Origin of the sequence: Vagococcus entomophilus (assembly GCF_003987595.1) — a bacterium.
Taxonomy (GTDB): domain Bacteria; phylum Bacillota; class Bacilli; order Lactobacillales; family Vagococcaceae; genus Vagococcus_E; species Vagococcus_E entomophilus.
Genome location: NZ_NGJZ01000002.1, coordinates 115,343 through 173,013, shown reverse-complemented (window position 1 = coordinate 173,013; position 57,671 = coordinate 115,343). Strand labels below are relative to the sequence as shown.

Below are 57,671 nucleotides of genomic sequence, written 5' to 3'. Positions count from 1 at the left end.
TTTTCTTCCATAATGTACGATCTGCAGATGCAGAAACGCCACCTCACTTTCTTTTATCCTAAGTATTATACCCCATTTTTACTTTTTTTTCATGAAGTTTTCTTTAGGAACTAAACCCCATTTTGTGCTACAATAAACAAAAAGAAACCCTCAACTGGAGTGACGAACATGACAAATAGAAAAAAGAGCACACTCTTTACAAACGGTTTTGCACTTGGTTTAGGCTCTGGCATTGCTTTGGGCAGTTTATCTACTTTATGGTACCAAAGTAAAAAAACTTTGTCTCCAGATGCCATCTTAAACAAAGTCAAACAAGCCTTTTTGCAAGAAGGACCTATCGAAGGTTCGTGGATTAATTTTGAGAAAAAACCCCGCCGTGTTTTCGCAGTTAGGTCTAAGACGTATACAGGTGGCATCATCCGTATCGAAGACTGTGAAAAAGTACAATACGAATTTATTGCAGATGCCTATACTGGTACTATATTAGATATCCATCGGCTATAAAAAAAGAGAAAAAATTAAGATAATTTTTTCTCTTTTTTTTATCTTTCTGGAAAAACTGCCTCAACTCGGTAGATAGGCTGGCCTTTAGCGGAAAATTTAGCCTCATACTCCGTCATGATATTTCCAACAAAATCACTCTGGTGTAAATCTAACCACACCTGTTTCAAAATCATTCCATACTGTGAAAAGCTGGCCAAAGAGTATTCAAATAGTCCTCTGTTATCTGTCTTAAAGTGAATTTCACCATTTTTTTTCAAAATGTTTTCGTAGTTTGATAGGAAAGAAGGTGAAGTTAGTCTCCTTTTTTCATGCCTTTTTTTAGGCCAAGGATCAGAAAAGTTCAGATAGACTTGATCCACTTCGCCCGCTGCAAAGTATTCTGTTAACATGCTGCCATTGACTAACAATAATTGCAAATTAGGCAATTTTTCTTCAATCAATTTATCTAAAGCAATCACAATAACATTGGTTTGGAGCTCAATACCAACATAATTAATCTCAGGATGGGCCTTAGCCATCTCGGTAATAAATTGACCTTTTCCTGTACCAACTTCGATATGTATAGGTTGCTTATTTTGAAACTTGTCTTGCCATTTTCCTTTCCAAGCCATAGGATCACTCGGAATATACTGCGGATATTCCGCCACTTTTTCTTTTGCCCAAGGTTTATTTCTTACTCTCATCTTTTTCCTCTCTTTTCCTATAAAAAACTCTCTGGCATTTTGACCAAAGAGTCCCCTATTTAATAATTAAAAAGTTTTTTTAGTTGTTCAATTTCACGATTCATTTGAATCAAATCATTTTTTTTAAAGTCTTTGCGAATTCTCATCAAAAAGGCCATCGTAGCGTACCACATCGCTTTTTTCAAAACGGTAGGCGTCGGTTTTTTGCCATACGAAGCTAACCAATTAGGCCAGTTTGTAAGCGGCACGTATTTGCCCAGTATAATCCCTAAATCATACACCGGATCAGCCAACAAGGCCGAATCCCAATCAACAAGATACAATCGGCTTTCTTCTGATACAATCCAATTATGCCGAATCACATCCCCATGACACACCACACATTCATCCAAGTTGGACTCTGGAAGATGGTCTTCTTGATACCGAAAGACACGTGCCAAATACTGATTTTTTTTGAGCTCTTGCGGTAGATTTTCAGCATATAATCCCAACAAATCAAACGCACTAAGTTCTTTGCCACCAATTTTTTTTAGCATCTCTTTGAGCGACTGTGAGTGATGGACGCGGTACAAAATCTCTAAAACGTCTAATCGTGTACCAATTTCATCGGCTTTTAAAAGGGTACCTTCAAGCCACTCCTGCGCTGTATACACATCTCCTGAACCCGTTCTCTTAGTCCAAACAAGCTTAGGAGTTATCCCTTCTTTTGATAGTGCCGCAAGAAACGGAGAGGAGTTTCTTTTAATAAAAAGTTTTTCTTCCCCATTTACACCCATATAGGTATTTCCTGTATCTCCACTAATCGGCTGAAGATGCCAGTTTTTATCCAGTTGAAAATGCATAAATACCCCACTTTCTCCATCCGATTTAGATTGTACACATCCACATTTATTTTAACTCTCTGTTTTTGCACCATCAAGTATCTGTCCTACTATTCTATCACATTACGAAGTAGATTGATGCATTTTTTTTAGTCGTTGTGGCAAATACCACCTGATAAATAGAAAAATCTCAACACAAATAGCCACCAGTAAGTAGAAACTATTTTGCCAGTTAGCTAGTGAAACAACTGAAACGAGCCAAAAGATACTCCCTGCTAAAATTAAAAGCTTTCCAATTAGTTTTTGCACAGCTTGGGTCTTCTGCAGTGCATCAATCGGATAAAGACGTACCATCAGCATATAATCAAACTGAGCATATATTGGAATTAGTTGAAACCCAATCAAATACAGAAACAGTAAAGAGACACCAAATACAAACCAACTATCTTTCAAAAAGAACAACATCACACTTGTCAAGACTACCAAACGCACATACAGTCCACTATAGCTAGTCGTCCGAAGAAAGCTACGCGCAAACAAATATTCAAACGTATGTGACTGTTCTTTAGAGATTTTCTTGACTAAGGGATCCAACCATTTTCGACGCTTGGCACTAACCTCCATCCCAGGTACATCTGTAAATAGGTGGATAAAACGGTAAATCCCATGAATTCTTTTTTTCTCCAACTCAATCATTACGTGCCAATCTAACATATTTGTCTTTATGGTCTTTTTTTCTGCTTGTTTAAGCAAGATAGCAACAATCATAGCAAGGATAGCGCCACACCAACTATTAACCCAGATACTAAGCCCAATACATAGTAGACTAATTCCATACCAAAAAAAATGACTTCTTTGCTTTAACTGATCATTTGATTGGAAAAAAGATAAGGTTTGTAAGCTAACATTTCCAAACTTTAAACAGAAGATCATACCTAAAAATACTAAGTAAGTTTCTATTGGTCTTTCCTCGTGATTTCCAGTTGCAACGATTAAAGGCACAATGACTCCTACAATTAACGCTAATATTGGTGCTACAGTCCCAAGAGTATGTTTTTGTGCTTGTGCGATATAGTGTCGCATTTGTTTTTCTTTTGGCAATAAAAACTGCTGGTCGGCCTCTTCTACGAGAGTTGCAACCTTGCCAAAAAAAAGCACAAAAAACAATCCGCCAAAAGCGACCAAGCGACCAACTATCGATGCGGGAGTTAAGGTTTTTAAAATTTCTGAGTAATAATAAGCCGCCCCACCTAGCAAAAACATTCCAACCAAAACAAAATGGTCATTAAAGACATATTTCATATAGCGCAACATTTTTTTTTGATAAATGGCCATTCTTTTTTTATACAATTCAACCATCATACAGACGAGCCTTCTTCCTGAGTCAATGCCACATAAATTTCATCAAGTGATGCATTTGGCAACTGAAATTCTTCTCTTAATTCTCCCATAGTTCCCTGCGCACGAATTTTTCCTTCATGAAGTACAATGAAACGATCACAATATTTCTCGGCTGTTGCTAATATGTGCGTCGACATCAAGATCGCTGCTCCTTGTTTTTTCATTTCATCCATCAACTCAAGCAAAGCGTGGATTGCCAGTGGATCCAATCCTAAGAAGGGTTCGTCAATAATATACAAGCTTGGTTCAATTAAAAAAGCACACAATACCATGACCTTTTGCTTCATTCCTTTTGAAAAGTTTGCTGGGAACCAATCCAATCTTTTTTCTAACCGAAAAGTTTTTAGCAAAATAGCGGCTCGTTCCATTGCCTGATCCATCGGAATATCGTACGCCATTGCCGTAATTTCAATATGCTCTTTGAGCGTTAGCTCTTCATATAACGAAGGGGTTTCCGGGATATAGCCAATTTTTTTCCGGTAAGCTTCTGGAGCTGCCTTTAAGGTTTTTTCGTCCAGCTTAATTGACCCTTTTTGTGGCGTAAGCAAACCAATAATATTTTTAATAGTTGTACTTTTTCCTGCACCATTTAACCCGATTAATCCAACAAGTTCTCCTTGATTAATCTCAAAACTAATATCTTTTAAAACAGGAACTGGACCGTAGCCACCTGTTAGATTTTTAATTGATAAGCTCATTTTTAAATCCCTCCATTTTTCTCATATACAGATTATAGCATAATCTCGTGTAAATTTTACTTCATTCTAACAGGAATAACTTTTCAAATGACAGATAGTTATGGTAAAGTGAAAGAAAAATGTGAGGTGCTTTATAATGGAAGATACCGTTTTTAACAAAATTTTGCGAAAAGAAATTCCAAGTTTTTGCGTATATGAAGATGATAAAGTTTACGCTTTTCTAGACATTACCCAAGCAACCAAAGGACACACACTTGTCATTCCCAAAAAACAAGTAACAAATATTTTTGAATACGATGCTCAAACAGCGGCTGATTTATTTTCACGTATCCCTAAAATTTCCCGTGCAATGGAGAAAGCTTTTCCAGATATGGAAGGACTAAATATTGTCAATAACAATAGAGAACTTGCCTACCAATCTGTCTTTTATTCTCATGTTCATCTTATCCCGCGTTACAGCAAAAAAGATGGCTTTAAAATGAGCTTTACTGATAACAGTGCTCGCTATACACCAGAAGATATGGAACAAATTGCCCATGCCATCCACAAGGAGGTAGAAAAATGAGTCTAGGTAGATTTGTAAAAGGGCTGATACTTGGTGCAACAGTCGGCGGTAGTATTGGACTTTTGTTTGCTCCACGTAGCGGAAATGCAACCCGGCAAAAACTAGCCAGAAACCTCGATGATGCAACCCAAACAACAAAAGATTTAGATGCCAGTCTAAAAAACTTCCAAGAATCACTCGTTCATTTAAAACAAACAAGCCAGGAACTACTCCCGACTTTTAAAGAAGAAACGAATAAAAGCCTTGCTGATTTTCAGTTTCAAGCAACACCTCGCATCAAGGCAATTCAACGTCAAAGCGAAAAAATCAAGCAAGATTTAACAATAGAAGAATAATATTTTTTTGAGCCTGAGACATAAATCAAAAATTATGTTCCAGGCTCTTAGTATCTAAACAAGCTTTGAGAGCTGAAATGAACCCAAATTTGAAGAGGAATTTTCATGCATTCCAACTAATTTCTCGGAGTTACACGCTTTTGCCTCAGCTTCCTTTGGTAATTTCAACTGATTTCTCCCAAAAATATGAACTTTTTTTGAATTTTTTTTTTGGTATTTATGATTTTTTTGATTTTACTTTAAAAGTCGAAAATTTACATTTTTATCTTGATATGATTATGGTATAGTAAATATCATGAGGGGGTTTCCCCCGCAATAATTACGCAGAAATGGAAGTGCACTAATGAAAAAAAACAAGATTTTACTCGCTACAGTTACTCTACTTGGCGTGTTCACACTAGCTGCTTGTTCTAGTAGCAAAGATTTAGTAAGTATGAAAGGTGGCAGCATCACTCAAGAAGATTATTATAACGAAATCAAAAAAAGTACGACGAGTGAGCAAACTCTTCAAAACTTAGTAATCTATAAAGTAGCTGAAAACGGCTATGGTGACAAAGTGACGGACAAAGAGGTAACTGCTCAATACAACGCTACGAAAAAAAGTATGGGAAGTTCTTTTGACGCTGCTTTAAAACAGTACGGCTACACTAAATCTTCTCTAAAAAAACAAATTAGACAAACCCTTGCTTTCCAAGCAATGGTAAAAGCTCATATTAAAGTCTCAGATGCAGACCTAAAAAGTGCGTGGGCTAGCTACCACCCAGAAGTCTCTGCCCAAATTATCACTGCCAGCTCAAAAGAAGATGCGGATGCAATCTTAAAAGACATCAAAGCAGGTGGCGATTTCACTAAAATTGCAAAAGAAAAATCTACCGACACTTCAACAAAAGCAGATGGCGGAAAAGTAACATTTGATTCAACAAGCACAAGTGTGCCGGCAGATGTTCAAACTGCTGCTTACAAATTAAAAGATGGTGAAGTATCAGACGTAGTGACTGTATCTACCACTGATTCAAGCACCTACACTACCACTACTTCTTATTATATTGTGAAAATGACGAAAAACAAAGACAAAGGAAACAGCATGACTCCTTATAAAAAAACTTTGAAAAAAATCGTTACTGATACCAAAGCTAGCGATAGTACATTCCAACAAGAAGTTATTACAAAAGAGTTGAAAAAAGCCGACGTTGAGATTAAAGATGATGATTTAAAATCTGTTCTGTCTAGCTTCTTATCAACAAGTAGCTCTTCAAGTAGCAAAGCAAAATCAAGTACGTCAAGCTCTTCAACAACTACTTCTTCAAGTGCAGACTCTAGCTCTGAAACTTCTTCAACTTCTAAATAAATTCGCTACAAAAAACTGTGAGAATCAATTCTCACAGTTTTTTTTTTGATATAAATAAAAAAATTTGCTGCTTCTTGCAGCTCGCTATTTTTTATCGTCTTTGCCTTTTTCTGTCTCCTTCATTTTCCCAAAATCTAGACCTCAAAAAAATTCTATATTAAACTAAAAAGTCCCCTTCTAAACTTACCGCTTTTAACCATTTTATTTTATCAATTATAATAAAATACATTTATCCAAGGCTCCAACAGAAGCCTTTAATTTTTGACTGAAGCTTGCTGTTACCCGTACCTAACATAACCAATCAATCGCTAAAGATGGAAACTTTACATTTTTTTACAAAACAAATACCTAGCTAGTATCATTCATTTAAATAGCGAACCAGAAAATCCTTTCTTAACTATTGCCAGATTGATGCGAGTGATACAATTTTTATACAAACAAAAGCTTTGTTAGAGATATAAAACACCGATAAAAAACCGGAGATTTACAGCCTAACAAAGCTTTTTTGATTATGACCCATAAAAATCAGATCGTTCCATACTCTAAGCTCAGTTTTCAGCAGCTAGACTCTCATAGCCTACGTTACTTAATCTAGCGGACGATAAAAATTGCGATTATCCAAACCAAAGATACGCTCCGTGTACTCACCTGGTTTTACTTGATCAAGTGCGCCTAACATCATTTGAATTGAAGCATCCATATTATCAATCTGATGTAAAATCTCTGCTTCCATTACTTTAGGTCGAACTGGAGACCCATACTCTAATAACCCATGATGTGAAAGTACCATGTGTTTTAATAATAAGACATCTTCTTCATGGTCATCAATTTTAAGCGTTTGACAAGCTTTGGTAATTTCCTCATCTACAATCACAAGATGACCAAGCAAATTGCCTTCAAGTGTATACTCCGTCGTCACCGCACCGGAGAGCTCTATGACCTTGCCAATATCATGTAAAATCACTCCCGCGTACAATAGTGAGGCATTAATTTCAGGATAAATACTACACATAGACTTAGCAATCCGCATCATAGTAAGCGTATGGTAGGCAAGGCCTCCTGCAAAAGCGTGATGATTTCTTTTAGCAGCCGGATACTCAAAAAATTCTTTTTGATACTGATTTAAAATATGACGTACAATCCGTTGCCAGTGTGCTTGAGTAATTTCAAACAATACTTGATTTATCTCTTCCATCATTGCATCTTTTGTTAGAGGTGCGCGCGTCATAAACAGCTCTGGAGAACTCGGTTCATCTTCTTGCGTAAGTCGCAAATGTAAGATTTTAACTTGTGGCCTTCCTTGGTATAGCTCTCTCTTCCCATTTAAAAAGACAACTTTTCCAGCAGTGAAACGACTGATTTCCTCCTCAGAAGCATCCCAATATTTGCCATCAATTGATCCTGAGTTATCTTGAAAAGTAAAAGCTATGAACTTTTTTCCATTTTTCGCTACACGAACATCAGCCTGTTTGATGAGTAAAAATGCATCAAAAATTTCATCTGTTGCGACTTCTTTTATTTTTTTCATATGTGCCCCTCCCTATAGCTCAGTTAGACAAAAATGATGTTTTTGAGTATACTGTACTATCTCTTTATCTGATGAAAAACAAATAACTTGTGTCTCTTGACTCAATCCTACTAGTACATCAAAAAAAGCTTGTTTGCGCTTTTGATCATAATGTACCCAACCATCATCTATTATAACAGGAAATCTACATTCTTGCAGATGCATCCTAATAAAGCCCAGTCGAAAGGCTAAATAGAGTTGGTTGCGTGTACCCGTGGATAAGTCTTTCAGTAGAAATCGTTGTCCATCTTTTCTTTCGACTTCAACTTGTTCTTTTTCAAACAAACACTTGTTGTACTCCCCTAAAGTAAAATACGCAAAATACTCGGAAACTTGTTTTAAGAGAAGCTCAAATTTTTGAGTGGATAACTGTTCAAAGATCTCTTGAATAAATGTTTCGGATAGTTTAGATTTTTCCCATCGTTGTACATGTCTCTCTAATTCATTTTTTAGCATCTCTTGTTTTTGATAAAGCTGAGTAAGACTCCCATCTTGCTCCATTTGTTGCTTTTGGTAATACAAGGCTTGTAATTGTTGGAGATTTCCCTCAAAATCCTGCCTTAATATCTCTTGTTTGCGCAGTTCTTCTTCATGGTTGTACCTTACTTCTGCTTTTTCTTCTACTTTAGCTAAATCAAATACTGGAGTCAGCAAAATTTCTAACGTGTGCATTCTCTCACGCATTTTCAGACTACTTTGTGAATTTTGGAGAAACTCGGGAATTTGACTAATCTGCCTTAGTCCTGCTTCTTTTAGTAATTGTTGCAAGGAAGCGCTTAGCTCTTTTCTACGATTTTGAATATTTTTAAGTGATTGGGTGACTTGTAGTGCAGTTTGATGCTCACTCATAGTTAAATGTTCACGCATTTTTTCTTGAATGAACTTTTGTACCTGCTCCAATAGCTGTGCATCATCAAGCGTCGTAATGGGTAGCCACTCTGCTAAAAAAGCGACATTTTCCCGGTACTGTTCAAGTATTCTTTGACAAGATTCAGTCTGAGCTGTTAAGTCCTGAATTACTTGCCATGCATGTTGCCATCTACTTCTTTGGGCAAGCACTACTTGCCAGTTATTTTCCCCATTCAAATTAACTTGATACCGCCGATTAATTGCCGCTAGTTTTTGCTGATTGAACTGAGCGCTTTTTTCCACTTTTTGATAGTCTATTTTCGCTTTTTCTTCCTGCGCTTTCATCCAGTCCATCTCACCAAGTTTTTGTTGCCACTTTGCTTTCAACTCTTTATCGCGTTGCTTTTGCTTTTTAGAGCCATAAAAAGCGTAGCCACCGCCGATAAAGAGTAAGACTCCTAAAATTAAAAGCATGAATACGTGCATCACTAAAGAATAAAGCCCAATAGCTAAAAGTCCACCCCCAGCTCCGATTGCCACAAAAACCGGGCTGTCTATTAATCTGTGCTGATTTTGCTCTTGTTCCAATTGCTGTACTTCGTATTCTAATTGCTGCACCTGTTGGCCAATTTCTGCCACCTTTTCTTCATGCTGTTGCTTTTGCTGCTGAATCTGCTCCTGTTCGACCATGATTTGTTCCATCAGTCCAATGTCTTTAGGCTCAATCATCAAATCTGGATGCCACCGTTCTGGCCATTGATACTGATGCGCAAGAGTTTGCGTCAGTTCTACTTGTTCATTTTGCTGTTTTTCATAGATTCTTTTTTTTGAAAGTGCTTCTGTGACTTTAGGTTGCTGTGCGAGTAGTGCTTGACAGGCTTCTTCATGTTGTCTGTAAAAAAGATAGCTCGTACTCATCGGCTTTTCTGAGTGTGTTTCTGCTTCAATCAATCTACGTTCTTCTTGTGACAGGTATTGTTCTTCTTGATAAGCCTGTTCTAATTGCTGAATTTTAGTTGACACCAATCCCACAGGTTGATGCCGTACTACTTGCTTCTTCTCTAACCATTCTTCATAGAGAGGCCATTTTTGGATTTTCTCTGCCAAAATCCGATTTTTTTGTGTGCATATTTTCCGTTCCTCTTGAATAAAAGTTTGGGTTTCCTCTACTTGTTTTATCGTACTGAGTAGGGTTTGGTACTCTTTTTCTTGGCTCTCTTTTTGTCTAATGGTTTCTTGTAACACTTGATATTCTTGGATTTTTTGATTAATCACTGGATTTTTCCCATTTGGCTTATACAAATTTTGGGTTTCTTGATTATACTGATTGCGCAAGCTCATTATTTTTTTACTACCCGTTAGACCAATCGCTACTAATAATTCTTGTAATTTTTCTTCTTGCAATCCCTGAACTTGGAACAAATCCTCCGGACGAAAACTAAAAATCTCATCAAATAACGCTTCGGTTAGTGGGAACAATAATTTCTTTAATAATGCTTCATCTCCCATTTGACCATCTGCCAAGTAAAGGGTTGCTTTCCCATTTTGAACAGATTTAAATCTTTCTATGATTACCTTTCCGTAGACCTCATGTTCTAGTACCATCTTCCCTCCGAAAAGACTGGAATCTTTTGGTTCAAAGTTACGTTGATTCACTCTTTTTCTAGAAAACCCAAACAGCATCGTTCGAATAAATTGATATAAAGTGGATTTTCCTGATTCATTTGCTCCACAAAACAAGTGAAAAGTTTGCTCCACAGAAAACAGCTGATGACTCCATTTTCCAAAACCAGAAATTTGGATTTCTTTAATTTCCATCTGTTTTCTTCACTCCCATACCTAATTGTTGTTTAACTTGCTCAATTGCCTCATTCGCAATTTCACTTCTGCTCGCCTCATCACATGCTAATAAGTCACGCAAGATAGGTTGCTGGTACAAAGGTGCCATGAGTTCTTCAAAGAAAGCTTGTTTTTCATATTTATCTATAATCTGTTTAAAATCTTCGCTTGAAAAAACTATTGGCAACAGACTGTCTCCTTCTTGTTGCTGCCATTCACATCGAATCTCTGTAAGCCAGATTGTTTCACCTGTCATTCTAAAAATAATTTGCTGAATATGAGAGAGAAATTCAGGTGTTTCAATTTCATTTTGGATTTCTTGTGAAAGCTCGCCCCCTATGCGAAGTTTAAGCGTCACAAATTGAAAAGAATCGGACACAGATAAGCTATGTGCGGACATTTTTTCTTGAATGGCAGAGATAATTTGCTTAGGTGTATCTACTTCTTTTAGCTCCAACTCCACCTGCTCAAACGCAATATCTGTGACTGCTTGCCACCGATAGCGGGTATGCTCTTTTTGTATCTCAACAAGAACAACACCACGAAGCGCTTGCTCTTTTTTTGTATGTCCCATTGGAGTACCTGGATAAATGCTTAATGGGCTTTTTGAAAGGACCATGGGCTGATGAATATGCCCAAGTGCCCAGTAATCATATCCTTTTTCTTTTAACTCTGCCACTGAAAAAGGCGCATAGTGTTCCTTTTGATCTCCGCCACGAATTTGTCCATGATATAAGCCAATCTGATAGTCAATTTCTCTTGAGCGAACTGGAAACTCTTGGATTTTGGCTGCTTGGATCCAACGATTTTCATAAGAAAACCCTGTTAGTGCAACTTTTTCTTTTGTTTTTGTTTCCAATACAAGGGTTTGGACTTGCTCTGAATCAAATAGATAAACATTTTTTGGAAAAGAAAACCAGTAACGCTCAGAAGCATAGTAATCATGATTACCGAATATAAGGACAACCGGAATATTTTGTTCATCTAGCCGCGTTAGCTGTTGCATAAAAAAAGCTTGCATCTTAATCGTCACATGCGGTTGGTGAAACGTATCTCCTGAGAATAACACAAAATCAACCTGTTCTTTAAGGGCATAATTGATGATGGCCTCTAGCATGTGTTGATCTTTGTATTGTAATTTTTCTAAAACCTCTATCGGCATATTACCTACTCCAGCAAACGGTCTTTCTAAATGTAGGTCTGCAGTATGAACAAATTTCACCTGTTCTCCTCCTTTTTCTTTTTCGATTTAAAAACAGCTTACCATAAACTGGCAAGCTGTCTATTCATTAATTATTATACAAGTCTTGAATTGGTTTTAAAATAATTTTATTCAAATCATTTAAAATCACGCTGAAGGCTTGCTCTTTTATCATCAATTGGTTAATCACTTCAGATTTTTGAACTTTCTCTGCCATTGCTTGAGCTTGATTTCCATCTTCTTCTGTAAATTCTTCTCCTTGCATTTGCTTTTGTTGTAAGCTTTGCTGAAAGGCTTGGAATTCTTTAAACAATTGATACGTTGCCTCTTCTTCTTTTACTTTTGCAAAAGCTTCTTCTAGTGCAAGAAACTCTGGTAATTGGCGGATTTCTTTTTCGATTTGATTGGCGCTATCATAAATATTTGCTGTCATGTTTATTCCTCTTTTCTATCATTTCAACCTTTATTGTAGCATCTTTTTGAATATTTGAATACGTTTTAATTCCCAAAAATCGACTTCCATGCATTGCTGGCACCCTCTTTAATTTTACCGCCCCAGTACTCGGCTCCTTCTTTCACTTTTCCACCAATATCTTCGACTGTTTTTTGCAAACCATTCGAGTCGCTATCTTGACTTTCTTCTTCTGTTTTTTTAGTTGCTTGTTCTTGGCTGACATCTTTAACAGAGAATTTTGTCTTAGGAGAGTTTGCCAAAATCCCCGACGCTTCATCTTTAAATAAAGTGGATACGCCTGTACCACTGCTCCCAGTAAGATAGTGTGTCGCGCTACTCTCATCAAAACCAATCCAAGTCGTGATCACAACATCTGGCGTATAACCAATAATCCATTGATCATTAGCATTTGTACCGCCATCTCCATTTTCAGTCGTTCCGGTCTTTCCTGCCATCTGATACCCATATGGCTTCGCATTTACACCTGTTCCCGTACTGAAGACTCCTTGAAGCATGCTCGTCATTTTATTTGCGACACTCGCTGTAGTCACTTGTGTGGCGTTGACATCACTGCCGTTTCCATCATCATAAATAACCGCCCCGCTAGAATCTACAATTTTCCGAATAAAATGCGTCTCTTTTTTCACGCCCTGATTGGCAAAAACCGTATAGGCACTGGCCATTTTAAGTGGCGAGGTTCCCTTGGTCATCCCTCCAAGTGCGAGTCCAAGGTAATGGTCATTTTTTTCAAGAGAGATGCCAAATTTTTCTACTTTGGATACCCCTTTATTCAAGCCAATCTCATTTAATAACCAGACTGCTGGCGCATTTAAGCTTTGCGCAACCGCTTGGTACATCGGCACCTCTCCGCTATACGTTTTACTGTAGTTTTGAACATTATAGTAAGAAAGTGCCTCATCTTTTAAAACAGAGTCTGGATCATACCCTGCCTCTAGTGCTGGTGTATAAACAGCTAACGGTTTCATGGTAGAACCTGGGGAACGAGCAGAGTCAATCGCCCGATTCCACCCTCTAAAGACATGAGTTCCTCTGCCTCCAACCGTAGCCATAACACCACCTGTTTTTGGATTAATCGCTATAGAGGCTCCTTGGACCAGCGTCCCATCTGCTGCATTTGGTGGAAATAAGTTAGAATTTGCAAACGAGGTTTCCATTGATTTTTGATAGTTTTGATCTAAGGTCGTATAAATTTTATATCCATTGTTTAAGATATCTTGTTCTGAAATCCCATGTTTCGAAATGGCTTCATTTACAACAGCATCAAAGTAATAGGGATATTTGCTGGTCTCAATTGAATTACTGTAGTCATCTGCCAATTGAATGGTGCTTGCTTTAGCTTGGTTTTGTTGCTCTGCTGTGATTTTTTCGTTATCTTTCATCAGCTGTAGGACAGTATTTCTTCTTGCAAGCGCATTGTCCATGTGATCTATTGGATTATAGATTCCTGGACCTTTGAGCATCCCCGCGAGTGTCGCCGCCTCACTAACCGTCACATTAGCTGCACTTTTGCCAAAATAACGGTGAGCAGCATCTTCTACCCCCCAAACGCCATTGCCAAAATAGGATTTGTTGAGATACATCTCTAATATTTCTTTTTTAGAGTATTTTTTTTCAATTTCAATTGCTAAAAAGAGTTCGCGTGCTTTTCGGTCAAATGTTTGCTTTTGAGTTAAGTACGCATTTTTCGCAAGTTGTTGCGTAATCGTGCTCCCACCGCCTGTAATATGTCCAGCTGTCACAATTCCTAATATCGCCCGGCCAATCCCACGAATATCAACTGCACCATGCTCATAAAATCGTTTATCTTCGGTGGAGACGACTGCATTTTGTAAATTAGTCGAAATTTTATTTAAGGATACAAAGGTTCCTTTTTGACCATAAGCAGAAAGATTGCCTGCCTTATCTCCGTCTTTATCATAGATGACCGTTGCCTCAGAAAGACCAGACTTCAACGTCTCTACATTGGCACTTTTAGCCAAATAAAAAAGATAAATACTCGTAACCAGAACGACGATGAGCATCGTAAGCAATATAATTTTATTAATTTGATATTTTTTCCAAATCCGTTTTTGCTTTTGTCTTAGACTTTGAAGATATGGCTTGCACCCTATCCAAAATTTTTGCAATTGCTGTAAAATCCAGCTTGCTATTTTTTTTATCGTATCCATTTATTTTCCCTCTTCAATTTAGGCTTCATTTTTTTATATCCTTATTTTACCATATTCTTCCAGACTTACTATCCTTCTCAAGACGGAATCACACGCAAGACTTGTACTAGTTTAGCATGAAAATTTAAAGATTCTGTGTTACAATTCTTAAGAAAATTTTTTATTTGGAAAAAGGAGAGGTTTCATTTGGAAATGACGATTCAAATTCCTAAAGATGTTCAAGCTCAAAGTCTATCATCTCTACTAGAGAAGCAGTGGCTAATCCCTAGAAAAACTCGACACTTTTTACGAATGCGCAAAAATGTTTGGGTCAATCAACACCCCGCTATCTTTTCACAAATCGTACATCCAAGCGACATCGTGACACTTAAATTTGAAGATACGGATTATCCTCTTCCTACTATTCTTTTAGGAGATGAAAAAAAAATTAATGTGTTATATGAAGATGAGCACTTAATTGTCGTCGATAAACCCACTGGCATAAAGACACATCCTAATAGCTCAGGTGAAACAGACACTCTCCTCAATCATTTAGCCGCTTATTTAATTCAAACACATCATGTTCCTTACGTCGTACATCGAATTGACCAAGAGACAAGTGGCGTCATTTTATTCGCAAAAAATCCTGTTGTACTGCCAATACTTTGCCAAATGCTTGAAAGAAAGCAGATTACAAGACGTTACCAAGCAATCGTAGCAGGGCAACTCTCAGAAAAGACGCTCACCATTAGAAAAAAAATCGGTCGAAATAGGCACGATCGGCGTAAGTACTGTATTGATGAACGCAGTGGTAAAACAGCTTGCACACACATCACCGTGCTTAAGCAGACACACACACACGCACAAATTCTATGTGAACTTGAAACAGGGCGAACACACCAAATACGTGTTCATCTATCTAGTGTCGGTCATCCGATACTGGGCGATACACTCTATCACCTGCATCCTGAAGAAAGCCCGCGTTTAATGCTTCATGCAGACACACTCTGCTTCACCCATCCATTTACTGGGGAAAAATTACAGATCAACTCTCAAAATTCTTTATTCAAACCATAAAAAGGTGTGGAACAAAAACAGCATTTGCTTTTGTTTCACACCCTTTTTTTAGTTATCTTTCAAGATAATTTCCAACTTATTTTAATGCTTTTTCTAATTCTTGATATTGCTGTTCAGACAAATAATCTTTGTAGGTTGTTAAAAGATTCGTTTTAGCATTTTCATCTAGTAAATCTTTGTTTGTTGTCACTTGTTGCATTAATTCATTAAAATCGTCATCTGATAAATGTTGTGAAAATAAATCTTCTACTACTGTTTTTGCCTCTGATTCTGAAAGAATATTTTCTTTTTTAGGCAAATCAATTTTTACATTTTTTATATTTTTTGGTGTGACTTTATAGTTCATTTCGAAACTAGCTGTTCCTGAACCTTCCACAGCTATTGCTGTATCATTTATAAATGTCCAAACTTTTTTATCCTTATTGTACTCCGCTTTTAAATCAAAAGATTTAATATCTTTCAAGCTTTTTTCCATTTCACTACTCGAAATTTTTTCGCTACCTGCTTCTTTGGCTAAACGTTGATTCAAATCACTTAGAATACTAGTCAAATCATTCTTTTTTAACGTAACCGAAAGAACTTTATCTTTTTCAGTAAAACGTTTTTCATCCATTTTTTGGAAATACGCTACTAAACTTTCCGTAGCAAGCTTAACCATTTTTTGTGCGTTTTGTTGTTCTGATTTTGAGCTGGATTCTGGTGTCATTTCAACATATTGCTTAGAAAGCTCTTTTAGTTCGGCTTCATCCAGTTGACCGGCTAATTCTGGCTTAAATGCCACAACTAATTGCATAATCTTTTCAATTGATTGAAGTGACACATAGGCTGTAGAATCGTTTGCTTTCACTGTAACTGGAATTTTTTGTCCATAAAATTCTATGTTGACATCAGTTTGCGTCGTCTTACCAGACTTTATCGTACTTCCAGATACTTTAAAAGAATTTAGTTGTGTATTAATAATTTTCATGTAGGCTGCTACTTGATCGCTGTCTTGACCTGTTGTTTTTAAATCAAACTTTGGTACCGTCACAGTATAATCTACTTGACTTGCCTTTTGCATTTCTTGATACGCTTCAACCATCTCTTTTTTTGTATTCTTCCCACAACCGGTAAAAAGAATCATTACCATACTTACTGCTACCACTACTGACCCTAACTTTTTACTTATACTCATTTTTCTCTCCTCTTCATTTTTACTCAACAACTTTATATTCTATGAATTTTAAAATGTAATGCACTAGTCATTACATTTCATTCAGTTGTTTTGTTACGAATAGAACCCGACTTTCATTTTTTAGTTTTTTGTGTCTATCAGCCTTATCTATTAAACGTTTTGTCTTACTATTTTACAGATAATTGGCATCATTAAAAACCTATACAGTTATTATACATTATTTTGTGTTATTATTTGTTTCAATTTTTATTTAAATTTTAAATATAAAGAAAAGGTTATGCTCACGATTTCCAAACACTAACCCAGATTTTATAAATCCATTCAATAAAAAAATTGACTCAAAACTCTTTTCAAGTTTTTGAATCAATATTTCCTTATACTTCAAAACTAGTTAAATACCACAACCTTCTTATTTAGTGCTGCGCTATCCGTAACTGGGTTATCTGTAATTGTCAGTACTTTAAACTGAGACAAATCATTCAATTCCGAGATAGACTCTACACTGTTTTTCTGAATATCCAGTTCACTCAACTGTCGAAATTTTTTAAATATTACTACATTATCTAGATTACTATTCACAATTTTAATCGTCTTCAGACTAGGAGAGGCAGCTAACAAACTTGGCAAATCTGACTCTAAAGTGCTATCTTCTATCACTAGATCTTCTAATGTCGTACGACTGATTGCTTTTGTCTGATACACCCGGCAATCTCGTAATTCTAAAATTTTGACATGTTGTAACTCTTGGTAAAATGAGTCTGTCAGCATCTGTGAACTAACATCTAATTTATGTAGCTTTTGCGTTGAATTAAATAAGACTTTGTACAAATCTCCAGATACTGATAAATGATGTAAAAAAGGACAATCTGATATTTTAAACTTATCCGTTTGCCAATACTCGTCTACTACTAAAGCTTTTAATGCATTCAAGTGGCTAAGTGAGATATCATATTCCCCATTTCCAGTTAGTTTAAGCACTTGTAAATTTTTCAATGTATCTATTGCTGTTATTTTTTCTTTACTTTTAGTAGAAGCCAAATCAATGGATAAATCAATTAATGTAGTTTTATTCATTAAGGGGGAAAAATCCATAATTTGATTTTTTTCTATCTTCAGTACTGATAATTCTGGCATATTCTTTACAAATTGCAAAAATTTTAAATCATCACTCGAAAGTTTTACGCTGTGTAAGTTACTAAGTGTGGAAAAAATTCCGATTTTTAACGTGTAAAGAACCCAGAGATACATCCAATAAAGTGGACATACTTGCTATCCAATCATAATCACTTCTATTTACAAAGCCAGATAAATTTAGCTGTTTAATTGGCAAAAATCTTAACTTGGCAATATTCTTATTTGTAATGCGATCACTAGCATAATCTATTTGCAAATTTTGCAAATAGGGATAGGCAGCCAATGATTGAATATCCTCATTCGCATATAGATCTCCTCCTAGTCCCTTTATATTTTTTTATTATAAATTTATCTTTAAAATCCGAAAATTTTCCCCAAAAAGTTCCTTTTTAATAGCGTAACTGTTTTAAAGATTTCAAACAAATATTGAGATGTATATTTTGATAATCTGATATTTGTCTCAAATCTAAATATTGTAGTTGCTTAAAAGATTGAAAATTTTTTTATCAATCTTCTTATCCTCTAAATCATTCACATACGTCTTCGTCTGCTTTCCATATCCTCCTACATTTCCATCTTCAGGGATTTCTTGATAATAATAGTGAAAAATAATTATCGATGAAACCTCATTTTTTCCATACGTAAATATTTAATATCAGAAATTTTCTTATGCTCTTTTTGGCGAACATACTGACTAAACTCCTTCACAATTTCAGATTTAGGAGCTACTCTCTCATTTTTAGAAATATCTAGTTTGACGTGAGGAAAAGTAAAAAAAAGGGAATAAAATTGATTATCCCTACTACCAGCAGAATTCCTAAAAAACTAAACAAACTTTTTACGTTCCATTTTATTTCCTCAGCCTTCCGTTTTTTTTGTTTCTTCCCTTTTCCTTCATAGTAATTTTCAATATAAACAGGTTTATTGTCAAACATTTCGTAGTAGGTATCACAGTATGTACATTGATATAAAGGACCTTTTATATGTTTGAGTGCCCCTCCACAATTTTAACAAGATGTTTTATCATCGCCACTTTTATCTCCTTCTATCTCAAAAAACGACTGAAAGAAAAACTCCCACAAAGTTTCTTGTAGGAGATTTTTAGCCATTATTTTAATGCAGTTGCTAATTGATTGTACTGTGCTTCTGTAAGATACGCTTTATATTCTTTTAAAATCGAAGTTTTACTTTCCTCATTAATAGAGGCTTTATTCTCTTTTACTTTCTCAAGTAATTTATTAAAGTCATCATCCGATAGTCTGGGAGAAGACATGATTTTTTCAATCAATACTGTTGCCTCTGAGTCGGTTAAAGAGTTCTCTTTTGAAGGAAGCTTTATCTCTATATTTTTACTATTTTTTGGAGTAAATACATATTTGAGTTCATAGTTAAAGATTCCCTCTTGGCTTGCTTCTGCCTTCGCATCATTGTAAACTGTCCAAACTTTTTTCTTTTTGTTGTACTGAACTTTGAGATTGAACTTCTTTAACTCTTTTGTATCTTTATCAAATTCACGACCTGAAATTTTCTCTATTCCCAAGTTTTTTTCTTTTGATAATTTTTTGCTCACATCCACTACGATTTTTTTCATATCTGATTTTGTAAAAGTAATACTAATTATATCATCTTTTTCTTTAAATCTCTTTTCATCTAATTGATTGACATAGCTTTTCATACTAGAATTAATGATTTCTGCTACTTTTTTACTATTTTTTGATGCAGTAGCTCCATTTTTCAAATCTAACATTAAGTATTTAGTAGAAATGATTTTTAAGCTAGTTGTATCAACTTGATTTTTCAAATCTGGTTTAAAGGTAGTTGCAATATCAAAAACCTTTTGTAGCGATTTGAGTGATAGATAACCTTTTTTATCTGTTGTTTTCACTTCAAACGGAATTTTTTGCCCATAAAATTCAATGTCCATATTGGCTTGCTCTTTATTCCCTGATTTCAATGTTTCTCCGGTTACTTTTACCGCTTTTAATTGTGTATTAATTATGGAAGAATAAGCTTTTGCTTGTTCATTGGCTTCTGTTGTAGTTTCCATTGAAAATTTTGGTACTGTAATTTTAAAGCTTACAGCATTTGACTTGGTCATCTCTTGATAGGCTTCGATCATTTCTTTTTTAGGATGTTTCCCACATCCACTAAGTAACATTATCGATAAACTAATACAAGCTAGCCCAATCATTATCTTTTTTGATTTAAACATTTTTTTCTCTCTTTCGTCTATCTAAAGCGGCTGTATTTTTATTATTTTATTTCTTTAGCATTTTGTTTTTCTAATAATTTTTTTGTTTTTTTCCAACTTACTTTGTTTGATTTCTTTGCTGAAGAATCGGCTGTAAAAGTACTGACTTTATTCGCTATTTCTTTCACACTAGCTTTAGAATAATCTACTGTCACAGTTTCAACAACCACACCATCCTTCACGGTTACTTTATCTGAATACCCTTTAATATTTTGAACGTTTTTCACTGCATCCTTCATCTTCTTCTCAACAGCCTCTGAAGCAATCTTTTTTTGTTCTTTTGTCAATGAATTGAGATCTACTCCCTGACTTTTAAATAACTCTTCTTCTTTAATAGTAGATTTTCCTACTTGCTTTTCCACTTGGTCACCTTTTACTGTGAACGTCATTTCTGTTTTCATTCCAGAAGACGTATTTATAGAATATTTATGTTTTTCTTCTTTAGAACAACCCACCAACCCACCAATACAAATTACCATGATTCCCAATCCTGTCGCTAACGTCTTTTTCATCTTTCACATTCCTTTTTATTATTTGGTGAATAATTGCTTTTTTTTTAATGTTATTATTCTTACATAAGATATTATCTTACAAAAACTGTTTCACTGTAGTAAAAAAAATGTTTTTTTTCTATGTTTTTTCTAAAAAGGATGAAATTTTTAGAAGAAAGCTAATACAATAAGCTCATTCTAATCACACCCATTACTCAAGCCTTTTCTTTAACCTCTTTCTTTTTCTGGTAATGCTCTAAACATTTGGTTATAACGCTCTTCATCTTCTTGATTATCTCTTATAACCTTAGATAACGTAAATGCCGAAGAAATTAATCCCACTGATCCCATTAAATAATAGCCTTTGACCATCAACGGTTCTTTTAGCGTATACAAGCCAATCAACATCAACATAACAAAGAACGCAAATGAACCCCAAGCTAAAAAAGCAAATGCTGGTGTATTTCTATATGCTTTTTTCTTCAAAATATCACCTCTTTTCATTTTTACTTCTTTCTAATCTTAGCATATTCAAACTTGTTTTATTTCCACTCATTTTTTAAAAAAATAAAAATATTTGGAAACTATTTTTTAAGTTAGATTTGGCAACCACTTTTTTTATTTTTTTCACTTATAGCTAAAAAAATAGGATGAATGCTTTTAATCAGCTATCCATCCTACACTATGCTATTCTCTATTTTGCTCTTTTTTTCTAAAGAGGTAAAAACCGATTCCCGCTAACAAAGACATTCCTATTACAGACTCTATACTTGTAGTCTTTTCACCTGTTTGAGGTAATGTTTTTTTATCACTTCTATTTGAGGAATCTGAATGCGCAGGAGTCACCTGATTACTACTTGACGTGGTACCTGTGCTATTTGTTGTTTCACTCGTATCACTTGAGCTGCTTGTTGTTTCACTCGTATCACTTGAGCTGCTTGTTATTTCACTCGTATCACTTGAGCTGCTTGTTGTTTCACTCGTATCACTTGAACTACTTGTTGTTTCACTCGTATCACTTGAACTACTTGTTGTTTCACTCGTATCACTTGAACTACTTGTTGTTTCACTCGTATCACTTGAACTACTTGTTGTTTCACTCGTATCACTTGAACTACTTGTTGTTTCACTCGTATCACTTGAACTACTTGTTGTTTCACTCGTATCACTTGAACTACTTGTTGTTTCACTCGTATCACTTGAACTACTTGTTGTTTCACTCGTATCACTTGAGCTGCTTGTTGTTGTAGTTGGCTCTGGATCTGGTTGAATATCCCATACCAAAGGAATCAAATAATGTACACTTTCAACATTATGTTCCGTTACACCCGCTTGTGTAACATCCACTCTTAGATACTGTTTTCCTTGAATATTTGTTGCTGTCCACGAAGCAGAAGCATGATTTGTAGCATCAATGGTCTCAGCTTCCGTTCCACTGGCATCATTATCCGTAACCGTCGCAATTGCTTTCGTAATGGGAAGAGGTTTTCCATAATTGCTAGCACTACATTCTTTACTCGGATTTTTAAATTCTACTTTTTGCGTTAAGGAAGTAATTTTTATCGGACTTAGCGTCATCGTTTGGTCATGTAACCAGTAGCCAGGATTTGCATATGAATTCCAATTGTCAGCCAGGCTCGTGAAGTTATCAAAATGGTTTCCTTGCAATTGCAATTGCGTCGTATACATTGTTTGCTGATTAACCGCACGTAAGCTGAGAAGTTTTTCAACATCATTTTGATCTAGATTACATTCTCCAAGCGCTACCATAAACCATTTGTTGTAATCATAAGCTTTATGATTCAAATATGCTGGACTAGCAAAAAGTGGAGAGAAATCAACACCATGCATATCCGAGCCCCCAAATTGAACGCCCGCTACTGGCGAATCAAAGTTGGCTAATGGAGATAAATCTTTAATATTGTTACCATCTAGCATTACTTGCCCAACCACGGTATCTTGTATTGGCCACCCTAAGTTATGAAGATATTGTATCCCTTCAATACTTGTAATGCCTGCACCGCTAGCAGCTAAGTTATGTTTCAAATAATTATTTAAATCTTCTTGTGTTACTTCATCACTGACATCTGTACCTTTATAACCATGATCCTGCATATTTTTAAGAATAACTTTGGCAAAAGCAGCATCTGGGAAAATTTCAGCTATTTTTTTTGATCCTTCAATATTTTGAGGTGTCGCAGCAGTAGAATTAGAAGTGGCTACCAAGGATGTTGCTTGACCTGTTGTTTGTTCCTTTGTTGTAGCATTTGCAGCTATTGGAGCGGCTAAATTTACAAATAATACCGAACTAGCGAACACATAATAATACTTACTAATTTTCATTCATTTTCTCTTCTTTCTTCATTAATTTATTTCTTGTTTTTATAAATGAAGCCAATAGCCAAGGCTACTATTATCAACAAAACAGCCCCTACTTTGCTCAGCAAGCTCTTTGATTGTTCCCCTGTTTGAGGTAGATTATTACTGTGTTTATTTGATTGCTTTCCTTCACTTGATGACGGTGTTGGCGTGCTTGGAGTTTTTTTGTAACTATAACGAACAGTAATCTCACCCTTTGTATATTTACCTGAAGCACTGCCCTGAACTTCTTTAAATGTATATCCTGTAATATTCTTCTTAATTGTCGTATAATCCGTACCAATTTCACCTGATGTTTGATTTTTCGTAGCAATTTCTTTGCCAGATTCATCTATGTAATATGTTCGAACAATTCCGTTAGATGCTGGTTGTGGTGTAGGATTTTTAACATATAAATAGGTCACGACAGTATCCCCTTCACCAACCTTTCCTGTTGCATTACTAGGTTTTTCTACCAACGTGTAGCCCTTTATTTTCCTTTCTTGTGTTGTATAAGAATCTCCAACAGGTTTTGTCTCTACGGTTTGTTTAACAATGTCTGTTTTTGTGTCTTTATCTATATACTTTGTAATCACATTTCCTTTATAATTAGGATCTTTTCCGTAAACATACTGAACAGTCTGTGCAACGTCCGTAAAGGTTCCTTTCGTATCTCCTTTAGTACGTAGCAAGATATATCCTTTTATTGGTTTTTCTTGCGTTTCATACTTAGCGCCGTATTCTCCTGTTAAAATGAGCGGATTAGCTGTTCCATCATCCAATGGCAATACATTACCTGATTCGTCCAAATAGCTAACAGTAACAGCTTGTGATTTTTTTTGAGAAAATGGCACATCTAGAGAATCCGTAATGTTTTTTTCCCCTACAGCACCTATAATTTGATAAATACCCTCGTTATGTGCAGTTTGATTAGCTAATGATTGATCGGCCTTAACAAAATATCTAATAGTCACGTTTTCAGATTGTACATCACTCTTTTGAATGGGGACAGATAGTTTGTGCTTCGCTGCGTCATAACAATCTGACACAGGTACCGAACGAAGTACTGTTCCACTTGCGTCTAAAATTTCAACTTTATCTGAGGTAAATGAAAGCCCTTTGTCTAGCGTATCCGTAATCGTCCCTGAACTGACTTCACCAAAACTACTATCTAGTTTTGCAGTCATTCTATATGCCAGAGTATCTCCAGGATAATTGATACCAGATTGCTGTGTTTGGTTCTCGTAGCTACGCTCAGATTTGATATTACCTGATAAGCTCACATCATAGCTAAATTCTTTGCTTTCTCCCGGTTGTAAAGTCACTTCATCCCACTTCATATAAATACCTGTATCACCTGTCCCAGCAACAGCAGCATCAGAAGCATATCCTTTGCTCTCATCTCCTACACCAGTAATATCTTCTGGTGTATATGGATAATATACATTGGCATTCATCGTATCTGTAGCTGGAGAATGGTACGGTTTGTAAAAATTTTTAAAGTTTTTAGGCCCTGAGGATCCTGACATAAAATAATTCAGCCTATAACTACCAGACTTAATATAAAGCCCTTCATTTTGTCCTAACATATAAACTGGAACTTTATCATTTCCATCCAGATCTGTATCTACATTTTTCATAGCTCTAAAAATCATCACTTGATTACCTGTATTCGTAATGACGTATTTGTGGTTCACTGTATCTGTCCCTACCGGTGTTAAATAATTTTCATACTGGAATTTTCCGTACCCATCAATTGTTTTTTCAACTACTGATTTGATTACTCCATCCTTCGTATAAATTTTTGCTCCAGAAAAAGGAGATGAATAAACATGATACGCTCCTGCGCTATCTTTCAGACCTAGTAAAAAACTACTTGAGCTACTGCTATCGCCATTATAAAAAAAACCAAATTGGTGTTGGACTACTTTATTGGCTTTTTTATCCACCAAATAGACGTTAGGATACCCCGTAAAAACTGCAGCTGAATTCCACCCGACTTGAGTATTAATCCCATAAGTATAGTGAACTTCATAATCCCCAGAAGTAATTTTCAAATCCGGATTAGTGGCACTCTCTACCCAACCGTCCGTATTCTCTGCCAGTACTTTTTTAGAACCCCCACTTAAAAAGAAAATACTAACAACACACGCCATGACTATAAACTTTAAATAATTTTTCTTTTTCATAATAGTCTCCTTATAAATGTTCTTCCTGTATACTAACACTATACCCCTTTTCGTGTAATAATGAGAAATCAAAAACCTTCTAATCTATTTTTATTTTTAAGAAAAATAATAGAAATTTATTTATTCACTTATACTTCTCGCACATCGCCAAATAAAATTTTTCCTGACAACTTAGTAGCGATTGATGCGACCACATTTGCTTCGTCTCCGTTTGCTCCCACCGGTTGTACTTGTTTCTTTAATAAAGAAATTTTCTTATTAATAGTTAAAAATTGACTTTTCTGTAACTCCCATTTTTTTAAATCTGTTTTCTTATAGATATAATTTATCTCTTTTGATGGAGTATCAAAAACACCATTCTCGTCTTTTGGCCTTTCAACTAACTCCCAAAGTACTTGATCTTTCGAAATAAACGCTGTCTGCATACTTAACTTTTCTGATTTTTTCATGAGACTAGTAGTTGTCAGACTTCCTTGATAGGCCATAAAAACTTGTCCACAGATAAAAACAGTACTCAAGAGCAGGATGTTTTTTTTATTCATTAAACTTCTCCTTCTTTATTTTCAGTACACAATCAGCAAATTCTTCCCAATCTGAGGATGTAGGTGGGTTTCTCCAAATGATTTGTCGGCAGTTCAATCTTTTAATGGCAAAATCCGACATATAGATATCTGTATATTGGTTGTGAATCTCTTGAATAGTAATATTTAAATCTCGAAAATTTTCAATATTTTTACAGACAAATTTGGTATATTCTTCTCCGTGCGAAAAATCCACACAAATATTGATTTTTTTCTCTACCTCATTAATAGGAATAATGGAAATCAGCGTAAACAAACAATCATAGTAGGCCTTTGATAATGCTTCTTCTGTGTCCCACAAAGTCTCATCAAAACATCTAGCTGTTTCAATAAAATCTATGCTGATCTTATGAAAGGTAGGGTAAAAGGACCGGAAATAAGCTCTTTGTTCATCTTCAATAAACGTTGTCGCTCGGTATCGGAAATAGAAGAAACGCATCATATTTAATTGGGTTTTATTGCAGATTTTTTTTACCCATTCTTCATGAATAGTCTCTTCTTGCACATGTTTTTTCACAGACAGCAATAATTTATTTGATAAATTTTTGATATGCTGCCTTTGATCATCCTTTACTTCATACTCAAGACAGACTACTTCTAAATCAATGATTAGAAATAAAAGCACCCACTTAATCTCCTCTGCAATTTGTTCTTCTTTTTCTTTTTTAAAAAGCAATTTATTATAAAATGGCTCTAAATTTTTTTGTATGTCACTCTTTGAACCTGACAGATTAGGTAGCGAGGTCTCTAATACATGGCCTTGTCTTGCTCTAATTAACTGAACTGCTAAAAATATTTCCATCTTAATTTGTTTGGTGTAGATCAGACGCATCTGCTGGGAATAAATAACAATATCTTTGATTTGTGAACATTGCTTAAAAACTTTTTCTTCGAAAGGGTACTCTATTCCATTAAAAAAATAATAATAAATTTCAAAAATACTATTTCGAACAGCAACTTCATTCTTTCCTACAATATTCATACCCTCAATATCCAGATCCCATTGGTTTAACACAAACACTAATTCTTTTCTGATATTATAGACCTGAGCCAAACTTAGCGACTCTTCAACAGCAAATCTGTCCATTGTATATTTGCCCATAAATAGATTGTGAAACAATCGAAATCTGATGGATTGCTTGGCATAGAGGTACCGCTGATATCTGATTACTTCTGCATCGATCGCTGTCCACTCCAATTCCCCTTTATCCATAATTTCTACAGCAAATAATTCTTTTTCACCTTTTGATAGCTCTGATTGGAGCTCCTCCAAATAGACCTGTACCTTATACTTACTTAGCCCCAATAGCTCGCACATCTTGGCAAGCGTCAAGAATTGATTTTTTCTTATTTCTAAAATCTGTAAGATGTATAATTTATATCTCGCATGCTCATCTAAAAATTCTAAAATCATCTAAACATCTTCCTTAATCATTTTTCTTTACTATGTATTGCTTTGGTATGATAGCTTGCGCCTTTATTTCCGCTTAATACTTTAGACTTATGAAGTTTATGCCCTTCTGTATCTACATAATTAATAACTACGGTACATTTTTCAGCTGAAATTTGTGTACCTTTTATATTTTTTTTCTCCCGCTTTTTTGATGTTTCTTTTGTGATTGTTTCCTTGTTGGTATTATTCGTTGTGCTAGTTGTTGTATCACTCTTTTGACCACTACTTGTTGTGGTCGTCTCGGTTGTCGTAATCGTGGTTCCACTTGTACTAGAATCATCGGTTGTCGAGTTATTCTCTGATTGATCGTCATACACAAAAGTAACCTCTTCTTCTGTATCGCCAAATATTCCTTTAAGGCTACCTGTATGAGTACTTACAGCATAATGCTTAATCTCTGGTGGGCTAATCTCGTATTCCTCCATAAATATTCCTGAATATCGTTTATCTGGAAGAATTGGCTTACTATCTTTTGTTTGATAGTGAACAACAACGTCTTTTCCTTGTCCCCAATTAATCGGAATCGTATAAGTAACATCTGGTTTCACTGTTGTCGTTCCCGAAATATCATGAGTGGATTGGACCTTATAGGTCAAGCTTCGGCTCGCTTTAGGAATATCTGATACTTGCCAAGTAATCGTTTTTCCATCAGAAGTTGCCGTACCATTATTAGAAACATTCGCAACTGGAATATTTTTATTAGGATTGGCCACATCGGTATCTGTACTACTATTCTCAATTTGAATCGTCGAATGCTGAATGGTAATCGGCTCTAAAGTAATCGTTTGCCCAAAATAACGATTACTAACACTGATATTTGTAAAAAAATTATAGGGACTTGTCATCTGAATGAACTGATCGATATGATTCCCTGACAAATCAAAAGTAAATAGATTTGGACTATTATTCGCAATCCGTTCAACATCTGTTAAGCAATTATTTGTAAGATTGTTAAATTGTAGCTCAAGAATATTTAATTGTGGTAAATTTGCAGCAGCAATTGGCGAGACATCTGAGATATGATTACTATATAGCTGCAAATTGTTTATATTTAAACAGTTCCAGTTAGCCAAAGGAGACAAATCTGTAATATCATTTCCATTAAGCAAAACCCAAGTTTTTATTCCGTGCAGATACTGGATTCCTTCAATACTCTTTACTCCCTTTCCAGATGCAGTCAGACTAGTAATCTTATCCAAATCTACTTGTGTGACAGTTGATGCCACACTTGTCACAGAAACACCACTTTCTTTTAACGCCTTCAGCATAACAGTCGCTAAACTGTCATCTGGAAAAATATTCTGAATGGTTTGTTCACCTTGCAATATAACGCCTTCATTGCTCTTTGCCTGTACAATTTGAGAATTTATACTACAAAAAATGAACAAACCTAGTATCATCAGACAAAAAGTAAAATATCTTCTCATCATAAACAAACTCCTTTATTTTTTTAAATTGATACTTCAAAAAAAGCTATCTTGTAGACAAGAACAGCTTTTCAAACCTTGATGTATTAAATCAAAAGTGATACCCGTACTGATAAATCTACATCTTGTATCACTTGCTATTTTCCATAAATATCTACTATTTGATAAAAATTGGTACTAACCAGTTAGAGGATTATACATCACTTTATTTTTTTTTGCAACCATCTACTTTACTTACGGTAGTTTTTGATTCTTAGCAGTATCATCTCTTGTGACACCTAACTCTGAATTTTCCTTTGTATAGTCCAAAATTTTCTTTATCGTTTCGTCTTTTGGATTAAGCTCCTGCGCTTGTTTTGCGTATACTTTTGCTTCATCAAAGTACATTTCATTATTCGCATAGACCGCTGCATAACTATAAAGCAGTATCTTCTCTTCCTTACTTAAACTGCGCAAATCTAATCCTGTCAGTATTACTTCTAAAGCTTGATTTCCACTTATAGATATACTTTCCCCATTTTTCTTCATACGTTTCACATAATTAGAATCATATGTTGACAGGGCTAATTTATACATCACGTCTCCTGGGTTCGCTACTACATTTTTCAAGAAAAATGTTTCTTCAGCATCTGTTAACGCTTTATCTTGGTTAATTTTTTGTATAGTTTTATTCATCTTTTTATTGTTATGTTTTGTTGCAGTCACTGCATTACTAGATTCGCTGATTTCTATATTTTTGATTTTTTTTCCGCCCTTTTTTTTGCCAAAATCAATGATTTTATTTTTTGTTAATGTTACCATTTTCTTAAAGTTGTTCTCCTTGTCCGTTACAATAAAAACATTTTCATTCGTTATATCTGAAATTTCTTCCCCCTTTTTAGCTTTGTATACTATTCTCCCCGTATCTTCCATAATCCCATATTCTTTTTTCTTTTGATACACAACTAAATGATTATCATTAGGTGATGAAAGAAATTGATAGTTAAAAGGAAGTATAATATGGTTTGTTTTGTCAATAATGCCAAATTTTTTATTTTTTTCTGCTACAAATCCATTTTTTTCACAATCTGTACTTAAACTATCGTATTTACTAGGAATGATTTGTTTTCCAGACAAATCTATCAGCCCATATTTATTATCTTTTTTTGAACATGTAATCAGCTGATTGGAATCTTCTAGCAGCCATATGTAATTGTACTTATCATTTATTTTTTCTATACTTTTTCCAGAAATTTTTTTGTTTTTATTTAAAGAGAAAAAGGAATATTTGCCCTTTGAATCTCGACTTTGTAACTCAATAATTTTACGATTATTTACTTTTATTATATTTTTGTCAGATGATACAAAATAAACCTTTCCCTGATCCGTAATAATTGAATCAGAATGTCCAGCCTCTACATTTTCTGGAAATATAGTGCCACAAGCCAGTCCGGAGTCATTGAAATCGCCACATTTAATAATACCAGCATTCATAGGAATCATTTTTCCAGTTTCAATATTTAAAATTCCTGTACCAAAATAATTTTTAAATACTGGTAATATTCCATTTTTATTTACTTTACTTAAAAATACTGTCACTTGACCTTTTAAAATAATAACTTTTTCACCTCTTGTATTAAGTACTGTGCTTTCTTCTTTTTTATTTGTAGCCAAAAAATAGTTAGAACCGCCCCCTAGTGCGACTATCCGAGAATATTTTTCTTTAAGTTTTACATCTTGTATGTTGTAAGGTTTATCATTAATACTAATTAACCTGCCACCAAGAAAGACTCCTCCAATCAACATACACAGAAAAAACACGCTAATTCCTGGCTTCTTCATACGCTCTTCCCTTTACTTACCACTTCAATTGAAGAAATCATAAGCTCAAAAAAACGAACATCATTTGTCGTAAGTGTCCTTTTACTCCACAAAGTTATTTCTAATTGATTTCCATCCACTGTGCTATAAAAGACCAGACCATTTTTTTCACTGCTAATCTCTATTCTTCCACTGATTGCATCAGTTTTTACTTCATGAACATTTGTATGTGGAAAAGTTAGACCTAAATCCTGAGCAGTATCCCCCTTTTGATACTCGTCTAACATTTTCGTCGTTGCTCTCATTTGAATCTTATAGTTAGAGGCAGTCTCTGTCTTTAAAATAAGGTAACTATTTCCCTGCGCATCATCTAAATCCCCTTCTGTCCATATATTAAATCCAGAAAAATTAAGTCCAATTTCCTTCTGTCCAAGTTGAAATGACAAATCTCTTACATCTGAATGAGCCGAATCTACTGCTTCACTTAAACAGACAGTCAAATCTTGCCCTTTCGTAAGCAAATCTTGCGCCTCACTTTTCTTCTGCCAATCTATATAGGTTGAATGATAGAGGTCGGCTAATTACTTTTGGTCGCTAGGAGCAAGCTCTGCACTCGCTCTTTCAATTTCTGTACAAAAAATCCCTACACATGCCACAATACCTAAAAAATTTTTTTTATGCTTCACTTATTTTCTCTCCATTCCCTTTGATCCTTTATCTAATAAGAAAACCGTTTGAACTCTGTTATCTACTCTTTCATAAGTAATCTTTATTCTGTCAGTGGTTTTCAACTGAGCCATTAATTCTAACCCCATTTTTTTCTTTACCAGTAAATTATCATCCTTTATGCGTAAATAATGACAAAAAGCTGGAAAAGTCGAATCGAGTCGACCTTCTGGCGTACTCAAATATTGAAATAACAAGTCTTCCAATTTCTTACTACTCACTTCCACACCCCTCAAATTTAATTCGTTTTGTCCATTACAAGTATCTCTATATTTCGAACTAGTATCTACATAGAAAATTTTTTTCTATCTACAAATTTTTTGATTTAACAAAAAAAAATAGAATAAAAAAGACAGGAACGAGGCCTCCGTTTCTGTCTTTTTTATTCTATTTAGACAATTGAATCTGCAATTAGTTGATTCATTTTTTTAGCTGCTTGCTCATCTGGAGAGAAAATAACAATCGTATCTGCCCCAGCTAGGGTTCCTGCAATTTCTGGATAATTCAATTCATCAATCACTGCAGCAACCACGTTGGCTGTTCCAAGTGTCGTATGCACCACATTCACAAACTGGACTTGTTGGATCTTAATGACCGAATCTCTTACGCTCTCTTTTAGTTTTTCTTCATCCGAAACTGCACTTTGTGTAAAAATGGTGTATTTAACATTGCCATTTTTAGCTCTTGTTTTTACAACACTCAGCTCTCGAATATCTCTAGAAACTGTCGCTTGTGTTGCTTTCACCCCTTGATCTTCTAATAACTCAATCAATTCATCTTGTGTTTCAATATCATGTTGTAAAATAAGTTGTTTGATTAAGGCTTGCCGATTTGTTTTTTTCATTTTCTACCTCCACGAATAATTTCTTACCTATTATACCAAAAAACTGTATATATTCAAATATGTTTGGTTTTTTATTCAATTTTTCTTCCCTGGATATGATAGTAAAATAAACTTTTTTTTGCTATAATGAATAAGATATTTCCTATGAGAATACACTGAAATACGTTATGACTTATTATTTTATACATACACAAAACAATGGAGGAAAAAAATGAGAGAACTTGTTGCCTTAGCCTTACACCAAGAATTAGCTGAATATTTATCACTAGAAGAAATTTCCAGCCTATTAGAAACACCCAAATCCGTACAACACGGAGATGTTGCTTTTCCAACTTTTGCACTTGCAAAGGTATTGCGTAAAGCACCACAAATGATTGCACAAGAACTAGCAGAAAAAATAAATCCGGAAAATTTCGAAAAAATCGAAGTAGTTGGTCCTTATTTGAATTTCTTTCTAGATAAAAAAAAGGTCAGTGCAAAAACTTTGGCTCTTGTGTGCAAAGAACAAGAAAAATACGGAGATGCCACCATTGGTCTTGGGAAAAATGTCCCAATTGATATGTCTTCTCCAAATATCGCTAAACCAATTTCTATGGGGCATTTACGTTCTACTGTAATTGGGAATTCCTTAGCTAATATTTTGGCAAAGCTTGGCTATACGCCTATTCGTATCAACCATCTAGGCGACTGGGGAACCCAATTTGGGAAATTGATTGTAGCTTATAAGAAATGGGGCGATGAAGAGGCTGTTAAAAAAGCACCCATTCAAGAATTGCTACGCTTGTATGTTGATTTTCATGAAAGAGCTGAAACAGACTCCTCACTTGAAGATGAAGGACGCTTATGGTTTAAAAAACTAGAAGATGGCGACCAAGAAGCTTTACACTTATGGAAATGGTTCCGTGAAGAATCGCTAAAAGAGTTTCAACACATTTATGATATGCTAGAGATTACGTTTGATTCCTTTAATGGTGAAGCCTTTTTCAATGACAAAATGGATGAAGTTATCGATTTGTTAGAAGAAAAACACTTACTAAAAACAGATCGTGGTGCAGAAATTGTGGATTTGACCGATTATAACTTAAATCCCGCACTAATCCGCAAATCAGATGGTGCCACTCTTTATATGACCCGTGATCTTGCTGCCGCATTTTACCGAAAACGTGAATACAACTTTGACCAATCGCTATATGTTGTTGGGAACGAACAAAGTATCCACTTCAAACAATTAAAAGCAGTGATTAAAGAACTAGGCTTTGAGTGGTATCAAGACATTCATCATATTCCATTTGGCTTAATTACAAAAGATGGCAAGAAGCTTTCAACGAGAAAAGGAAAAATTGTTTTACTCGAAGAGGTTTTAAACGAAGCCGTTGCTTCTGCCAAAGAACAAATTCAAGAGAAGAATCCAACTTTAGAGAACAAAGAACTTGTTGCACATCAAGTTGGAACCGGTGCAGTTGTGTTCCACGACCTCAAAAATGACCGTTTGAACAATTTTGATTTTACGCTAGAAGAAGTCGTTCGTTTTGAAGGCGAAACTGGCCCTTACGTTCAGTATACTCACGCTCGCTGTGCCAGCATCTTAAGAAAGACAGAATGGACTGTCTCAACTATTGATTTAAACCAAAGTTTTGCTTTAAACGACGAAGATAGTTGGGAAGTTGTCAAATTAATCCAAGCATTTCCCTCTACGGTCTTAAAAGCTGCTGAAAAATATGAACCTTCTGTTATTGCAAAACATGCGATTCAACTGGCACAAACATTCAATAAATATTACGCTCACGTCAAAATCTTAACAGATGATGCAGAAAAACAAGCTCGCTTAGTACTTGTCTACGCAGTTAAGACGCTACTAAAAGAAGATTTACGCTTACTTGGGGTGCAAGCTCCTGAAGAAATGTAAAAAACAGCTCATCCTTGTCCACTGAGAAAGACAGCAAAACGATTTATCGTTATGCTGTCTTTTTTAAATTTATTTTAATCTTCTAATATTAAAATAAATGTTTACAAAAAAAAGACGAAATGTTACAATTATTACAATAACATTACAAAGGAGTTTATTTCAATGAAAAAATTTGGATTTATTAGTTTAGCTATTTGTGCTCTATTCACATTAGGTGCTTGCACTCAAAACAAAAAGGAAAGTTCCAGTAGCAGTTCGACTCAAAAAAGCAGTAGCATTTCAAGCACTGCTACCACAACTGCTTCCCAAAGTACCACCGATTCCACCAGTCCTACGTCAGCGACAACTGCCTCCAGCACCACTAATACAAGTACCAGTATTGTTTCAAGCACAATCGATTCTCCTGACAAAGCCATTGATCATTTGAAACAACAGCTTAACAATAGTGATGATATTGAGTATGTAGCACTTACCGATACACCTAAAACGGACGAAGCTGGTGCTTATTACGAAATAAAATTGATGTCTAAATCAATTATAAAGCAAGGCGGTAGCGGAACTGTTGGAATTTATAAAGTTTACCAAGACGGAACTTATAAGTTGGCCTATTAATTCTACTATTGCTACATCATTATTGTTTCTATATCAATAGCAAAGGAAGTGTAATAAAAGGAGACCCTCACTTTTATTACATTTCCTATTAATTTTCAGACATTTTGTATCTCTCAACTTTCTAACTAGCTTTTGGGTCTGCTCAGATACCTAGTTTTGACCCATCGTAAATTTTCAGATAGAATCTCATTTTTGACTTTCTCCTTTCGTCTTCTTCGTTTTTAATACTCGTGTAGCCTTACAATCAACATTGCTAAACAAAACGAAAAGTTGTACATGACCAACACATAACACATATAAGCACTTTGATAAAAAAATAGACAATCTTTTTTAAATTCAAATAATTCCTTAACGTTTTAACTATAATAAAACCATTATGTTCCATGTATTTTTTAGAGTTTACACACTGCTATTTAATGTTATGAATGTATAATGAACATTCAAACTATTTAACCTAAAGGAGATTTACATGAAAAAAAATATTTTAATTACCGTACTAACACTTGCAACTATTGGCGTGTCAGGATCTATGTTTGTCAGTTCAAACACAAAAGTTGAAGCAGCAGAATTGACTCATAATGTCCAAGAAGGTTTTAAACTAGCACTTCCAACGAATGATTCTATTAGCTTTAATGGTGAATACTTCATTAACCTCAGTGGTGGTGTGACTACCGGTGTTGGAAATACTGTTAAGGTAGAAGTTTTAGATGCTAACAAGCAAACAATCACCATTTTACCTACGATAAATGTAGGTGGCTATGCAGATAGCTTTGCCGCAAATAATCTTGAAACAAACACTTTAGCTACTTCTGTTCGCGCTACATTTTACAATGCTCAAAAACAAGTGATTGGACAAGTATCAAAAGATTTAGAAGTATCTATTTGGTAACAATCATATACTTTTTACATAAACAAAAAAAGACTAGCATTTAATAGCGCACTAGTCTTTTTTCCTTTGCTTACCACAAATCCTTTAAATCAAGTTTTACTTTTTTATATCGTAAAAAAGCCGGATATAAAAAAAGCGTCTCTTCCAAGGAAGAGAGGCTCAAAATTGTTTAAATTAGTTTTTTACAACGTTAGTTGCTTGTGGTCCACGATCTGATTCTTCAACGTCGAATGTTACAGATTGACCTTCGTCTAAAGTTTTGAATCCTTCACCTTGGATAGCTGAGAAATGTACGAATACATCTTGTCCTTCTTCAGGTGTGATGAAACCGAATCCTTTTTCTCCGTTAAACCATTTTACTGTTCCTTGTGCCATAATATGTTTCCTCCTTGAGCGTAATAACGCATAATTTTGTAAAGATTGTCGATGCTACAAAAGAGGTCAATAGAACAAATAATGTAAAATAGCCTTCTAAGTTTTACCAAACAACTTACTCATTAAGCATACAACGTTACTAACAAAATGTAAAGGGTTTTCTAAAAGAAAAATCCCTTTTTTTGTAAATTTGTTTCTTTGACTGTAAAAAAATGTTACTCTCCTTAAGTTCTTTTAGTGTGGTATACTAGTAGTAACAAGAAAGGAATGGTAATATGGTCGTTTTTAGCAATAAAATGAATGACAGTAACCCGACACCTTCAGAAACAGGGCGCCTATTTGCCCCTGGCACACACGTAACCTTCAATCTACATGGTTCTATAGAATCTGGTACGATTACCAAACAATTGACCAACGCTGCGATTGTGCATATTGATGCATGCTCAAGCAACAAAGAGTTGATTTTTAACACAAACGGTCAAACCGTTATCAATTATCATAGACTGAAGTTAACTTGCTCGTAAGACAAGAGCGAGAAAAAAACACGGTTCAAGAAAATTCTTGAACCGTGTTTTTTAGTTACTATCTTTTTTATCTTAAAAAATTATTTTTCAGGTTGAATCAAGCGATAGATTGCATCAGCATAAATCACCGCAGCGTTGACGATATCATCCACTGCCATAAACTCATTGTCTTGATGCATCGTATCTATGCTATGTGGGAACATTGCACCGTATGCAACACCGCGATCAAGCAAGCGACCAAATGTTCCGCCACCGATTACTTGTTCATGACCTTTAAGTCCAGTATGCTCTTCATAAACATCCAATAACGTTGCAACTAATGGATCTGTAACAGGTACGTAGTGTGGTTCTTGCGTGCGTCCACGTTTCAATTTGATATTTTTTACTTTCCCTAAAATTGCTTTTTCTAAATCTTCTGGTGAAATTCCTTTCGGGAAGCGGAAATTTAGTGCCACCATATTTTCCTTTTGGTTATCTTCAAAGCTAAACAGTCCTGGGTTCATGGTTAGATCCCCCATTTTTTCATCTGTATACGCTGTCCCAAATTTTTCAGCACGTGAAGACTCATGTAAGAAGTGGGCAATTGTTTCTAAATAGTTTTTCGCATCTCCACCAAAATCATAGTCCACTAGAAAAGTCGCTAAGTAAGTAGCCGCATTAATCCCACCACGAGGTTCTTGCGCGTGAGCTGCTTTTCCTAGAGTTTTTAAAGCTACTTTTGTCCCATCGACAGTTACTTCACCTATAACTGGTTGTTCTTTGACAAATAACTCAAAATTAGTTTTTAATTGTTCTGCTTCTGCTGCATCTTTGACAAGAACCGTTGCAAATGCTTCTGCTGGAACCATATTTTCTCTTTGTCCAGATTGGAACGAAGAAAGTGTATATGTACCTGCATTTTGACCCTCAAAATATAGACGAATCGTTGTATTTCCTTTTTCTCCATTGATAATTGGAAACTCTGCATCAGGTGAGAACCCAAAATCAGGCTTTTCTTCTACTTGTAGGTAACGATCCATACATTTCCAACCACTTTCCTCATCTGTTCCGATGATGAAACGAACACGTTTTGTGACTGGAAGACCCAATTCTTTGATAATTTTCAACCCATAATAAGCTGCAACACTTGGCCCTTTATCATCACTGGCTCCACGAGCAAATAATTTGCCGTCTTTAATCACTGGTTTGAAAGGATCTGTATTCCAGCCATTTCCAACTGGGACAACATCGACATGTCCAAAAATTCCCAATGTTTCGTCGCCTGAACCATATTCAATATGCCCAGCTAGGTTATCAACATTTTTCGTTGTAAAACCGTCACGTTCTCCAATTTCTAAGAATTTTAGCAATGCTGCTTTAGGTCCTGGTCCTACTGGGGCACTTTCTGTTGCTTTCTCATCTTCACGGACACTAGGGACACTTAATAAATCGAATAAATCTTTAAATAAGTCGTCTTTACGACTTTCTACTTCCTTTTTCCAATTAATCGTCATTTTCCTTCACTCCATTCCACTTAATCTTTCTTATCATACCATTTTCTGGCAAAAAAATAAAAACAATCCTTCTAATTTCCCTTTTTTCTTTTTCGCTATATACTAATAGAGAAAGGAGTGTGTACAAATGAAACTTATTTATGCAGAAGTACTGACTCAGACTATTCAAAAACGCCCTGAACATAGTCATAAAGGTTCCTATGGCCAGGTAGTCATTATCGGAGGGAACAAACAATATGGTGGGGCGATTCAGCTGTGTAGCGCTGCAACCGTCTATAGCGGAGCTGGTCTTACTACCACCGTAACTGATGTCCAAAATCATGCTGCTGTGCATGCGATGGTTCCTGAAACCATGGTGTTAGATTGGAACGATACAAAAGCAGTAACCAATCAACTGAAAAAAGCAACAGTAATTGTGATTGGTCCTGGTTTAGGTCTTGAACAAGGTGCCTTCTCTTTGCTTTCTTTCGTACTAGAGCACTTGCAGACCAAACAAATTTGTATTATTGATGGCTCTGCTATCACCCTTTACGCAGAGCATAAAGAACACCTACCTCCCCATCCAACACAAAATCTCATTTTCACCCCTCATGAAATGGAGTGGCAACGTTTAAGCGGCATCACGATTGCAGAACAAACGCCAGAAAAAAATCGCCAGGCTCAACAACAACTGGGCGCACAAATCGTTCTCAAAAAGCATCGCACTGAAATCTATACCGCTAAACAAACATGGAAAAATCCATTAGGAACTCCCGCTATGGCTACTGGAGGGATGGGGGACACACTAGCGGGCATGATTGCCGGTTTTTATGCTCAATTTCCGCACCACACTCAAACTCTACTCGCTGCTGTTTATTTACATAGTTTTATTGCTGAAAAAATTGCTCAAACACATTATGTTGTCCTTCCCAGCACCCTAATCAAAGAAATCCCACTTGCGATGAAACTTTTTGAGAGTTTTCAAGAAACGCGCACATCACTTCATTAAAACGTGCATCTTACTCATTTTTTCTTGTCTGATGTTCTTTAAGCAAGGCTACTTCATGGTTCGTTAATGACCTATATTGCCCTTTTTTCAAAGTTTCATCCAATTGTAACGGCCCCATCTTGGTTCTCTTCAATGCCACGACTTTCTTGTTTACTGCTTCAAACATCCTCTTAACTTGATGAAATTTTCCTTCTTGAATCACTAAGGATATAAGAGTTTGTGTTTCGGGCAAATGTTCACTATTTAAAATCGTCAATTGCGCAGGCAAGCAATGCTCTTGATTCGTAAGTTGCATCCCACGAGCAAAAATCTGTACATCATTATTTGTCACTTTTCCTTCAATTTTTGCGATATAGGTTTTATCGACATGTTTTTTGGGAGAAAGCAGTTCATGTGCCAAAGCACCATCATTGGTGATCAAAAGCAACCCGACCGTGTCTTTGTCTAAGCGACCTACTGGGAATAAATCCATCCGATAATCTTCCCTTTTAAATAAGTCCAAAACTGTTCGCTGGCTCTGATCTTCCGTAGCCGAAATTACCCCCTGTGGTTTGTTTAGCATATAGTAATAATACTCTTGATAAATAACTACTTCTCCTTGGACACTTACTCGGTCTCTTTCTACGTCTATGCTTTGTTTCCCCTCTTTTGCTAACTCGCCATTAACAGCCACGACTTTTTTCTTGAGCAATGCTTTGGCTTCTTTGCGGCTGCCAAAACCTGTTTGACTTAGAAATTTATCCAATCTCATCCAAATCATCCTTTCTAAAAGAGAAAAATGGAACAAAACATTTTTTGCTTAGTTTTGCTCCATTCTAACTTATTTTATTTAATCCTAAATTTTCTTCTGATTTTTGCTACCTTTTCCCCTAGCAATCGATCAGCTAGGCGAACTTTTAACGTTAGATAGCCATAAACCGCCACTCCTACAAGCATCGAAAAAATCGAAATAACGAAGGATTGGCTTTTACTGTCTGGGTTTAAAACGATGTAAGCAAGCTCTTTTGATACAATCGTAGCCAACATCATCACTAGACTTAGTAAGAAAATTAGTAACGTTCTTCGTGCAGTAAAGCCCACTTTAAATTTCGTAATATGATAGACTTTGCGAATAGTCAAGTAACTCGTTACAGCAAAACCAATGCCTGTTGCAAGTAATGGACCGTATACTTCGAACATTCTAATCAACGGGTATTGCAAGACTAATTTTACAACAAAGCCAATGCCCAGATAAATCATGGCCAAATTATTTTCATACAATCCTTGAAGTATCGTTGAGACGAGCATATAAAAGCCTAAAATTAAGCCCACATAACAGGCTTCTACTAAAACTGCCGCACCTAAATGATCTGGTGCATAGAACATGGTATTCAATGGTCGAGCCAAAACGATCATACCAAGTGTGGCTGGAATCATCACAAAGAAAAACAATTGCAGATTATCACTAACCTGAACCGCTAGCTCCTTAACGTTTTTTCGAGCGAACGTTTCTGTAATCAGTGGCAAACCCGCAGCAGCTAATGAAGTGGCAAGCGAGATGGTAATCATTGTGAGTTTATCAGGATTGGCACTAAATATACTAAATAGCTCATCCAGCTGACGAGCGGAATAATTGGTAAAACCACGCATCATCCATTCAAAGGTTGCTTGATCGACTAGTTTAAAAATTGTAATCCCTGACCCGACTATCACAAAAGGAACCGCCTCAAGTAACATCTCTTTAATAAGTGAGTTTTCAGAAACTTGTATCTGATTATTACTGTTAGCCTCTAAATAACGCATCTTAGGTCCCTGTTTTTTGTAGTACCAAAACAGTGCCCCAAAAGCGCCTACCATCCCTACAAAGGCTGCAAAAGTCGTCTGTGTAACCGCATGGACATAGTCTCCTTGACCAACTTTCATAATAATAAAGGTTGCCAGTAGCATATAAAAGACCCGAATAAACTGCTCAACTACCTGTGAAATAGCAGATGGCAACATATCTTGATAGCCTTGGAAAAACCCTCGAATGACACTCATACAAGGAAAGATTAGCACCGCCGCACTCAAAGCGCGCATGGTAGGGATTAACTCTTTGTTCCCACCAGACAACAGCGGTGCTGCGAAATACATGATCCCGGCAAAGAGAATACCCAGTCCTCCCATTAAAAACATCGAACGCTTGAATAAGCGTTTGCTTACTTGATATTCATTTAAAGAATTGTAATAGGCGATTTGTTTCGCCACCGCACTAGGAATCCCGGCAGTTGCAATCATTAAAAATAGCGCATAGATATTGTAGCCTTTGGTAAAGAGTGCATTGGCAACTTTGGCATTTTCGCCCATCCATGCATACCACGGAATGATATAAATGGCACCTAATAATCTGGAACTAATGCTTCCAATTGTCATCCACATGGATCCGCGTACCATCTTTTCTTTTGTGTTAAGCTCTTTGTGCACATAACTTTGTTCTGGCATTGATTCACTCAACTTTCTTCAGTTTTCATTCTTTTATTTTAATCGTTCTTTTTGAGATATGCAAACTCTTTTATAACCAAGTGAAGTTTTTCACTTTTTTTATTTAAACTAAAAGAATAACGTTTAGAATAGCAAGCGTTAACTCTTAAAAAAAGCCTGAATCTATGGGAATTGTGCTTTAAATTCAGACTTATTCTCGAAGATTGGGCTTGTTTTTACTCGTGCCACCTATTCTGATAATAAGAGCCTGAAACATAACAGTTATGTTTCAGGCTCTTATTTGTAATCATTGGACTTTAATTGGCTACAATGTTAACTAATTTGTCTGGAATAGCAATCACTTTTCGAATGTTTTTGCCAGAAACAGACTGTTGAATAGATTCATTGGCAAGTGCTAACTCTTCGAGCTCTTCACGAGTTAAGCCCGTTGCCACTTTTTCTTTTGCCCGAACTTTTCCGTTGACTTGGAATACAACTTCAATTTCATTTTCGACTAACTCTTTCTCATCGTATGTTGGCCATGATACGTAAGTCAAGCTTTCTTTGTTCCCTAAAATTTCCCACAATTCTTCGGCGATATGTGGCGCAATCGGTGCTAACAATTGGACAAATCCTTCTACGTATTCGTAAGGTAAAATTTCTACTTTATAGGCTTCATTGATAAAGACCATCAATTGAGAAATCCCCGTATTAAAATGCAGTTGTTCAAAGTCTTCTGTGACTTTTTTAACAGTTTGATGGTAAACCTTTGTCAATTTGCCATCGTTTTTAGTCGTAATACGATCACGCATGTTATTGTTCTCGTCTACAAATAAACGCCATACTCGGTCTAAGAATTTTCGACTTCCTTCCAATCCATTGTCATTCCAAGCAATAGAAGCATCCAAGGGCCCCATAAACATTTCGTACAAGCGTAAGGTATCGGCACCGTATTTGGCTACAACATCATCAGGGTTGACCACATTCCCCCGGGATTTAGACATTTTTTCGTTATTTTCACCTAAAATCATTCCTTGGTTATACAGTTTTTGGAACGGCTCCGCAGTTGGGACAATTCCTAAATCATATAAGAATTTATGCCAGAAACGTGCATAAAGCAGATGAAGAACTGCATGTTCTGCACCACCAATATAGATATCCACGGGTAACCATTTTTTTAATTTTTCTGGATCAGCTAATTGTTTTTTATTATGTGGATCCACATAACGCAAGAAATACCAAGAGCTTCCTGCCCATTGTGGCATAGTATTGGTCTCACGTTTGCCTTTTTTACCCGTCACAGGATCGACGACATTTACCCAATCCGTAATGTTTGCCAATGGAGATTCTCCCGTACCACTTGGCTTGATGTCATCTGTGACTGGTAAAACAAGAGGTAACTCCTCTTCTTTAAGCGCCGTCGTAGTTCCATCTTCCCAGTGAATAATGGGAATCGGCTCTCCCCAATATCTTTGGCGAGAAAACAACCAATCACGTAGGCGGTAACTTGTTTCCTTTTGCCCAACCCCTTTACCTTCTAGCCATTCTACTACTTTTTCGATTGCTTCTTCTTTATTTAAACCATCAAGAAATCCAGAGTGAATATGTTTTCCATCACCCGTATACGCTTCTTTTGTCACATCCCCACCTTCAATGACAGGAATGATTTCAATACCAAATGCTTGAGCAAATTCATAGTCGCGTTCGTCATGAGCTGGAACAGCCATAATCGCACCCGTCCCGTAAGTAGCCAGCACATAATCAGAGATCCAAATTGGAACTTTCGCCCCATTTACTGGATTAATCGCATATGCGCCCGTGAAGACCCCGGTTTTCTCTTTCGCCAAATCGGTACGAGCAAGCTCTGATTTTTTACCTGCTTCTTCAATGTAGGCTGCAACAGCTGCTTTTTGCTCGGGTGTTGTAATTTTTTGAACTAGTGCAAGCTCCGGCGCTAATACTGTATATGTTGCACCAAACAAAGTATCTGGGCGTGTCGTAAAGACTTCAAAAGAGTCTGCTGTATTTTCGACTGCAAATGTTACCTTTGCCCCGACCGATTTTCCAATCCAATGACGTTGCATCTCTTTGATACTATCCGGCCAATCTACTGTATCCAAATCCTCTAACAAACGATCTGCATACGCTGTGATCTTCAACATCCACTGTTTCATCGGAACACGGTGGACAGGATGCCCCCCACGCTCAGATTTCCCATCAATTACCTCTTCATTGGCTAAAACTGTGCCCAATGCTGGACACCAGTTGACCGGAACCTCTGCCTCATAAGCTAGGCCTTTTTCATATAATTTTGTGAAAATCCACTGCGTCCATTTGTAATACTCTGGATCTGTCGTGTTGATTTCTCGATTCCAGTCGTAACTAAAACCTAGTGAATTAATTTGACGCTTAAAGGTTTCAATATTCTTTTTAGTGAACTCAGCTGGATCATTTCCTGTATCTAGTGCGTATTGCTCTGCAGGAAGACCAAAAGCATCCCACCCCATCGGATGCAAGACATTGTACCCTTGGCTGCGTTTCATACGTGCAAGTGCGTCTGTTGCTGTATAGCCCTCTGGATGACCTACATGCAAGCCTTGACCTGAGGGATAAGGAAACATATCTAACGCATAAAAGTTTTCTTTCTCTGGGTTATTGGTTGTATTAAAACTATTGGTTCGAGCCCAATAGTGTTGCCATTTTTTTTCAATTTCTTTGTGTTGGTAGCTCATGCTTTTCCCTCCAAAATTTTGATAAAATAAAAAGCCTATAAAAGCGAACTAATTTCACTTTTATAGGACGAACAGTCAGACGTGGTACCACCTAAATTTCACACTGACAATGCAGTGCCTCTACATGATAACGGATGTACTTCCGATCTAAAATAGATATCAGCTCAAAGGTAAGTTCAAAAGGGCTCTTGTGTGTTTCCACTAGCCACACACTCTCTAAAAAGAACGGACTCCTTACTACTCCTCATCCTCGCATCTTCCCCTTTATACTACCAAATATACTATTAAAACGCAATATTTTATTGTTTTGGTGTCACGATGCTCCTATTTTCCAAATGGTTGGGCTATCTTGGAGTATTCCAGCCTTCTATTGGTTGCCATACTATTTTGTAATCCCAACTATAAGGAAAAACGTAAGGACTTCCTCCCAAGTCTGGTTGAATGTAAATATTAATCCAATAATCCTGTTGATTTTCACTTAAATCAAGAGTTGGCACACCAGGTTTTAGCTCACTCATATTATCTGCTTGGTCTTTTCTTGAGGCAACCGTATAGCCAACATTTTTATAATTTTGTGGAACAATTGTTTGTAGCGTAAACGTCTTATTTAGTACAATAGTTGTTGGCATGTACCGATACTCCTGATCATCAAACGTTGAATCTAAAAAGAAATTTCTTGTCTGTATAACTTCATGGGGCAGTTCCTTATTTTTCAGCTGAAGCTTCATGATAGCTAAATTTGGAACCACTAATTCACTAAGCGAGTTTAAAACCCGCTGTCGGATGAATAGGCTGCGTTTTTTGGGGGCATAGGTGTATTTAATCGTCGTATCTTTTTCTAGTTCCTCAATCTTAGGCCTTACACCACTGTGTTCCGACCCATCATTGATTTGATAATATATGCACTCATATATCAGCTCATCAAGAATAATCTCTTTCGCCTCTCCTTGATACTTCGCTCCGCCTTCTTTTTCTTGTATGCTTTCAGGTTGAATGTCTTTGATAATCGTATTGGGATACCCTGTTTTGGTTTGATACTTTTCTGTTATCGTATACATTGTTTGTAAATGGACACTGACTGCTTCAGACGTACTTCTAATTCCTGAAACGGATTGAATTTCAAACGTATTTTTTATCTCTTTCTTATGCTGCGGAATTGCTTTGGTTTTTACTCGATATCGAATAATAACTTTATCTCCTTCTCTAACATCTTCAGTGATGTAACGAAAATCCCCCTCATTCCAACATGTATCTGGCACCTTTTTTTCTGTGATATTACCTGTTGTCTTTTGAAATAAGACAGTTGTACTTCCTCTTTCGTAGCTCATAGCCTCGTTGTCAATTTTATCTAAGAAACTTAAATTCTCTTTCGTTGGCCAGTCGGCTGCTGAATTGTCATAACTTAACTCGTACTCGACTAATTGATCCTGTCGAGCAGAAGTCATCTCTTCAAAAAATTCTTCATTTTTTGAAATATTCCGCACCCTTTTTTCTAGTTTGCCAGCTTCTATTTGTGGCATATCCTTCATCGCAAAATTGTACTCCCCATATAAAGCACCCGATGAAGCCGTAAATCCCCAGTTGACGAGCTTGCTACCAAACTCTTCTTGCACGTTGATTAAGTTAGACTTGATTGTGCCTATATTCGTTAGTGTTCCATTTGAATTTCTTCTTTGTAATGAAACGTTTAATCTTCCTGTAATCCCTTTGTCTGTTGTCTCCCAACTAATTCGAAACAATTTCCAATCAGTATCATCTATACTTAAATTTTGTAAAGGCGTCCCGTATTTATTGTGCGCCCGTTGCGTCAGCATCGTTGCATAACTTCCAGGTTTCATAATTGCTACATGTGTTCCTCTTACATCCCGATCATAATCCGAATTATAATAGGGATCAATTTCTACTGTTAACGCATTTTTGATATAAGTATTCCGGCTGCCAGACCCGCCGTAAACCGAGATTCCCTGCCCAACTGCTCCTATAACTTGAGACAAATCTCTAGCATCATTATGAAGAGTGAACGTAACACCATCTGCTAAAGACCGACTACTGCCTCTGCTCATCCACATGTACATCGCCGTATCAAAACTTTTAGCTAAGTCAATTTTTCTTTTCCCCCACATAGCACCTACTTTTGATGTGCTAGCTGGTATTGGAACCACGATATTCTTCCTCATTTCGTGAACTCTTGCATCTCCAATTATTTCAAAATAGTTACTCAAATCGACCTCTGCAATATCGTCTGGGTAATAACTGGCTCGCGTATTAGGACTTGGTAACTCATCACTTAGCGTGTCTGCATACATAACATGACTATTTGCTCCTACTATAAAGCATAAGAATAAAAAACTACACAAAACTATTACCTGTTTCCTCATTTTTACACCCCTTTTTCAAACAATTCATTAGACTCATTATACAACCATTATTTGAAAAGTCAATTTTAAGCAGATGGATACCGAGTATGAATAACAAAAACTATTTGTACTTAAAGTACAGAGTAAAGTAAACAAACATAGGGCTAAAGAATCAAAATTGATTCTTTAGCCCTATCTAACAATTATTTTTTCTTTTTTATTTTCAATAAAATGAAACCAATTACAAACAAAACAAAAAACAACAGAAGTCCCATTATTACTGGAAAACCAGCTATCTTTTTACTTTTCGAAGACTGTTTTAATTGTTTAGCTTGATCATTTGATAGCACAATAGTCTTACTTTTTTTCCACACTTGCTTATCATGCTTCAATGCTATTTCCACATGATATTTGCCTGACTTATAAGCAGATTTTAAGTGTATAGGGTATGAAAAAGTAGTCTCAGGTGTAATATCTACCGTACTTTCTTGCTCATCCACTACTTTTTCTTTCTCGTTTTTTATCTTGACTTTAACAGAAACATTTTTTAAAAAGTTCGTCTCCACATTTGTTAGTTTCATGGCTAAAGCATAATGATTGACTGTTTCTTTTTCAAAAGAGATTGTCCCAAATTTAATTTTTGCGTCTGGACGTTGCTCAATATTCCCTCGAATCACTAGTGGAATATTATAGGCAATGACGTTGGTTACTCCTTGGGAAGAATTCTGTTGTTTTTTTTCTGAAATATGAATTCCTCCCATTAGAATCCCATTGAAATCTGCTTGTGGGAAAGTAAACTCCGTATATATATCCTGACTTGTATGGGCCAAAACTTTTACAACAGGAGGAAATCGGACCATTTCTGTTATTCGATGTCCTTTGGTCTCTTCTTTTTGTGTACTGGAATAATCGATAATCCCATTTTTATTGGTTTGCGCTTTATTTGTTGTCAGCGTATATTCTCGATCTTCATCTGAATTATTAGTAATTCGCACACCCACTTTTTCCGTCTTTCCCGGAGACCACTTGATGTCATAGAAACTAGTTACATTAGTAGTTTGATTTTCTGAAAAAATTGGACTCACTGAATAGTTGTCTGATTTTGTTTCTCCATGAGCAAGCAGTGGGACTGCAAACAACATAATTGTACCAAGCAATAAAGAACACCATTTTTTTTTATTCATTATTTTGACCATCTTCTTTATTCACCAATTTGTTCTGTGCGACCTTTTGTCAACGTCCATTCAATTGTACTTGTAAACTTTTTAACACTAGTTACTCCTTCATAGGATAAAGCAGCCTTAACTTTATCTTTATTTTCTCCTACTTTATTCGAAGTTGGTTTTACAACTACGGCTGCATCAGTAGAAAGTACCGTATCGCCTAATTTAACAGTTCTAGTTTCATCTTTATCTGTAAGTTTTGCGCTAATAGAATAACCATCCGTTGTTCCACTATAGTCTGTCACAGTATAACCAATATCCTGTGAACCAAAATCAACAATATCGGCTAAAGCTTTCTTACCAAAATCTATATTTTTATCCACATCAAGTGTTACATCTCCAGCAGTCACCTCTGCACTAATCGCAGTATTTCCATTTAAAGTATCATCAGCTAACGCCTGTTTTCCTCCTACTAATCCTACTAACACAATACCTAGTAACCCGCTCATCAATACATATTTATTTTTCATCTTTTTTCCTCTTCTTTCTCTTTATTCACTAATATTTTTACTTGAAACTGGTTGCAAATTCCATTCTAAGTTTGCTACATAAGTTCCTGCTGTAGCATTTTTTGAAATACTTACTTGAGCATCCAAACTAATTTTTTCTTTCATGCTTTTTTCAGTTTGATTGACTACTACCTGAGCATTATTGGTAATTTCTTGGTGGGCAACTTTTAGCACATAGTTATCCTTATATGTATTAAAATTTGAAGACTTCAGTGTAATTTGCCACCCTGCATCAATTCCACGATTATCAATAATAGAAGACGTTAATGCTCCCACTTTTTTAGTCTGATTTTCGCCAGTTAACTTAATGTTAAAAGAAAGGTCATTAGGCTGTGTCATGGAAAAATCTCCTGACACAATTTCACCGCTTATGACTGAGGTATTGCCCTTGTCCTCTGCAAACACTTTACCTCCACCTAAGCTACATAGTATCCCCAAAGCGATTGTACCGCCCAAAATAAAGCGTTTATTCACATTTATTCCTCCTATTCATTACTTGATAGCCTAAGACTGCTGTACCACTTACCACAAGAATAAAACCACCAGCAATCATTCTTTGATTGGCTTTTTCTCCTGTTTGAGGCAACTTTTCTGCTTTCACCAGAACTCCGGTCACCTTTGAATGTACCTCAGCAGCATGTGCTATCCCGGTTGGAATACCTACTATACAAAAGAACATGAATATGAAAATAACAATTTTATACTTTTTCATCATTCTTTCACCTCATTCGCATTTGGAGAGAGTGTCCATTCAATCTCTGCTGAATCTTTTCTTAACTCATTTGCCTTACTGTAATCGATATAGATTCCTGTTTTGGTATTCCATTCCTGATTAACAGTTGTTTCACCGATTGCTGTACTTGTTGCAATAGTAGCATTTTGATTAAGAAGTTGGTTTCCATTATAAATATAGTTACTAAAATCTTTGGTTTCTTTTTGAATCTTTGCAGTAAGAGACCAACCATTTTTCAAAGAACTTGTTACAACGATATCTTGTCCTTTTTCCCAAGTCAGAGGATCCATATTTGCCCCCAAACGAACGCTCCCAAACCCTACCGATTCAGGAACAGTCAGGCTCAAAGCCGGTTCAACTGTAACAGTTCGTGTTTGAGTGAGTCCACCATAACTATAAGTAACATCGTATGTGCCACTTTTTGAAGTGTCCACATCTCCAGATACTTTAATGTCTTTATATGCTAACTGCTTTCCATCTTGATCAGTTGCACTAATGAAATACTGAGATGCATCCCAGGTATCTCCCACATGGATAGTCGGATTTTCTTCTTTAATCTTTAAAGTCGTCCGATCTGTCGCCAAATACTTGCTCAGATCCACCGTGACATCTGCTGTTGTGTAATAATATCCTGAAAATTCACTATAGCGTCCCCCACCTGCATTACCATTTAAATATTCCGCCACCGTAGCATTAATCACGCTCTTTACATCTTTAAAAGCAAACTTTGTGTTTAGTGTTGCCGTTTCTGTCGGTTGTGTATCTTCAACCAGACGCGTTACTTTAAAAGTTACACCTGATGCATCTGCTATGAGTTCAAGCTTGGCTGTGTTATCCTCATTATTTGCCGTAACATTGTTCGTTAACCCACCACCACTCGTATAAAGAGCGTACTCATCAGCTTTTTCTACCACAACCTTAGGGTCACTAGAACCAGGCGGTAATAACAACATGTGGTCATCATCACCATTAGTAAATGCAGGAGAAATGGTATTATTTACTGACATCATTTTTGTCATATTGGCATCTTTAGCTTGTGGTAAATAAAGTTTTCCTTCTTTAGGATCTGAAGCAAATGCATTTGTCCATAGTCCTGGTATTCCTCGTCCAGGAGAAACCCCTGGTGAACTATTTGTTTTCATCCAATCTTTCAATACACTTAACTCCGAATAGTTATCTAATAACTTTAAACTCTCTGCTGTCAAAATGGGTGCTTCATTAGTAGCTGTTTCAGTAGCCTGTACTCGCAAGGCTCCTAAAACTAGTATCGTACTACATAAAAAAAAGCAGTAAGTAATCTTTTTTTTCAACTTTTTCCCTCCCAAAACAATTTATGCATACTTTAAAAAAATAACATAATTTAATGATTTTGTATATGTTTTGTTCTTTTTATGTACAAAAATTTAATAAATATCGCGTTAAATTAGATAACGGTTAAAAAAAAACTCATTTAAAACATAAAAAGTAGTTAAGATCATATTTATCCTAACTACTTTTTTATTCACATATCTATTTTACGCGCAATGTTTGACCGACAACAATTAAATCCGTACTCATACTATTCAATGATTTCAATTGTTGTAATGATATATTATGCTTTTTGGCAATATTATATAAGGTATCTCCACTTGCCACTTTATACGTATCTGAATTGGTGGCAGGTGCTGTTGTAGGAGTTGTACTGCCTTTTGCCACAATCAATTCTTGTCCAACAAATATGTTGTCATTTGTTAGGTTATTCCATGATTTTAAATCCGATAATGAGATTTTATTATCTTTAGCAATGCGGTAAAGTGTATCATTGCTCACTACTTTGTACTTTTTATCAGTTGTTGTACTGGTAGCATTCGTTTTTGTAGGTGTTGCTGTGTTGGTATTAGTGGTATTCGTAGGAGTAGTCTGACTTGCTTGCGCAACACTCGCTCCTTTTAATGACAATTTTTGTCCGACATAAATGGTATCACTTGTTAAGTTATTCCAGCTCTTAATGTTCGCAACACTTACCCCTTTATTTGACGCAATGCGGTAGAGTGTATCACCCGATGCCACTGTATAGGTTGAAGTATCCGTTGCTCCACTATTGCTTGTATTATTATTTGTTCCATTATTCGTAGGAGTAGAGCTATTATTATTTTGGTTAGCGGATGCAGCTCCTTTGATAGCTAGTTTTTGTCCAACATAGATCGTATCACTCGTCAAGCTATTCCAACTCTTAATATTCGCAACACTCACACCATTTTTTGATGCAATTCTGTACAACGTGTCACCTGATACCACTGTATAGGTTGAGGTACTTGTCCCCCCATTAGAAGAATTGCCACCATTCGTATTATTACTGCTGTTATTGCTGTTATTATTGTTACTACTGCTTCCTTTAATACTTAACTTTTGTCCAACGTAGATCGTATCACTCGTCAAGTTATTCCAACTCTTAATGTTCGCAACACTCACACCATTTTTAAGTGCAATTCTGTACAACGTATCACCCGATACCACCGTATAAGTTGAAGCATTCGTACTGTTGTTGTTAGACTCACCATTATTATTGTTGCTATTACTGTTATTACTGTTGTTATTGTTGTTGTTACTGCTTCCTTTGATGCTTAGCTTTTGTCCAATATAAATAGTATCACTCGTCAAGCTATTCCAACTCTTAATATCTGCAACACTCACACCATTTTTAAGTGCAATTCTGTACAACGTATCACCTGATACCACTGTATAAGTTGAGGTGTTCGTATTACTATTATCAGAATTCCCACCATTTGTGTTATCAGAGCCGTTGCCATTATCACTATCATTATTACTACTGTTATTATTTCCACTAGCAGGAGTATCGTACTGCGTTAAGTTATATGCTTCAATCAAGCTGTTCAACTTACCCGCATAACCCGGATCTGTCGCATATCGTCCTGTCAGCCATGCTGTTGCATCTCTATAAGATTTGGTATTGCTTTTCCAAGCACCAGAATAATAATAAACACCACTTTGAAAGGAAGTATTGCGAATAACATTCGCATTATCTTGAAAAGACTCTCTATAAGAGGGGTACTTTCTAAACTGTGCATTTACTGTTGTCCATTGTCCATTTAAGAATTCACTTGTCGACATCGTCACAGAATTCCCTTGGTAAGAACCTTTAATCCCAAATAAATTATAGTTTGGTGCTGATCCTAAGGCACTCTGCCCCCAGCCACTTTCTAAAATTGATTGTGCAATCATAACAGATGCATATAAGTCATTTGCATCCGCAACACTACGCGCATGCTCAGCTGCTTGAGCTAGAAAACTACTTGGAGAAAGTAATTGGCCGCTCGAAAACGTTGTTGTATTAGCCGTTGCTGCTTCTGCGGTTGTAATAAATGACGGTGCTGCAAATGAAGACACCGCTAAAGCTGTACTAAAAAAAGAAATGCCCTTCACCATTGAAGGCATCGCACTTTGTTTCGATTGATCCTTATTTAATTCTTTTCTGCTCATAGCTGTTTTCATGTAATGTTACCCACCTTTTCACAAACTTGTTCAAACTAACTATTATTATTATACAATTTTTTAAGAAAAGTTTAAACTCTTATAGAGTGATTTCAATATAATTGTAATTTTATCGTAATAAACACTTGTTCTAGCACTGAAAATCCTTGGTATTAAAGCATATAATAGAAATCTGATTGTAGAGTATTTTGGGACCATTCTGTAACATTCCAAGAGATCTCCTTGAATAAAAAAGGGTATTTAAAAAAACAGCTGTTTTTTATATGGATTGCTTGTTTAGTTTGTTCACCTCTTTAATCAAAAAATGTTATACTATACTCATTGATTAAATTTTGAGGAGAGCCTTTATGAAAAAAAAAAATAGAGATTATTATGTATTTTCTGCTGTTTTTCTCAGCTGTTTCGTTTTATTTGCTTTGTTGTTGCATTTCAAACATCCAATCCTGAATGTTCTTGATGAATCCCTAACTAACTTGATTCGTATGGATATGTCCCCCCCAGTCACTAGCTTCTTCAAAGGGATTACCAAAATGGGGAACACCGCCACACTAGCAGTGATCATTCTCTTATTTGGATGTTGGCTAGCAATTAAAAAAGATTGGACTGCCATAGTTTGGTTCTTTTTTAATACTGCTATTATTGGTGGGTGCTTAAACTTAGCGTTAAAATATCTTTTCAACCGTCCTAGACCTTCTTTAACCCACTTAGTCTATGCTGCGCATTCTAGTTTTCCAAGCGGACATTCTATGGGGAGTATGCTAACCTATGGAACGCTCTTTCTTCTTTTACCATTATTTATACGACAAAAACTACCTTGTAGACTGATTCAACTCATGCTTGCTGGTTTAGTGATTTTCATTGGTATCAGTAGAGTCTATGTAGGGGTACACTACCCTAGTGATGTTCTAGCAGGATTTTCTTTAGGATTATCAGGTCTTTTTGCCACCTATCCAACGTTCTTATATTTTAGAAAAAAGATGTAAAGCTTTGTACAAATGAAAATAAGGAGGAACTTTTATGCAATCTTTTCCATTCTCAAATGATTCAAATAAACGTTATCACACTTGGAATTATGCACTGCGGCAACATTTCGGAGAAAAAGTGTTCAAAGTTCCGATTGATGCTGGCTTTGATTGTCCTAACCGAGATGGAACAGTCGCTCACGGAGGGTGTACATTTTGTACCGTTTCTGGTTCGGGAGATATGATTGTGGCACCGCACGACCCTTTGCCATTACAGCTTAGGAAAGGAATTGAGCAACTCCACCATAAATGGCCTCATGTCGAAAAATATTTGGTTTTCTTCCAAAACTTTACCAATACGCATGCTCCAGTTGAAGTCCTTCGACATCGGTTTGAGCAGGTTGTCAACGAAGAGGGCGTAGTCGGAATCTCAATTGCTACACGTCCTGACTGTTTGCCTGATGAGGTGGTTGAATACTTAGCAGAGCTCAATCAACGTTACTATCTCTGGGTTGAATTAGGTCTGCAGACCACTTTTGAAGAGACAAGTCACATCATTAACCGCGCGCATGATTACCAGACTTACCTAGACGGTGTTGCCAAACTGCGTAAACATCATATCCGTGTCTGTACTCACTTAATCAATGGATTACCTGGGGAATCCATCGAGATGATGCTTGAAAATGTCCGAAAAACGATTGTAGACTCGGACATCCAAGGCATTAAACTCCACTTACTTCATTTGATGAAAAACACGAAGATGGTCCGTGACTTTGCCGAGGGACGCTTAACGCTTATGGAGATGAAAGAGTATGTTTCTCTTGTCTGTGATCAATTAGAACTTATTCCTCCAGAAATTATCATCCATCGTTTAACAGGCGATTCGCCGTGGGATTCGCTCATCGGTCCCAAATGGAGTTTAAAAAAATGGGAAGTCTTAAATGCAATTGACGATGAGATGAAGCGTAGGAATACTTTCCAAGGTGCTAAAAATGCACGAAATATACTAAACAAATGCTAGGAGGGACTCTTGTGCTTGCAACTGCCTTACATTACAGTCATCAGTTATTAAAAGAAATCATTCAGCCTAACGATCACTTGATAGACGCGACTGTCGGGAATGGACATGATACGCTGTTTCTTGCTCGACTCGTCAAAGGTTCTGGTCATATATATGGATTTGATGTGCAAGAGAAAGCCATTCACCATACACAAGAAAAATTACTTGCTGAAAATTTAGATAAACGCGTTACACTATTTCAACAAGGACATGAAACGTTAGCTACAGCCTTGCCAAGCGATATCCAAATTAAAGGTGCGATCTTCAATCTTGGCTATTTACCCAAAAGTGATAAAACTATTATTACACAAGCAGAAACCACATTAACAGCAGTACAAGCAATTTTGGAACGTTTGTTGCCCACTGGAAGAATCATTTTGGTCGTTTACTACGGACACCCTGGCGGAGAGCAGGAAAAACAGGCAGTCCTAAATTTTGTTCGAGAACTTCCTCAAGCACACTATAATGTACTAAATTACCAGTTTATCAATCAAAAAAATAGCCCTCCTTTTTTATTGGTCATTGAAAAAAAGGCAACTAAAAAAAGAGTTTTGGAATAATCCAAAACTCTTTTTTTAGTTCTGCTTTCTTCGATCTTTTTGAAGAAAATTGAAGAGAAATGCTACTATTAATAAGAGTAATCCACAAAAATAAACGGTATGCAGTGCTGTATATAACAACCCCTTTAACGGTTCTAAAAGATCTGCTGGAATTTCATTAGCCGTGTGCGGATTGACTAACTTATTAAGTAGCTCTTGTGAAACCCCTTGTTGTGATCTACTCATCATTTCGGCTGCCAAAGTCTGATTAAAAATAACTCCAAAAATGGAAACCATCAGAGTCTGCCCAAGCGTTCTGGCCAATGTATTAAATGAGGTTGCTACTCCGAGCACTTCATGCGCGACACTATTCTGCGCTTTTACAGTTGTTGTGGTAATCGTTACGCCTAATCCAATCCCCAAAATAACAGAGATCATCAAAAAAACGGAATACGAAGTCGAAGCTGGAACAAGCCACAAACACATGCCTCCAATTAGGATAAATCCTATACCAATCCCTAATACTTTTTTTGTATCAAGACTTTCCATCAATTTCCCACCAAGGAAAGAACCGCCTATCCAAGTAATAGACATCGGAGCTAAAACAATGCCACCCATAGCAGCATTCAAACCAAGTACTCCTTGCATCCACATCGGCATATATACTTCTATTCCGATTAAAAAGCCACTCACTAAGGCTGCGACAATATTCACCACTACAAATGTCGGGTTTTGAAATAGTTGAAGTGAAATCACAGGATCTTTGGCCTGTTTTTCCACCAAAATAAACCATATAAATAAAACCACAGCTAAAAATAAATAAAGACTCGAAGCAAGACTCATGCTTCCACTATCTGCAATTGTTTGAAATCCGTATAAAAGTAGCATTAATGTTGCCATCAATAAGCCACTTCCTAAAAAATCTACTGGCTCTTTAGTCTTAACTTCTCGTTTTGGTTCTACAAAATAATGACTGATAAGGAAAATTAAAATAATACCAATCGGAACGTTAATCAAAAAAATCCAATGCCATGAGAGTGTATCCACAATAAATCCACCAAAAAGAGGACCAAAAACACTCGCTATTCCCCATGCTGCATTATTAAAGCCTAAAACTTTCGCTCTTTTGTTTACTGGATAGATATCTGCAATGATGGTGAGTGCCACCGGCATAATCGCACCTGCACCCACTCCTTGTATCGCACGTGATACAATCAAATGAAGCATATTTTGCGACAAGCCACACATTGACGAACCAATGATAAAAATTAGAATTCCTATAATAAAAATTTTTTTTCGTCCAATTTTGTCTGCTAATTTCCCATAAATGGGTGTCATCATAGCATTTGTTAATAAATAAATTGAAAATACCCAATTCATAATGGATAACCCGTGTAGCGAACCAATAATAGTTGGCATGGCTGTTGAGACAATCGTTCCTTCAATAGCGGTCATAAACGTTGCAATAAAAATCGCAACCGTGACAATTTTTACATTTGTTTCTTTTGCCTTCATCTCTTTTCTTTTCCCCACTTCTTTTTCATTTAAAAAGCGATCCCTATTGAGAAATATCTCAATAAGGATCGCCTCTATTACTCTGCTAAACTACCAAGAAGGGCATCAACTTTATCCGTTTTCTCCCATGGAAGTTCCACATCTGTACGTCCAAAATGTCCATATGCTGCTGTTTGTTTATATATAGGTCTTCTTAAATCAAGCATGTCAATGATACCAGCTGGGCGCAAGTCAAAATTTTTACGAATCGCTTCAATTAAGCGGTCTTCTGAAACTTTCCCTGTGCCAAAAGTATCTACTGCAATTGATACAGGTTGCGCAACGCCAATAGCATAAGCTAATTGAACTTCACATTTGGTTGCAAGTCCAGCAGCTACAATATTTTTGGCAATGTAACGTGCAGCATAACTTGCTGAACGATCCACTTTGGTTGCATCTTTACCTGAAAATGCCCCCCCGCCATGACGAGCATAGCCACCATATGTATCTACGATGATTTTTCGACCGGTTAATCCTGCGTCCCCTTGAGGACCCCCAATCACAAAACGACCAGTTGGATTAATAAAATATTTGGTTTGTTCATCGAGTAATTCATTTGGAACGACCTCTTGAATTACTTTTTCAATCACATCTTTTTTAATTTGTTCCACTGTTGCTTCTTCATCATGTTGTGTACTTACAACTATGGTGTCAACACGCACCGGCTTTTGTTCTTCATCATATTCAATTGTAACTTGAGATTTAGCATCTGGTCGTAAATAACTGACTTCACCAGATTTTCTAAGCTCTGCTAAACGACGCGTAATCCGATGACTAAGTGCAATCGGAAGTGGCATCAATTCTGGGGTTTCGTCTATTGCGAAACCAAACATCAAACCTTGATCTCCTGCACCAATTTCGTCATAACTTTTAGAAGCTTCACGTGCCTCTAACGCTTCGTCCACTCCTTGTGCAATGTCTGCTGATTGCTCATCTAATGCAACAAGAACCGCACACGTTTCTCCATCAAATCCGCCTTGAGCTTGCTTGTAGCCGATTTCTTTAATTGTTTCCCGAACAATTTTTTGTACATCTACATATGCACTTGTCGAAATCTCACCAAAAACTAAGACTAAACCTGTCGTCACAGAAGTTTCACAAGCAACTCTTGCTAGTGGATCCTTCGCTAATAATGCGTCTAAAATTGCATCACTAATTTGATCGGCAATTTTATCCGGATGTCCTTCAGAAACAGACTCTGAAGTAAATAATCGTTTTTCTACCATAATGGTCATTCCCCCTTTGATAATTCGGTTACAAGGAATCTTTATCCGTTCTGTTTACAGATAAATCCTATCGGGAATCTTGCAACACGTCTAGTATACCAGATTTTTTTGAAATTTACT

Annotated in this window: 51 protein-coding genes, 1 riboswitch and 1 other annotated feature (1 of these 53 cut by a window edge); of the genes, 13 read left to right on the top strand and 38 right to left on the bottom strand. The window is 36.2% G+C overall.

Annotation, left to right across the window (positions count from 1 at the left end):
• Positions 1–11 carry the 5' end (the start) of a glutamyl aminopeptidase gene (pepA, locus tag CBF30_RS06810; RefSeq protein WP_126824183.1) on the bottom strand. 1,066 nt of this gene lie to the left of the window's left edge, so the window shows 11 of its 1,077 coding nt (coding positions 1–11); its start codon is at positions 9–11; its stop codon lies beyond the left edge, outside the window.
• A 157-nt stretch (positions 12–168) separates the two neighbouring features.
• Here pepA and CBF30_RS06805 point away from each other — a divergent pair, with 157 nt between their 5' ends.
• Positions 169–504 (top strand): PepSY domain-containing protein, encoded by a 336-nt coding sequence (locus CBF30_RS06805; protein WP_126824180.1) that lies wholly within the window; start codon positions 169–171, stop codon positions 502–504.
• Between the two features lie 38 nt (positions 505–542).
• On the opposite strand, the gene trmB is transcribed toward CBF30_RS06805, so the two are convergent.
• The 4 genes from trmB to CBF30_RS06785 all read right to left on the bottom strand — a co-directional run bounded on the left by trmB (position 543) and on the right by CBF30_RS06785 (position 4,107).
• Complete coding sequence (trmB, locus tag CBF30_RS06800; RefSeq protein WP_126824176.1) at positions 543–1,187, bottom strand: tRNA (guanosine(46)-N7)-methyltransferase TrmB; 645 nt, start codon at positions 1,185–1,187, stop codon at positions 543–545.
• A 59-nt stretch (positions 1,188–1,246) separates the two neighbouring features.
• Entirely contained in the window at positions 1,247–2,029 is a 783-nt protein-coding gene (locus CBF30_RS06795) for a phosphotransferase family protein (protein ID WP_126824172.1), read from the bottom strand.
• 102 nt (positions 2,030–2,131) lie between these two features.
• On the bottom strand, positions 2,132–3,370 hold the full coding sequence (locus CBF30_RS06790; protein ID WP_126824169.1) for an ABC transporter permease: 1,239 nt from the start codon (positions 3,368–3,370) through the stop codon (positions 2,132–2,134).
• A complete protein-coding gene (locus CBF30_RS06785; RefSeq protein WP_126824166.1) occupies positions 3,367–4,107 on the bottom strand; it encodes an ABC transporter ATP-binding protein in 741 nt (246 codons plus the stop codon). Before CBF30_RS06785 ends, CBF30_RS06790 begins: the two co-directional genes overlap by 4 nt.
• 136 nt (positions 4,108–4,243) lie before the next feature.
• Between CBF30_RS06785 and CBF30_RS06780 the strand changes: the two genes are divergently transcribed.
• The 3 genes from CBF30_RS06780 (at position 4,244) to CBF30_RS06770 (ending at position 6,355) form a co-directional block, all read left to right on the top strand.
• On the top strand, positions 4,244–4,672 hold the full coding sequence (locus CBF30_RS06780) for an HIT family protein (protein ID WP_126824163.1): 429 nt from the start codon (positions 4,244–4,246) through the stop codon (positions 4,670–4,672).
• Positions 4,669–5,007 carry a YtxH domain-containing protein gene (locus CBF30_RS06775; protein ID WP_126824160.1) on the top strand — a complete coding sequence of 113 codons (339 nt, stop codon included), beginning with the start codon at positions 4,669–4,671 and terminating at the stop codon, positions 5,005–5,007. The genes CBF30_RS06780 and CBF30_RS06775 overlap by 4 nt, the downstream gene beginning before the upstream one ends.
• Positions 5,008–5,350: 343 nt before the next feature.
• Positions 5,351–6,355 carry a peptidylprolyl isomerase gene (locus CBF30_RS06770; RefSeq protein ID WP_126824157.1) on the top strand — a complete coding sequence of 335 codons (1,005 nt, stop codon included), beginning with the start codon at positions 5,351–5,353 and terminating at the stop codon, positions 6,353–6,355.
• 586 nt (positions 6,356–6,941) lie between these two features.
• Here the strand turns inward: CBF30_RS06770 and CBF30_RS06765 are convergent.
• The 5 genes from CBF30_RS06765 to CBF30_RS06745 form a co-directional block, all read right to left on the bottom strand.
• The gene (locus CBF30_RS06765) at positions 6,942–7,883 is read right to left on the bottom strand and encodes a 3'-5' exoribonuclease YhaM family protein (RefSeq protein ID WP_126824154.1); all 942 of its coding nucleotides are present in this window, start codon (positions 7,881–7,883) and stop codon (positions 6,942–6,944) included.
• Between the two features lie 12 nt (positions 7,884–7,895).
• Positions 7,896–10,589 carry an ATP-binding protein gene (locus CBF30_RS06760; protein ID WP_126824150.1) on the bottom strand — a complete coding sequence of 898 codons (2,694 nt, stop codon included), beginning with the start codon at positions 10,587–10,589 and terminating at the stop codon, positions 7,896–7,898.
• Positions 10,579–11,832, bottom strand: coding sequence for a metallophosphoesterase family protein (locus tag CBF30_RS06755; RefSeq protein ID WP_170168967.1), 1,254 nt, complete (start codon positions 11,830–11,832; stop codon positions 10,579–10,581). The genes CBF30_RS06760 and CBF30_RS06755 overlap by 11 nt, the downstream gene beginning before the upstream one ends.
• A gap of 67 nt (positions 11,833–11,899) precedes the next feature.
• Positions 11,900–12,244 (bottom strand): YlbF family regulator, encoded by a 345-nt coding sequence (locus CBF30_RS06750; protein WP_126824144.1) that lies wholly within the window; start codon positions 12,242–12,244, stop codon positions 11,900–11,902.
• Positions 12,245–12,309: 65 nt separating this feature from the next.
• Positions 12,310–14,454, bottom strand: a complete 2,145-nt coding sequence (locus CBF30_RS06745) for a PBP1A family penicillin-binding protein (RefSeq protein WP_126824142.1) — start codon at positions 14,452–14,454, stop codon at positions 12,310–12,312.
• 186 nt (positions 14,455–14,640) lie between these two features.
• On the opposite strand from CBF30_RS06745, the gene CBF30_RS06740 reads away from it, so the two are divergent.
• Positions 14,641–15,510: an RluA family pseudouridine synthase gene (locus CBF30_RS06740; protein WP_126824138.1), complete on the top strand. Its 870-nt coding sequence runs from the start codon at positions 14,641–14,643 to the stop codon at positions 15,508–15,510.
• Positions 15,511–15,586: 76 nt separating this feature from the next.
• On the opposite strand, the gene CBF30_RS06735 is transcribed toward CBF30_RS06740, so the two are convergent.
• From CBF30_RS06735 to argR, 14 genes are all read right to left on the bottom strand, one after another.
• Positions 15,587–16,684 (bottom strand): hypothetical protein, encoded by a 1,098-nt coding sequence (locus CBF30_RS06735; protein WP_126824136.1) that lies wholly within the window; start codon positions 16,682–16,684, stop codon positions 15,587–15,589.
• 387 nt (positions 16,685–17,071) lie between these two features.
• Entirely contained in the window at positions 17,072–17,758 is a 687-nt protein-coding gene (locus CBF30_RS06730; protein WP_148112259.1) for a leucine-rich repeat domain-containing protein, read from the bottom strand.
• Between the two features lie 1,168 nt (positions 17,759–18,926).
• Positions 18,927–20,030, bottom strand: coding sequence for a hypothetical protein (locus tag CBF30_RS06725; RefSeq protein WP_126824130.1), 1,104 nt, complete (start codon positions 20,028–20,030; stop codon positions 18,927–18,929).
• A gap of 41 nt (positions 20,031–20,071) precedes the next feature.
• Complete coding sequence (locus CBF30_RS06720) at positions 20,072–20,581, bottom strand: DUF1307 domain-containing protein (protein ID WP_126824127.1); 510 nt, start codon at positions 20,579–20,581, stop codon at positions 20,072–20,074.
• A gap of 207 nt (positions 20,582–20,788) precedes the next feature.
• Positions 20,789–21,064 (bottom strand): YiaA/YiaB family inner membrane protein, encoded by a 276-nt coding sequence (locus CBF30_RS06715; RefSeq protein WP_126824124.1) that lies wholly within the window; start codon positions 21,062–21,064, stop codon positions 20,789–20,791.
• A gap of 183 nt (positions 21,065–21,247) precedes the next feature.
• Complete coding sequence (locus tag CBF30_RS06710) at positions 21,248–22,903, bottom strand: LPXTG cell wall anchor domain-containing protein (RefSeq protein WP_126824121.1); 1,656 nt, start codon at positions 22,901–22,903, stop codon at positions 21,248–21,250.
• Between the two features lie 26 nt (positions 22,904–22,929).
• Positions 22,930–25,107 (bottom strand): MucBP domain-containing protein, encoded by a 2,178-nt coding sequence (locus CBF30_RS06705; protein ID WP_126824118.1) that lies wholly within the window; start codon positions 25,105–25,107, stop codon positions 22,930–22,932.
• Between the two features lie 128 nt (positions 25,108–25,235).
• On the bottom strand, positions 25,236–25,649 hold the full coding sequence (locus CBF30_RS06700; protein WP_126824115.1) for a hypothetical protein: 414 nt from the start codon (positions 25,647–25,649) through the stop codon (positions 25,236–25,238).
• Positions 25,642–27,102: a helix-turn-helix domain-containing protein gene (locus CBF30_RS06695; RefSeq protein WP_126824112.1), complete on the bottom strand. Its 1,461-nt coding sequence runs from the start codon at positions 27,100–27,102 to the stop codon at positions 25,642–25,644. The genes CBF30_RS06700 and CBF30_RS06695 overlap by 8 nt, the downstream gene beginning before the upstream one ends.
• Positions 27,103–27,119: 17 nt before the next feature.
• Positions 27,120–28,571 carry a MucBP domain-containing protein gene (locus CBF30_RS06690; protein ID WP_126824108.1) on the bottom strand — a complete coding sequence of 484 codons (1,452 nt, stop codon included), beginning with the start codon at positions 28,569–28,571 and terminating at the stop codon, positions 27,120–27,122.
• Between the two features lie 231 nt (positions 28,572–28,802).
• Positions 28,803–30,389: a WG repeat-containing protein gene (locus CBF30_RS06685; protein ID WP_126824105.1), complete on the bottom strand. Its 1,587-nt coding sequence runs from the start codon at positions 30,387–30,389 to the stop codon at positions 28,803–28,805.
• Positions 30,386–30,889 carry a hypothetical protein gene (locus CBF30_RS06680; RefSeq protein WP_126824102.1) on the bottom strand — a complete coding sequence of 168 codons (504 nt, stop codon included), beginning with the start codon at positions 30,887–30,889 and terminating at the stop codon, positions 30,386–30,388. The genes CBF30_RS06685 and CBF30_RS06680 overlap by 4 nt, the downstream gene beginning before the upstream one ends.
• Before the next feature lie 165 nt (positions 30,890–31,054).
• Positions 31,055–31,315 (bottom strand): hypothetical protein, encoded by a 261-nt coding sequence (locus CBF30_RS06675; protein ID WP_126824099.1) that lies wholly within the window; start codon positions 31,313–31,315, stop codon positions 31,055–31,057.
• A gap of 170 nt (positions 31,316–31,485) precedes the next feature.
• A complete protein-coding gene (argR, locus tag CBF30_RS06670; protein ID WP_126824096.1) occupies positions 31,486–31,938 on the bottom strand; it encodes an arginine repressor in 453 nt (150 codons plus the stop codon).
• A gap of 211 nt (positions 31,939–32,149) precedes the next feature.
• Between argR and argS the strand changes: the two genes are divergently transcribed.
• From argS to CBF30_RS06655, 3 genes are all read left to right on the top strand, one after another.
• Positions 32,150–33,844 carry an arginine--tRNA ligase gene (argS, locus tag CBF30_RS06665; RefSeq protein WP_126824093.1) on the top strand — a complete coding sequence of 565 codons (1,695 nt, stop codon included), beginning with the start codon at positions 32,150–32,152 and terminating at the stop codon, positions 33,842–33,844.
• Between the two features lie 162 nt (positions 33,845–34,006).
• Positions 34,007–34,456, top strand: coding sequence for a hypothetical protein (locus CBF30_RS06660; RefSeq protein ID WP_126824090.1), 450 nt, complete (start codon positions 34,007–34,009; stop codon positions 34,454–34,456).
• A 469-nt stretch (positions 34,457–34,925) separates the two neighbouring features.
• Positions 34,926–35,345, top strand: a complete 420-nt coding sequence (locus tag CBF30_RS06655; RefSeq protein ID WP_126824087.1) for a hypothetical protein — start codon at positions 34,926–34,928, stop codon at positions 35,343–35,345.
• 174 nt (positions 35,346–35,519) lie between these two features.
• Here CBF30_RS06655 and CBF30_RS06650 read toward each other — a convergent pair whose 3' ends face one another.
• The gene (locus tag CBF30_RS06650; RefSeq protein WP_126824084.1) at positions 35,520–35,720 is read right to left on the bottom strand and encodes a cold-shock protein; all 201 of its coding nucleotides are present in this window, start codon (positions 35,718–35,720) and stop codon (positions 35,520–35,522) included.
• Positions 35,721–35,995: 275 nt separating this feature from the next.
• Here CBF30_RS06650 and CBF30_RS06645 point away from each other — a divergent pair, with 275 nt between their 5' ends.
• A complete protein-coding gene (locus CBF30_RS06645) occupies positions 35,996–36,244 on the top strand; it encodes a hypothetical protein (RefSeq protein ID WP_245975038.1) in 249 nt (82 codons plus the stop codon).
• Positions 36,245–36,324: 80 nt separating this feature from the next.
• On the opposite strand, the gene pepV is transcribed toward CBF30_RS06645, so the two are convergent.
• On the bottom strand, positions 36,325–37,737 hold the full coding sequence (gene pepV, locus CBF30_RS06640; RefSeq protein ID WP_126824081.1) for a dipeptidase PepV: 1,413 nt from the start codon (positions 37,735–37,737) through the stop codon (positions 36,325–36,327).
• A 127-nt stretch (positions 37,738–37,864) separates the two neighbouring features.
• Between pepV and CBF30_RS06635 the strand changes: the two genes are divergently transcribed.
• Positions 37,865–38,725, top strand: coding sequence for an NAD(P)H-hydrate dehydratase (locus tag CBF30_RS06635; protein WP_126824078.1), 861 nt, complete (start codon positions 37,865–37,867; stop codon positions 38,723–38,725).
• Positions 38,726–38,735: 10 nt separating this feature from the next.
• Here CBF30_RS06635 and CBF30_RS06630 read toward each other — a convergent pair whose 3' ends face one another.
• The 10 genes from CBF30_RS06630 to CBF30_RS12075 all read right to left on the bottom strand — a co-directional run bounded on the left by CBF30_RS06630 (position 38,736) and on the right by CBF30_RS12075 (position 52,210).
• The gene (locus tag CBF30_RS06630; RefSeq protein WP_126824075.1) at positions 38,736–39,476 is read right to left on the bottom strand and encodes a 16S rRNA pseudouridine(516) synthase; all 741 of its coding nucleotides are present in this window, start codon (positions 39,474–39,476) and stop codon (positions 38,736–38,738) included.
• A gap of 74 nt (positions 39,477–39,550) precedes the next feature.
• Positions 39,551–41,185, bottom strand: coding sequence for a putative polysaccharide biosynthesis protein (locus CBF30_RS06625; RefSeq protein WP_126824071.1), 1,635 nt, complete (start codon positions 41,183–41,185; stop codon positions 39,551–39,553).
• A 296-nt stretch (positions 41,186–41,481) separates the two neighbouring features.
• Positions 41,482–43,896: a leucine--tRNA ligase gene (gene leuS / locus CBF30_RS06620; RefSeq protein WP_126824068.1), complete on the bottom strand. Its 2,415-nt coding sequence runs from the start codon at positions 43,894–43,896 to the stop codon at positions 41,482–41,484.
• Positions 43,897–43,956: 60 nt separating this feature from the next.
• Positions 43,957–44,156: a binding site (T-box leader), on the bottom strand.
• 84 nt (positions 44,157–44,240) lie between these two features.
• Positions 44,241–46,274 (bottom strand): L-type lectin-domain containing protein, encoded by a 2,034-nt coding sequence (locus CBF30_RS06615; protein WP_126824065.1) that lies wholly within the window; start codon positions 46,272–46,274, stop codon positions 44,241–44,243.
• A gap of 182 nt (positions 46,275–46,456) precedes the next feature.
• The gene (locus tag CBF30_RS06610; RefSeq protein ID WP_170168966.1) at positions 46,457–47,437 is read right to left on the bottom strand and encodes a DUF916 domain-containing protein; all 981 of its coding nucleotides are present in this window, start codon (positions 47,435–47,437) and stop codon (positions 46,457–46,459) included.
• Positions 47,438–47,454: 17 nt separating this feature from the next.
• On the bottom strand, positions 47,455–47,925 hold the full coding sequence (locus tag CBF30_RS06605) for a hypothetical protein (RefSeq protein ID WP_245975037.1): 471 nt from the start codon (positions 47,923–47,925) through the stop codon (positions 47,455–47,457).
• Between the two features lie 42 nt (positions 47,926–47,967).
• On the bottom strand, positions 47,968–48,459 hold the full coding sequence (locus CBF30_RS06600) for a WxL domain-containing protein (RefSeq protein WP_126824055.1): 492 nt from the start codon (positions 48,457–48,459) through the stop codon (positions 47,968–47,970).
• Complete coding sequence (locus CBF30_RS06595) at positions 48,452–48,697, bottom strand: LPXTG cell wall anchor domain-containing protein (protein ID WP_170168965.1); 246 nt, start codon at positions 48,695–48,697, stop codon at positions 48,452–48,454. The genes CBF30_RS06600 and CBF30_RS06595 overlap by 8 nt, the downstream gene beginning before the upstream one ends.
• Complete coding sequence (locus CBF30_RS06590) at positions 48,697–50,028, bottom strand: bacterial Ig-like domain-containing protein (RefSeq protein WP_126824047.1); 1,332 nt, start codon at positions 50,026–50,028, stop codon at positions 48,697–48,699. Before CBF30_RS06590 ends, CBF30_RS06595 begins: the two co-directional genes overlap by 1 nt.
• A 199-nt stretch (positions 50,029–50,227) precedes the next feature.
• The gene (locus tag CBF30_RS12075; RefSeq protein ID WP_126824044.1) at positions 50,228–52,210 is read right to left on the bottom strand and encodes a LysM peptidoglycan-binding domain-containing protein; all 1,983 of its coding nucleotides are present in this window, start codon (positions 52,208–52,210) and stop codon (positions 50,228–50,230) included.
• Positions 52,211–52,557: 347 nt separating this feature from the next.
• Between CBF30_RS12075 and CBF30_RS06580 the strand changes: the two genes are divergently transcribed.
• The 3 genes from CBF30_RS06580 to mnmM are packed head-to-tail and all read left to right on the top strand — an operon-like array spanning position 52,558 to position 54,792.
• Positions 52,558–53,193, top strand: coding sequence for a phosphatase PAP2 family protein (locus CBF30_RS06580; protein WP_126824041.1), 636 nt, complete (start codon positions 52,558–52,560; stop codon positions 53,191–53,193).
• Between the two features lie 34 nt (positions 53,194–53,227).
• A complete protein-coding gene (mnmL, locus tag CBF30_RS06575) occupies positions 53,228–54,193 on the top strand; it encodes a tRNA modification radical SAM protein MnmL/YtqA (protein ID WP_126824038.1) in 966 nt (321 codons plus the stop codon).
• A gap of 11 nt (positions 54,194–54,204) precedes the next feature.
• Positions 54,205–54,792, top strand: a complete 588-nt coding sequence (mnmM, locus tag CBF30_RS06570; RefSeq protein WP_126824035.1) for a tRNA 5-(aminomethyl)-2-thiouridylate-methyltransferase MnmM — start codon at positions 54,205–54,207, stop codon at positions 54,790–54,792.
• A 15-nt stretch (positions 54,793–54,807) separates the two neighbouring features.
• Here mnmM and CBF30_RS06565 read toward each other — a convergent pair whose 3' ends face one another.
• Together CBF30_RS06565 and metK are read right to left on the bottom strand one after the other, a co-directional pair.
• Complete coding sequence (locus tag CBF30_RS06565) at positions 54,808–56,286, bottom strand: MDR family MFS transporter (RefSeq protein WP_126824032.1); 1,479 nt, start codon at positions 56,284–56,286, stop codon at positions 54,808–54,810.
• Between the two features lie 77 nt (positions 56,287–56,363).
• The gene (gene metK / locus CBF30_RS06560; RefSeq protein ID WP_126824030.1) at positions 56,364–57,551 is read right to left on the bottom strand and encodes a methionine adenosyltransferase; all 1,188 of its coding nucleotides are present in this window, start codon (positions 57,549–57,551) and stop codon (positions 56,364–56,366) included.
• Positions 57,549–57,641: riboswitch (SMK box riboswitch) on the bottom strand. Its footprint overlaps the gene before it by 3 nt.
• Positions 57,642–57,671 lie beyond the last annotated feature (30 nt).

Excerpts from the sequence above, each read along its gene's own strand:
- CBF30_RS06805 (WP_126824180.1), top strand. The coding sequence starts at position 169 with ATGACAAATAGAAAAAAGAGCACACTCTTTACAAACGGTTTTGCACTT.
- trmB (WP_126824176.1), bottom strand. The coding sequence starts at position 1,187 with ATGAGAGTAAGAAATAAACCTTGGGCAAAAGAAAAAGTGGCGGAATAT.
- CBF30_RS06795 (WP_126824172.1), bottom strand. The coding sequence starts at position 2,029 with ATGCATTTTCAACTGGATAAAAACTGGCATCTTCAGCCGATTAGTGGA.
- CBF30_RS06790 (WP_126824169.1), bottom strand. The coding sequence starts at position 3,370 with ATGATGGTTGAATTGTATAAAAAAAGAATGGCCATTTATCAAAAAAAA.
- CBF30_RS06785 (WP_126824166.1), bottom strand. The coding sequence starts at position 4,107 with ATGAGCTTATCAATTAAAAATCTAACAGGTGGCTACGGTCCAGTTCCT.
- CBF30_RS06780 (WP_126824163.1), top strand. The coding sequence starts at position 4,244 with ATGGAAGATACCGTTTTTAACAAAATTTTGCGAAAAGAAATTCCAAGT.
- CBF30_RS06775 (WP_126824160.1), top strand. The coding sequence starts at position 4,669 with ATGAGTCTAGGTAGATTTGTAAAAGGGCTGATACTTGGTGCAACAGTC.
- CBF30_RS06770 (WP_126824157.1), top strand. The coding sequence starts at position 5,351 with ATGAAAAAAAACAAGATTTTACTCGCTACAGTTACTCTACTTGGCGTG.
- CBF30_RS06765 (WP_126824154.1), bottom strand. The coding sequence starts at position 7,883 with ATGAAAAAAATAAAAGAAGTCGCAACAGATGAAATTTTTGATGCATTT.
- CBF30_RS06760 (WP_126824150.1), bottom strand. The coding sequence starts at position 10,589 with ATGGAAATTAAAGAAATCCAAATTTCTGGTTTTGGAAAATGGAGTCAT.
- CBF30_RS06750 (WP_126824144.1), bottom strand. The coding sequence starts at position 12,244 with ATGACAGCAAATATTTATGATAGCGCCAATCAAATCGAAAAAGAAATC.
- CBF30_RS06745 (WP_126824142.1), bottom strand. The coding sequence starts at position 14,454 with ATGGATACGATAAAAAAAATAGCAAGCTGGATTTTACAGCAATTGCAA.
- CBF30_RS06735 (WP_126824136.1), bottom strand. The coding sequence starts at position 16,684 with ATGAGTATAAGTAAAAAGTTAGGGTCAGTAGTGGTAGCAGTAAGTATG.
- CBF30_RS06730 (WP_148112259.1), bottom strand. The coding sequence starts at position 17,758 with ATGAATAAAACTACATTAATTGATTTATCCATTGATTTGGCTTCTACT.
- CBF30_RS06725 (WP_126824130.1), bottom strand. The coding sequence starts at position 20,030 with ATGTTTAAATCAAAAAAGATAATGATTGGGCTAGCTTGTATTAGTTTA.
- CBF30_RS06720 (WP_126824127.1), bottom strand. The coding sequence starts at position 20,581 with ATGAAAAAGACGTTAGCGACAGGATTGGGAATCATGGTAATTTGTATT.
- CBF30_RS06715 (WP_126824124.1), bottom strand. The coding sequence starts at position 21,064 with ATGAAAAGAGGTGATATTTTGAAGAAAAAAGCATATAGAAATACACCA.
- CBF30_RS06710 (WP_126824121.1), bottom strand. The coding sequence starts at position 22,903 with ATGAAAATTAGTAAGTATTATTATGTGTTCGCTAGTTCGGTATTATTT.
- CBF30_RS06705 (WP_126824118.1), bottom strand. The coding sequence starts at position 25,107 with ATGAAAAAGAAAAATTATTTAAAGTTTATAGTCATGGCGTGTGTTGTT.
- CBF30_RS06700 (WP_126824115.1), bottom strand. The coding sequence starts at position 25,649 with ATGAATAAAAAAAACATCCTGCTCTTGAGTACTGTTTTTATCTGTGGA.
- CBF30_RS06695 (WP_126824112.1), bottom strand. The coding sequence starts at position 27,102 with ATGATTTTAGAATTTTTAGATGAGCATGCGAGATATAAATTATACATC.
- CBF30_RS06690 (WP_126824108.1), bottom strand. The coding sequence starts at position 28,571 with ATGATGAGAAGATATTTTACTTTTTGTCTGATGATACTAGGTTTGTTC.
- CBF30_RS06685 (WP_126824105.1), bottom strand. The coding sequence starts at position 30,389 with ATGAAGAAGCCAGGAATTAGCGTGTTTTTTCTGTGTATGTTGATTGGA.
- argR (WP_126824096.1), bottom strand. The coding sequence starts at position 31,938 with ATGAAAAAAACAAATCGGCAAGCCTTAATCAAACAACTTATTTTACAA.
- argS (WP_126824093.1), top strand. The coding sequence starts at position 32,150 with ATGAGAGAACTTGTTGCCTTAGCCTTACACCAAGAATTAGCTGAATAT.
- CBF30_RS06660 (WP_126824090.1), top strand. The coding sequence starts at position 34,007 with ATGAAAAAATTTGGATTTATTAGTTTAGCTATTTGTGCTCTATTCACA.
- CBF30_RS06655 (WP_126824087.1), top strand. The coding sequence starts at position 34,926 with ATGAAAAAAAATATTTTAATTACCGTACTAACACTTGCAACTATTGGC.
- CBF30_RS06650 (WP_126824084.1), bottom strand. The coding sequence starts at position 35,720 with ATGGCACAAGGAACAGTAAAATGGTTTAACGGAGAAAAAGGATTCGGT.
- CBF30_RS06645 (WP_245975038.1), top strand. The coding sequence starts at position 35,996 with ATGGTCGTTTTTAGCAATAAAATGAATGACAGTAACCCGACACCTTCA.
- pepV (WP_126824081.1), bottom strand. The coding sequence starts at position 37,737 with ATGACGATTAATTGGAAAAAGGAAGTAGAAAGTCGTAAAGACGACTTA.
- CBF30_RS06635 (WP_126824078.1), top strand. The coding sequence starts at position 37,865 with ATGAAACTTATTTATGCAGAAGTACTGACTCAGACTATTCAAAAACGC.
- CBF30_RS06630 (WP_126824075.1), bottom strand. The coding sequence starts at position 39,476 with ATGAGATTGGATAAATTTCTAAGTCAAACAGGTTTTGGCAGCCGCAAA.
- CBF30_RS06625 (WP_126824071.1), bottom strand. The coding sequence starts at position 41,185 with ATGCCAGAACAAAGTTATGTGCACAAAGAGCTTAACACAAAAGAAAAG.
- leuS (WP_126824068.1), bottom strand. The coding sequence starts at position 43,896 with ATGAGCTACCAACACAAAGAAATTGAAAAAAAATGGCAACACTATTGG.
- CBF30_RS06615 (WP_126824065.1), bottom strand. The coding sequence starts at position 46,274 with ATGAGGAAACAGGTAATAGTTTTGTGTAGTTTTTTATTCTTATGCTTT.
- CBF30_RS06610 (WP_170168966.1), bottom strand. The coding sequence starts at position 47,437 with ATGAATAAAAAAAAATGGTGTTCTTTATTGCTTGGTACAATTATGTTG.
- CBF30_RS06605 (WP_245975037.1), bottom strand. The coding sequence starts at position 47,925 with ATGAGCGGGTTACTAGGTATTGTGTTAGTAGGATTAGTAGGAGGAAAA.
- CBF30_RS06595 (WP_170168965.1), bottom strand. The coding sequence starts at position 48,697 with ATGAAAAAGTATAAAATTGTTATTTTCATATTCATGTTCTTTTGTATA.
- CBF30_RS12075 (WP_126824044.1), bottom strand. The coding sequence starts at position 52,210 with ATGAAAACAGCTATGAGCAGAAAAGAATTAAATAAGGATCAATCGAAA.
- CBF30_RS06580 (WP_126824041.1), top strand. The coding sequence starts at position 52,558 with ATGAAAAAAAAAAATAGAGATTATTATGTATTTTCTGCTGTTTTTCTC.
- mnmL (WP_126824038.1), top strand. The coding sequence starts at position 53,228 with ATGCAATCTTTTCCATTCTCAAATGATTCAAATAAACGTTATCACACT.
- CBF30_RS06565 (WP_126824032.1), bottom strand. The coding sequence starts at position 56,286 with ATGAAGGCAAAAGAAACAAATGTAAAAATTGTCACGGTTGCGATTTTT.
- metK (WP_126824030.1), bottom strand. The coding sequence starts at position 57,551 with ATGGTAGAAAAACGATTATTTACTTCAGAGTCTGTTTCTGAAGGACAT.